Raw genomic sequence first — 45143 nt, forward strand, 5'->3', positions numbered from 1 at the left:
GAGTTCTCAAACTGGGGTTTGAGTTCTTTTTTGAGTATATTTAGTACTCAAAAGCTAATATTGAGTTCTCAAACTGGGGTTTGAGTTCTTTTTTGCGTAATTTACTGATTTATTAGTAATTCACAGTGTAATAAAAGCTAATAGAGATTTGCAGGAATTTCCTCAGGCTGATCGATACGGAAGTTTTTTAAAGTAAAGAAACTTAAATCAGTGAATTCGAGAACTGATAATCAAATAAATAACCGCATTAAAAGGTACATTTTATGGCTAGACTAAAAAGAACTTCCCAAGTGCTAGAAAAAGCAGCACGTCGTGCAGCCAGTATCAGTTCAATCGATCCAAACTTAGATGTGAGTAATGGACTCACTTTATTTGCTTACTCAAGCCTAATTGAGACAATGCGAAATAAAGAAAATACTTACAATACTGCGCTTTCTAACCTAGATAAAATATACCGTGAAATGTTAGAAACAGAGCAGCAGTTGGCAGACATGACAGAACACATACTCATGGGCATTGGGGCTAAATATGGCAAAAGCAGTGTAGAGTATGGTATGGCGGGAGGAGTTCCTAAAAACCGACGCCGCAAAGGATTGCGAGGTGAATCGCCAATTGTTAGTAATGAGCCACAGTCAATAATTGTTGGTGTGAATAGCAATGGCAAAGTAAAAGCGTAATCAAAAGTGCGTAGAGAGCTACACTTCTTGTCGCTAAACATCGCAGTTTGTCTATTGGGAATTTAACTTTTCAATCCAATCCCCCAGAAAACAATTTACCAACTTGCGCCAAATCTACATTTCCACCGCTGATGATGACACCAATTCTCGCTTCTGGTGCTGTCACCACACCTTCGAGTAAAGCAGCAGCAGCTAATACCCCAGTGGGTTCAACGACAATTTTCAGACGTTCCCACAAGAAAAACATGGTGCGAAGAATCGCTTCTTCAGATACCGTCACCATATCATCGACGTAATGCAGCACTAAGGGGAAAGTAATTTTACCAAGGCTAGGAGTCCGCGCGCCATCGGCGATGGTATTAGGATTTTTGACAGTTTGCAGCGTTTTGGTGTGAAAGGAGCGGGTAGCATCGTCGGCAAGGGCTGGTTCTACGCCGATTACTTTACAATTGGGTAAAAGTGACTTGGCTGCGATCGCACATCCTGAAAGCAATCCACCACCGCCACAACAAACTAATAGTAAGTCCAATTCACCAACTTCTTGGATCAGTTCTAAAGCAGTTGTCCCCTGTCCAGCAACGACATGGGGATGATCGTAAGGAGGAATAAGTGTCAAAGAGCGATCGCTTGCTAAATTTTGAGCTAATTCTTCTCGGTTTGTTTCTTGGCGATTGTACAAAATTATCTCTGCACCATAGCCGCGAGTAGCAGTTTGTTTAACAATAGGTGCATCATCAGGCATGACAATGGTGGTGGGAATATTTAGTAGTTGCCCAGCTAAAGCGATCGCTTGGGCATGATTTCCTGATGAATAGGTGATAACGCCTGTTTGTTTTTCTGCTACCGACAGTTGGGCTAGGGCATTGTACGCCCCTCTAAATTTAAATGCCCCGGTGCGTTGAAAGTTTTCGCACTTAAAGAATACTTGGCTATTGGTGCGATCGTTAACGATTCTAGATGTTAGTACAGGCGTGCGGTGGGCAATCCCTAAAATTCGCTTTTGTGCTGCTTGCACGTCAGTTATAGCAACGGAATTAGGTTGTGTCATTGATGACGATATATAAGAATTCAGGAATAAGAATAGTTAAAAAATCAGCAGAATATTTGACAACAAATATACTAAGTATACTAGATTTTTTCTAAATTCTGACTCTTGGGTGCTGAATTCTAACGACGAGATTAAATATTCTTGCTCTTGTTTATATAGATACAGATTTTTATATTTGCGTTTACTATCCTGGATTGAAGCATACTCATTTCAGGTGGATAGCATCATTTTTTCACTATAAAAATAGCTACGGCAAACATTATATTTTGCTGTAGCTAAATTTATCAAAGTTAAATAAGAATTTAGAAGTCAGAATGGGCTACGCCCCGTTGTGCTAACAGAAGTCAGAATACATTAACGAGGGATTTCAATACATTTAAATTAAATTCTGAATGTTGTTTCCTGACTTCTGAATTCTTTTTGTTAAATTAATTAACTCAAATTCGCCATTTTTTAACATGAATCAAGCATACGGAAGTCGGCAAAAAAGAACTGCTTTAATTACAGGAGCGGCTAGTGGTATAGGCTATCAATTAACCCAGATTTTTGCCCGTCATAGTTATAATCTTGTATTAGTAGATAAGAATGAACAAAAACTTACTGAAATCATAGATGAATTTCCCCAAAAATTTGGCATTTCCGTCAAAATTTTTGTTAAGGATTTATCTATCCCAACATCCCCAGAAGAAATTTTTACAGAATTACAGCAAGCATCCATCAAGATTGATGTGCTAGTTAACAATGCTGGTTTTGGTACTTATGGAGCATTTAACGAAACAGACCTCAGCACTGAATTGAAAATGCTTCAGGTAAATATGGTCAGCCTGACTCATTTAACGAAGTTGTTCCTCAAAGATATGGTCGAGCAAAACTATGGAAAAATATTAAATGTGGCTTCAGCAGCAGCTTTTCAACCGGGGCCTTTAATGGCAGTTTATTTTGCTACTAAAGCCTATGTATTATCATTTTCAGAAGCGATCGCGAATGAATTAGAAGGCACAGGTGTCAGCGTGACTGTTCTTTGTCCAGGGCCAACAGCATCGGAATTCCAACAAAATGCTGCAATGGAAGAATCTAAGATTGCTAACGTTAACAGAATGATGGATACGGCAACCGTCGCTAGGATTGGTTATCGAGGCTTAATGAAAAACAAAACTGTTGTTGTTCCTGGGATGAGAAATAAAATATTAACTGAAAGCGTCAGATTTACGCCCAGAAATTTAGTCACAAAGGTTGTCAGAAGTATGCACGAACTTCAAAAAAAGAGGTAGTTCGAGATTTTATACTCTTTTCAAGAAGACCCGAACAATGGATTTTTTAGACGAAATAATTTATTGTTCGGGTTTAAGCATTTGCCAAAAATCAGCTAAGACTTCGCTTTAGAAACTTCCAACTAATAAATTACCCACCCCGCAAAAGCACAGTTAGAGACTTTTTCTTTGGAAGTCTCTAACTGTTTTACTGACTTTTTACGGTATCTAAGAAACCTGTTTCCTACTACGGAAGAGATTTCGTGTTAGCCTCTATTACTATTCCAAGGGCCCCAGATAGCTAAAGTAATACCAGGGCTTTGAATGTTGACAAACAAAGTACGACCATCAGGTGAGAAACAGGCTCCAGCAAACTCACCTGTTTGAAGGGCATTACGTGCAAATTTGTAGATTTCACCACTGGGAGTAATACCTATCAAGAAATTGTCGCCGTCTCCATCCTCACAGAGGATAAGATCGCCAAAAGGTGCCACAACTAAGTTATCGGGCATATCGAGTTCATCTTTAGATTGAGACTCGACAAACAATTCAATTGTCTCTTCACCCGGAATGTAGCGCCAGACCTGACCACCGCCGACAGGGCCACCATCTGTAGCAGTGAAGTAAAATTCTCCTTGGCCATTGTTGCCTTTTTTATCCTTCTTATCCTTGTTGTCTTCATAATAGATGCCTTCCCCACGGCTAAACTGGGCTGCACCTAAGTTGCGACCTTGCACTCTGACATTATCTGTAGTTGTTGGGTTGGGGTCAGGAATATTCACCCAATCTACAGAAAACTTCTGTCCTACTACGAAACCGGTCTTGGTGTTGACTCCTGGTCTACCTATAATTCTTAGAGCTTGAAGAATACCTCCTTCTTTTAACCGACCAGGAACTTTCGGGATAAAACGGTAGAAGAGGCTATCTCCTCTATCTTCAGTTTGATAGACATATCCAGTTTTGGGATCTACAGCTATAGCCTCATGATTAAACCGTCCCATCGCAACTAGAGGCACTGGAGTTACAGGAGAGGTGGCGCTAGCTGGAACCTCAAAGTTATAACCGTGTAACTTTATGACTCCATTAGTTGCACTTGGTATAGTTGTATCTTCTTCACAGCTAATCCATGAACCCCAAGGAGTTAAACCACCAGCACAGTTACGAATGGTTCCGCCGAGAGAGCTGAACTGTTTTATCAACTGGCGATCGCGTCCAACAATTAGAGTCGTAGTGCCACCTCTGCAAATGGGATCGTAGGGATTTGGTACTTGTACTCGTGTACCAGAAGTGATGCTAAGTTCGTGATTGCGAACCAGGATTGTTGTGTTTTTGGGCCCAGGGAAGGCTGCCATACCATCATGATTACTAGGCTCTAGATTGCCATCGCTCATCAGGGTTCCTGTGCGAGAGATAACTTGATACTCAAATCCGCTTGGTAAATCTAACAAACGATTGGGATCTGGTAAAAGCGGGCCATATCCTTTACCAAGTTTTTTACCAAAGGCTTTTCTGGCAAGAAGACCTTCCAAAGGAGACACCATCAAAGTGCCGACGGCAGTAGTACCTGCTACTGTAAAGAATTTACGTCTTGAGAGTGTCATGAGGATGATTTGGTTACTTAAGATAATGCTGAAGAAAAAATATTTGATTTTGATTAAGTTTGGGTAATGCTTTATTTAATTTAGGTGAATTAATCAAAGATGAATTTATATAAAATCTTTCCAAAAGCAGCCAAATTTATGTGTATAAGTTTTATCTAAACAGAATTCAGGAGTCAGAATTTAGAATGAATTTTGTACAAAAAAGCGAATGAACAACAAAGTTTAAAACCCCCATCAAATCATAGATTTGATGGGGGTTTTAATCAGTGGCGGGTCTGTAGATCCCGCAGGGTATCCTTCACTGATTGCGAGTCCGCGTACCCTTAAGCGATCGCACCAGAGCATCTTGATTCTGACCGGAGGCGAAGCATCTCTGGCTTTGCTCCTGAATTCTAAAGTTAACGCCCACCAATACGGTCGAATACAGGTGTAGACCAGCGATCGACCAGTTTGCCCAGGACTGACATTTCTTGAACTAAACGGTCAAATTTCTCAGGAGTGAGAGATTGGGGACCATCGGATAAAGCTTTTGCGGGATTGGGGTGAACTTCAATCATTAAGGCATCTGTACCAGCTGCGATCGCAGCCATTGCCATCGATGGTACATATTCAGACCTACCCGTACCATGACTGGGATCGATCATAATTGGTAAGTGGGTAAGCGATCGCAATACCGGAAGCACCGATAAATCTAAAGTATTGCGCGCATATTTACCATCAAAGGTTCTGATTCCCCGTTCACAAAGAATCACATTGGGATTTCCAGATGCCAAAATATATTCTGCTGCCATCAGCCACTCGTCAATTGTGGCAGACATTCCCCGCTTCAGCAGCACAGGTTTATCTTGAGCGCCTACCTTTTTCAGCAGCGAGAAGTTGTGCATATTTCGCGCCCCGATTTGGATGATGTCAGCTGTTCTCGCCACTGCTGATAAATCGGCAGCATCCATTAGTTCTGTGACGATACCCAAACCAGTAGCTTCCCGCGCTGCCGCTAATAAATCTAAAGCGCTTTCACCATAACCTTGAAACGCATAAGGTGAAGTACGGGGTTTGTAAGCTCCGCCACGCAGAAACTGTGCCCCAGCTGCCTTCACCCGTTTTGCCGTCTCGACAATCATCGCTTCATTTTCAACAGAACAAGGCCCGGCTACCACTACGATAGGGTGATGTTCTCCGAAATAGACACGACCGTTAGGTGTAGGTACAACAACCTCGCTAGCTTCTCCATGTCGGAATTCTCGACTTACCCGCTTGAAAGGTTGTTGCACTCGTAATACTTGCTCAATCCAAGGGCTAAATTCCTGAACCTGTAATTTATCAATGCTAGTGGTATCACCAATTAGCCCCAGCACAACTTTATGAGTGCCAACGCTTTTTTCTACTGTGACTCCCCAAGTGTCACTCAGTTCTTGGCTAATGCGAGAAATTTCCTCAACAGGTGTACCGCTCTTAAGTATGATAATCATCTGTTTTTCCTTCCGTATAGTTTTTAGGTGTAATACAGTCCGTTCGTAGGGGCACAGCAATGCTCATTGGTGTCAACTTAAGCTGGAAAGACCTTAACTGTTGGCTTCCATGCCCGCCCGGAAATAAATTTCTTTGGCTTTTAGGCTTAAGTCTACTGAAGTAGACTGGAGATTTTTGGCGATATTTAGTCATCTTCAGATGACTTTAGCTATGAGACGGGAATTTCAATTCCCGGCGGACAAGCGGTTTTACGTTAAGTTGACACCAATGAGCAATGCTGTGCCCCTACCTTGGTGATTAGCGCAAAAATTCCGCAAGTTGTTCTAATTTTGTCCAAGCTGCACCGCTTTGCAGAATTTCCTTAGCAAGGGTAATACCTTTAACACAACCTGCTAAAATATCAGTTTCCCCATGAATGGCTTCACCAACTTGCAGGGCTAAGGCTGTATTTAAAGCGACTACATCCTGTTGCGCTTGAGTGCCTTTACCTTGCAAAACTGCCTTCAAGATTTGAGCATTTTCTTGGACATCTCCACCGCACAACGCCGCAGTGGGTGCAAAACTCAAACCAAGTTCTTGAGGATTCAGGGTTAGAGAGCGGACTTTTTTATCTTGGAGTACAGCCAAGTCGGTGACATCTGCTAAACCAGCTTCATCTAAACGTTCCCGTCCGTGGAGGGCGATCGCTTGCTGACATCCCAGTTGGGATAAGGCTTGAACAATCTCTTCTAGTAAAAGCGGATCGTTCACACCAATAATTTGCCCTGTCGGCCGCATCGGATTTACTAGCGGGCCCAGCAAGTTAAAAACAGTCCGCACTTTCAAAGTTTTTCGCAAAGTTGCGATCGCCTTTAGTGCAGGATGCCAGCCGGGAGCAAACAAAAAGGTGATTCCAACTTCGCCAACTGCGGCTTGCACTCTTTCAGGAGTGGCGTTGAGATTTATACCCAAAGCTTCCAGTACATCAGCCGAACCAGCTTTGCTAGATGCCGAACGATTGCCATGTTTGGCAACTTTCACCCCGGCGGCGGCGGCAACAAAGGCGACAGCAGTCGAGATATTAAAAGTTGAAGCGCCATCTCCACCAGTTCCACAAGTGTCAATTAGGGGAACTGGGAATTGGGAACTGGGAACTGGGGATTGGGATTGTAAGACGGTGGCCATGCCGACTAATTCTTCGGCAGAGACGCCTTTGGCTTGAATTGCGGCTAAAATCGCTCCTGATAGAACATGGGGAATGGCATCGGTGAGCCAACCTTGCATCAAATCCGCAGCTTGGGGAACCCTCAACGATTGCCGATTTAGCAACTGTTGTAATAAAGCTGGCCAGTTGTAGAACTCAGAAGGGATGGAGATTTTATCAAGTGGAGTTTGCGTTACAGCGATCGTATTCATTGATCATTCACGAAGGACAAATGACGACAAGAAGAGAAAATTAAGGAATTAGGACTTTGGCAACAGTTTGCACATCTTTGTCACCTCTGCCGGAACAATTTATGACGATGCGGGGACTGCCTTTTAATTGAGGACAAAGGGTTTCTAGATATGCGATCGCATGAGCAGTTTCTAAGGCTGGAATAATTCCTTCTAGTTGCGACAGCCTTTGAAATGCTTCTAGAGCCTGTTTGTCGGTAACACTGTAATATTCGGCGCGACCAAGATCCTTTAAATAACTATGCTCAGGGCCAACGCCAGGATAATCTAATCCCGCACTAATTGAATGGGCTTCAATGACTTGACCATCATCATCTTGCAGTAAATAGCTCATTGCACCGTGCAAAACACCTATTTTTCCTTTTGTCAAGGTGGCAGCGTGTTTTTCTGTATTTACACCTTCACCCGCCGCTTCTACTCCGATTAGGCGCACCGAAGATTCATGCATAAACTCATTGAATAAGCCGATTGCATTGGAACCTCCACCCACGCAAGCCAGTAGAATATCTGGTAATCCTCCCCATTTCTCCTGGGCTTGAGCGCGAGTTTCTACACCAATTACGGCGTGGAAGTCACGGACAATCATTGGGTAGGGATGAGGCCCGGCAACGGAACCCAGGATGTAATGGGTTGTTTCTACATTCGTCACCCAATCTCGAATTGCTTCCGAAGTTGCATCCTTGAGAGTTCCTGTACCTGCCTCCACTGGACTGACTTCTGCCCCCATTAATTTCATCCGAAACACGTTCAGGGCTTGGCGTTCCATATCTTGAACGCCCATGTAAATCACACATTTCAAACCAAACCGCGCACACACGGTTGCAGTTGCTACGCCGTGTTGTCCTGCACCTGTCTCTGCAATCACCCGTTGCTTACCCATGCGTTTAGCGAGTAACACCTGAGCTAAAGCATTATTAATTTTGTGAGCGCCTGTATGATTTAAATCTTCGCGCTTTAAATAAATTTGCGGCCCTGTCCCATCTGGTCTAGCGTAGTTTGTTGTCAGGCGTTCGGCAAAATATAATGGGCTGGGTCGTCCTACATAATCTCGCAGTAAGTTTTGCAGTTCTGCTTGGAAACTCGGCTCGTTGAGATATTGATGAAATGCTGCTTCTAATTCACTTAATGCAGGCATTAAGGTTTCTGGGACGTATTTACCACCGAACTTGCCAAACCTGCCCAATGAATCTGGTTGTTGAGTTGCAGTCTTGATGTCTTGTAGACTTACCATTGGTTAAAATCCTTTTATGTTTAAGTATTTTTTACTCGCGTTCTAATTTTTTAGAACTTATGCCACTAAAATCTTCTTTGTGTTTTCCTTTCACGGGTTTCGTAGATATAGCCCAGTTTCCTGTGATTCAAAACGTCTATAGGGCGCACCAAATCGTTGGAGTTAAAATTTGGTAATAGAGATACTAAATCTCCTAACGCCGTAGCTTTGGGGGTAGACATCCCGCCGTCCCAAGGCCACATTAGGTCTTTAAGATTGTGCCCGTAAGGTTGACCATTGGCAGGATAAAAATCGCTACCTTGATGACCGTTTTCTTGCCATTCAGCCCAGAGGCGGTCTACGTTGGCATGATGCAACCAAAACACTGGGTCATAAGGCGAACTTGGTATATTGCTCATAGTACCCAAGCCCTTAAACTTTACGGGTCTTGTGCTTGCATCTATCTGCGCTCCACCAACTAAACCATGAATGTAGTTGTGTAGAAATCCTCCTGGGGTAACTTTACCCTGCTCATTTACAGAGATAAATCCTTCCAACGCTGGGCGAAATAGAGAATAGTTATTAAGACTCAGCGCACGCTCAACATCTTTTTTGGGCACAGGGTAATCGGTGGCAGGAGGTAGCCGTAGAAAGCGGACAAGTGATGTACCTAATGATGTGTTGGTATCTAGGTCAATGTTTAATGCTGGATTCATAACCCAGCCATTGGCAGCAGAAAAAGCCCCAGGCACAGGCCCGCCTGTAAAGTTTCCTTGATTTGGAATTTTGATAGTTACTCCTTGACCGTTAGAACCAAGAAAGTCATCGTTAAAAACCACATCAAGTGATTTGGGGTCAGTCCAATCCCAGTATGGGAGAGTAACATTTGGGTCTACTGCTTGCAGTGCTTGTTCAAATCTGCGGATATATTCTCGATGCCAAGGGAAAAATGCGGCATTTTCATGAGCAAGTTCTTGGACGGAACCATCGGAATGTCCTTTATGGTTATGAATCAAGCGTGTTGCCCCTATGTGTATAGCAACGAATTGGTCGTAAATACTGACCTTGCTACCTGCGGGTATGACAGTTTTTAAGGTTTTGATCGCCTTGACAAAGGCTGTTTTCTCTGCTGATGTTAGGTCAGTTACGTTCTTTCTTGCAGTTAGGTGAGCGTATTGCCCTGGAAGATTGTGATTCCAATGGTATTTGTATTGTCCCTTTTCAAGGCGATCGTGGGCGAAAACTGTAATAGCACAGGTGCTAACTATAAGTACGCTATAAATTAATATTTTGACAGATTTCAGTAGGAGTTTCATTATCTTAATGGAAGCAGGGGGCAGAGGGGCGCTACGGTGTATACACAAGTCTGAAATAGTTTACTCACCTGGTTTTTACCCCACCCTAACCCTCCCCTTGTAAAGGGGAGGGAACTAGATTTCTTGTTTCCCCTCTTTACAAGGGGGAGGGAACTAGATTTCTTGTTTCCCCTCTTTACAAGGGGGAGGGAACTAGATTTCTTGTTTCCCCCCTTTACAAGGGGGGATTAAGGGGGGTAATTTGACTTGTATACACCCTAAGTCTGCGGATGGATTTATCTCACCTCTTGAAGAGATGGACTTTCAGGCTGACTTTCTGTAATGGCTGTTTTAAGTTCTCGACAAAATTCTTCTATGGCTTGCAATCCTTCTGTTGAAGTACCTTCAGCTAAACGTTTGACAAAGGCGCTGCCAACAATCACTGCATCTGCACCCCATTCCATGACTTGATGTGCTTGTTCTGGTGCGGAGATGCCAAAACCAACGCCGATGTGTTTATTGGTGACGCTTCGCAACTCGGTAATTAAATGCTCTACGCGGTTTTGGATTTGAGCGCGGATACCTGTAACACCTGTAACACTAACTAGATAGATAAAACCCTGAGATTGACGAGCGATCGCAACAATTCTATCTTGAGAACTGGTAGGAGCTACGAGTAAAATTACCTCAATTCCGAAAGAGGCAGCAGTTTGGATTAATTCTTCTGCTTCTTCTAAGGGTAAATCTGGTACTACCAACCCTTGCACCCCAGCAACGGCAATTTGCGCCAAAAACGACTTAATACCCCGGTGCAAAATGGGATTGTAGTAAGCAAATAGAATTATCGGCGCTTTTAGGCTAGGAATCACTACGTGTAACATCTCTAGCACTTGCTCTAATTTCGTGCCTTTTTGCAAAGCGCGGGTTGCTGCTGCTTGAATCACAGGCCCATCTGCGAGAGGATCGGAGTAGGGAATGCCTAACTCGATAAAGTCAGCACCGTTGCGATCTAAGATGCGTAAGGCTTCGGCTGTAGTTTCTAAGTTAGGATCGCCTGCTGTGATAAAAGGGATTAAAGCACACTGTTGGCGATCGCGTAAAGTTTGAAAGGAATCGGAGATAGAGGTCATGCTGAAAAATAGTTAATGATTGTTTAATAGTTTTAGAATAATTTACACTTAGCAATTAGCGATGCCGATGCTAAATTTTTTGTTAACGAGTCTTTTATACTCGTGAATGAAGCTTTTATCTCCGTTAACGAGTCTTTTAGCTCCGTTAACGAGGCTTTTATCTCCGTTAAAGAGTCTTTTATACTCGTGAATGAGGCTTTTATCTCCGTTAACGAGTCTTTTAGCTCCGTTAACGAGGCTTTTATCTCCGTTAAAGAGTCTTTTAGCTCCGTTAACGAGTCTTTTATACTCGTGAATGAGTCTTTTAGCTCCGTTAACGAGTCTTTGAACTCCGTCGTTGAGTATCAAAGCTTCATTTTTTAGGTTTACCTCAGCACTCAGCACTCAAAATCTCACGCACAGCCTGCTCTACATCGCTTTGTTTAACTAAAGACTCTCCAATCAAAACTGCACGCGCGCCAGCCTCAGCGACAAGAGATAAATCAGCAGGTGTATACAGTCCAGACTCGCTGACGACGGTGATATCTAAGCTTTGTAATTGTTGTTGACGCTCTGCTAAAAGTTGCTTTGTGGTTCCTAAATCAAGGGTAAAGTCTTCTAAATTGCGATTGTTGATTCCTACTAAACTTAGGTTATCAAGCTTTAGCACTCGATCCAGTTCAGCTAAGGTATGGACTTCTACTAGCGCAATCATTCCCAAATCGTGAATTACTCGCAAAAAGTCTTGGAGTTCTCGATCTGATAAAATAGCTGCAATCAACAATACTGCATCTGCACCTGCTGTCCGTGCTAAATAAATTTGATAAGAGTTAATGATGAACTCCTTGCACAGTAAAGGTAATGCAACTTGTTGACGCACCCTTCGCAGATTATCAAAACCGCCTTGAAAGAACTTTTCGTCAGTCAGGACTGATAAACAAGCTGCACCACCTCGTTCATAAGCTTGAGCAACAGCAACTGGGTCAAAATCTGCGCGGATAACACCACGGCTAGGTGATGCTTTTTTTACCTCGGCAATTAAGCTCGGTTGGTTGGGATTTTCTTGTAAAGCAGTCAAGAAATTTCGCACAGTCGGGGCTGTATTTAACTGTTGTCGCAAGGAGGCTAAAGGCAATTTTTGCTGCATTTGTGCAACTTCTTGCCTTTTATGCGACACAATTTCTTCAAGAATATGGCGGGAAGGGGCAACTTGGTTAGTCATAAAATGCTAAAGGTAGTGGAGATGGGGAAATAAGTAATTATTCTCGCATTCTTGTTATTATCATTTGTTTCTCGTTTGTTTCTCGTTCCCAGATTCCATCTGGGAATGAATTCTGTGCAGGCTCTGCCTGCCTGATACGATTAAAAACACTCTTAATTTCGGTATCAGGGAGGCGGAGCCTCAAGATGGCATTCCCACGCAGAACATGGGAACGAGGCTAATGACCAATGACTAATGACTCTTTGACTTGCGTATATGCACGCACGACATTTTTAATTATTTTCAGACCGACTTCTCCACCTAAAGTCATGATTGATTCTGGATGAAACTGAACGGCGGCGATGGGAAGTGTCTGATGTTCAATGCCCATAATTACGTCGTCATCAGAAATCGCTGTTACTTTGAGTTCTTTTGGCAAACGTTGCGGTAGGGCAAACAATGAGTGATATCTACCGACTGCAAAGGATTCCGGTAAGTTTTTGAAGGTGACAGAATTGGAATCGGTGACGAAAATCCGTGAGGATTTACCATGTTGAGGATAGTTGAGAACTCCCAATTCGCCATCAAAAGCTTCAACGATGCCTTGCAATCCTAGACAAACTCCGAAAATCGGAATTTGGCGATGCAGAAGAGCGCCGACAGTTTCGGAAACCCCAAAATCACTTGGTCTACCAGGGCCAGGAGATAATACAACTAAGTCAGGGCGTTCTGTATCGAATAACGATTCCGAAAAACCATGACGCAGTGTGGTGACGCTTGCACCAGTTTGGCGAATGTAATTGGCTAAAGTATGAACAAATGAGTCTTCGTAGTCTATTAATAAGATACGTTTGCCAGAATTTACACCTGGAATCTGTTTACTTAATTTTAGAGAACTGGACTCATCAATTTTTTGACTCGTTTGCTTTACGCGGCGAATTGTCTCAAATAAAGCAGCAGCTTTGGTAATTGTTTCTTGTTCTTCTGACTGTGGTATAGAGTCATAAAGGACAGTAGCCCCAACTCGCACTTCCGCAATGCAGTCTTTTAATCGAATTGTCCGCAGAATTAAGCCAGTATTTAAATTCCCGTTGAAATTTAAATAGCCGACTGCTCCACCATACCAACGTCGGGCGCTTTTTTCGTGCCGTTCAATAAAATCTATTGCGGCTTTTTTGGGTGCGCCTGTGACTGTAACTGCCCATGTATGCGAAAGAAAGGCATCTAAAGCATCAAATTGCGATCGCAGTGTACCCTCAACATGATCTACTGTATGTATCAGGTGGCTGTATAATTCAATCTGGCGACGACCAATGACTCGTACTGAACCAGGCTCGCAGATTCGGGATTTGTCATTGCGATCGACATCAGTACACATGGTCAACTCAGCTTCATCTTTGTGGGAGTTGAGTAACTGACGAATTTGCACCGCATCGTCAAGAGCATCTTGTCCCCGGCTAATAGTGCCACTAATTGGACAAGTTTCTACCCGCCTACCTTCAACCCGCACAAACATTTCTGGAGATGCACCAATCAGATATTCGCCCCCTAAATTAAAAATAAACCCATAAGGACTAGGATTTATTTCCTTTAAGGTATTAAATAGTTTGCTGGGTTCGTCTTCATAGCCTTCAAAAAAGTTTTGACTAGGAACAACTTCAAATAAATCGCCTCTGCGGAAATAATCGAGTGCAACCTCAACTTTTTTCGCATATTCACCTACTTTATGGTCAGCAGTTTGATTTGGTAAAAGATGTTTGCCGCGATAATCTACAGATTCACCTGTTCTAGGAAGATTTTTGGTACTGCCGTTCGCTGTTTTAAAATCATATTGTAGGCGAAATGCACGTTGCTGATAATAGTCAACAACAATCAATTCATCTGGCAAATAAAGCACCAAATCGCGCTGATCTGTAGGACGTTCTAAATGTTGGGTAATTGGTTCAAACTGAAAAACTAAGTCATAACCAAACGCACCATACAAGCCTAAATGCTCGTCTTCTTGACTAGAGAAAGTGTATAGAATTTCGCGGACAACGGTAAACGATGAAGGCTGTTTACTACGTTCTTCTTCAGTAAATAATTTTTTTGTAGCTTTAATAAAGCCTACAATACAGTTATCTTCTTGGGTGACGTTCTCAAGTTGTTCTGATTGGGATAGGCGCTCTAAAAGAAATGGCAACAGTACTTGACCGCGTTCATTCAACGCTATCAAAGTGAAAGCATTATCCTGTGTAGTCAACTCTAATGGTGGATTGACAAATCCGATTGCCCATCTTTTGTATCTGCCTGGATATTCGTAGCTACTCCTTAGTAACCCTCCACGCTGAGAATTTAAATGGAACAGAATATCATCGAGAGCAGTGTCCATCTTCACTTCAGTGATGGAGCGAGAAACACTGACACCGCCAAGAGTTTTATAAGAACGTGAATCAAAAACCATGAGTAATTTCTCTAGAATATTTGTTAGTCAATCATTAAGCCAAAACCATTAATCATTATTAGTAGTTATTTTCAAACATAGAACAGACTTAGATATTTTTCTATTAATCTAAGTCAACATATTGTTTTTAAAAGATGTAATCAAAAACTTTTTACTTCTTATTTAAGAATACTAGATATCAAGCAGATAATACATTGAATAATCTTTCGATTGGGTGTCAATTTATTCGCTTTTTATACTGCTTTTCTAGTACATTTACCAACAACCTTATTTAAAAAAAATCGCCTCCCCCAAAAGTAGTAAATCCTCTCATAAAACCTCTGCGTCCCTTTGCGTTTAAAATTCCCCTCTCACTTCCTGCAACAGCGATATAGCTTGCCTATACAACAACAAATTCACCTCATGAACCTCAATTCTTTTTCCAATCCCTTTTAACAGCGTCAAAGTTAACTCTCCCCCCAAATGTTCGCGGAATTCAGTCAAACCCCGAAACAAACAATTAGGATCTTCCAATTGTGATAACTTATCAGCTAGTTCTGGCACATACAACGTAAAACCCAACGCCGATAAAGTATTTAATATCCGTTGCCACTCGGAACAATCCAGCAATCCTGCTAAATAGGAATAAGTGCTATCCAAAGCAATACCGATCGCAACTGCTTCGCCATGACGCAAGCGATAATCTGTCAAATGTTCCAGTTTATGAGCCGCCCAATGGCCAAAATCCAGGGGACGAGACGAACCCATTTCAAAAGGATCGCCGCCATTGGCAATATGTTCTAAATGCAACTGAGCGCAACGATAGATAACCTGTTGCATAGTATCCATATCTCGCCGCCTCAGAGCTGCGGCGTGAGAGTGGATAAAATCAAAAAAGCTAGCATCCTTAATCAGCGCTACTTTGACTGCTTCTGCGATTCCAGAACGCCAATCGCGATCGTCTAGAGTTGTCAAAAAGGCAGAGTCATTGATAACTGCATAAGGTGGCGCAAATGTACCGAGAAAGTTCTTTTTACCAAAAGCGTTGATGCCGTTTTTGACGCCAACCCCAGAATCGTTTTGCGCTAACACCGTTGTTGGAACTCGAATTAGCCGAATTCCCCGGTGAGCAGTTGCGGCTGCATATCCTACTAAATCCAACACCGCCCCGCCCCCGATCGCTAACACATAAGAATGGCGACATAATCCAGCGGTTTCAATCTGTTGCTGGATTTCCTCTAATAAAGTGCCATCGTTTTTCGCAGCTTCTCCTCCCGAAATTATCATCGGTTCGGCTGCGATCGCTAGTACTTCTGCATAAAACTTGGTATACGCGACTAATTGCTTTACCAATTCAGGTTGAGACTTTAATATTCCTGCATCTATCACAGCAACTATTTTCTTCGGCTTTGTCTCCTCATCCGCACCAATCACTTGGGCTAAGATAGGATTTTTTAACTCAAATAAATTTTGGGTGAAGTAAACTTCGTAGTTAAAAGTAACCGAAACACGTTGATGAATTAATCTACTTTTTTGCTTGATGTCAACTATCATATTTTTGCAGGTATATCTAAAAGTGCAGCACGATTCAAAGTTTCTAGGAACACCTCTACCGAGTGAGAACCATTTACCTTAACTTTGTCATTGATTACGAAGAACGGGACGCTGTTGATGCCATTTAACCGAGCAAATGTTGATTCAGCTATAACTGCATCACTCACCGCGCGATCGTTTAATTGCAACTTTAATTCGCTAGGATTCATCTGATACGCTGTACCAATGGCAACAATAACGTCAATATTTCCAATGTTCAAACCGTATTCAAAGTAAGCTTGATAAATAGCTTCGACGACATCGTTTTTTACGTTTGCAGGTGCAAGTGCAATCAGCTGATGAGAAAGCTTAGTATTGACAGCCAAACGGATTTTATCAAAATCTAACTTAACTCCAGCCGCCTCACCTGCGCGTTGCGTACTATCAAATATCAGTTGTATTTCTTCCGCTTTCATCCCTTTTCTATTTTCCATAAAGCTGCGAAATTCGTATCCCTCCGCAGGAACAGTATTGTCTAAAAGAAAAGGATGCCAGCGGATATGTACTTCTTGTTCTTGCCGTTGTGCCAGTGCATCAAACAGATGTTTTTTCCCAATTCTGCACCAAGGACAAACTGTATCGTGAAATATGTCTATCAGCATATTTATATTTATTTAAATGCTAATATTTGTGTGCAGCTTTGATTGAAAATCTCGTTGGATAGCCATTGTATTTAAAGGCTGCATAAAACTGTTAATTTTTTCTTCAAAAAAACTTTGAGCTTTTTCAAATTCCTGAATTAATGCATCTCTATCTTTCATCGCTACTAGTTTTGCCAAATGACTGTAAGTATCAGCTAAAAAGCTAATTGCATCGCATCTATCTTCTGTAGCTAGCATAATATCCACACATAAGTGAGGGTTTTGGGAAAATAAACGTTTAACAATCTCAATTTCTTGACGGTAGTTAGGAGTTGACATTGTTAGACTCTGCTGTATATCGATTTTTGCTTGTGCTAAGAAAACACCAAGACTAAATCTACAGAAATGTTGCGTTGCTTGAACGATCGTCATCATGCGATCGTGTTCTTCAGGCGTGCAAACAATTAACTCTCCACCTTGACTTTTAATCAAGTCTAAAAACCATTGAAATGAATCATCGTTTCGACCTGGACACACCACCACTTTTTGTCCAAAAAACGATTTTACATTTGGCCCAAACATTGGGTGTAAACCCATGACTGGGCCAGAATGATGTTCGAGCATTGCTTGAGTTGGCTGTGTTTTAATACTCGTAATGTCACACAAAGCGGCATTGGGAGCAAGGTATTTCGCTGCCCGCTTGATAACATCAACTGTATTCTCAATAGGAACGCTGACTAAAACTAGTTCTGCCTGACTTAAAAGTTGATCTGCATATTCCCAATCATCAGATTCAAGGACGCTAACACTATTACCTACTAGCGAAAGTTGCTCTTTAAATAATTTTCCCATCCTGCCGCATCCACCGATAATAGTAATTTGTCGGGGAGTGACATGTTTTGTTGCATATTGAGGAATCAGAATAGCATGACAACTATTTAGCACACCTGCCCAAACAGACTCAGGAATACCAGCTAGAGCGAGTAGGGGAGCGACATCAGCCAGTTGTTCATCTAGAGAAGGCTGTTCTGATGCTGCTAATAATGATATGCGATCGCTCAATAAGGCAATCAACCTTTGGTCAGTTTTTTTCAACCGATCTGAATCAGAGGATTTCAAAGGCATTTTTACTGTCCCCAATTTTCAAATATCAACAAGTGATTCTTTAGAACTCAATTCGGGCAAGATATCCAAAGTTGTTGCTCCTTTGGCGATCGCATCATAAAATAACTCTTCATACCGATCTAGCGCTTGCTCAAAGGAATAATTTTCTACCGCGAACTTTCTTCCTTCACGCCCTAATTTTGCTGCTAGTTCCGGCTGATTATATAAATCTAATATAGCATTTGCCAAAGCATCTGCTGATTCTGGCTCAACGATAATACCGCCACCACTTTCTTTGATAGCTTTCGCAGCAGTACCAGTGGCGGGAACTGAACCGACAATTGGGCGACCACTGGCTAACAACAATGGTATTTTAGAAGGCATATTGAAGGAAATCACATTGCACTTTTGCACAATCAACCCGACATCTGCCGCTGCCAACATTTGCGGTAGTTTTTCTCGCGGTTGCAATGGTAAAAGCAAAACGTTATCTGCACCACAAGCAAGACAATGTTTTTGCAACCTTTCGAGAGCTTGGGATTCGCCTGCTACGACAAAGACAATATCATTAATATGACGCAACCGAGATGCTGCTTCTATTACTGTCTCTAAACCTTGCGTCAGAGCAATATTACCTGAATAAAGCACTACAAATTTATTATCAAGTTGATGGGAAGCTCTCCAGGAGTTATTCTCCTTCGGTAAAGGGCGGATAAAATTTAGATTTACCCAATTTGGAATACAGGCAATTTTATTAACAGGTACACCTTTATGTATTAAATTATCTACAAAGCCATCGGCAATCACGCTAATGGTATGTGCATTTCGGTAGGCAAATTTTTCTAAAGCTTCCAGAGCTTGAATCATCAACTTATTCTTAATTAGCCCAACACGCACAGCAGCTTCCGGGAGGATATCTTGCACATTCAGCACTACTGGACAGTTGTATAGCCAACTTATTAAAGTTGCAGGTAAGCAAACGAGTAACGGTGGCACTGTTAAGAGAATTAAATCAGGTCGCTCACCCTTGAGAGCTTGTGGCAAACTTGTAAAGACAAAGCTCAACTCTAGCAGTAGCCGATCTATAAGGTTAGGTTTAGACTTAATCCGCAGGTAACTGCGCTGAATTTTGACACCATTTTTCTCTTCAGTAACGTATAACTTACCCCGATAGCGATCGTAAATCTGACGCTGAGGATAGTTAGGCATACCTGTGATTACCCGCACTTGATGCCCTCGCTTCACCAGCCCTTCTGCTAGTTCAGTCATCAAAGGTGCAATACCAATTGGTTCTGGATGATAGTTGTATGAATAAATCAGAATGTGCATTAACCGTTAATGTCCTAAAAGCACCTTGATAATGTTGGCTTTATTTAGTGTTTCCAGTTTTATCTCCCTTATTCCAGATTTAATGACCTGAAATTTTCGTAAGGTGTGTTACCCAAGGGCATAACGCACCCCACGAAACAGAAGTTTTAGATTTTGTTTAATCCACTTCAGCCTCTGAACTCGGAACTTCAGCCTTTGAACTTGGAACTTCAGCTTCTGAACTCGGAACTTCAGCCTTTGAACTCGGAACTTCAGCCTTTGAACTCGGAACTTCAGCCTTTGAACTTGGAACTTCAGTTTCTGAACTCGGAACTTCAGCCTTTGAACTCGGAACTTCAGCTTCTGAACTCGGAACTTCGACCTTTGAACTCGGAACTTCGACCTCTGAACTTGGAACTTCGACCTTTGAACTCGAATTCGGTCACTTTACTGCTACTCAATCATGAGAACTCAGCACTGTTTTTGCAACGTCTTCTCTAAACTGAAGACTGGCTTTTGTTGCCCACGTTTCCGTAATGTGACGGTAGCAGCCCCAAGTCCAAGCAATGCTAAACCCAATGCGGAACTAGGTTCTGGTACTTGCCTTCTGCCCCCTACGTTTAGCACTTGGACGCGACCTTGGAAGAAATCGCCCACATAAAGCTTGCCATCTTTGAGGGTTGTACCACCCGTCCAGTTAAATCTGCCTGGTGTCAGGTCGAGGGGATTACCAAATGGAGGGCCAGTTAATGCTGGAGGCGGGACTGGCTTACCTGATGCATCTAGGGCTGGTTGACCGTAGGAAGTCAAGAACTTACCGTTTTTATCAAATACCTGAACGCGGCTATTGATAGAATCAGCTACATAAACATTCTCTTGGTCGTCCACTTCGATGCCAATTGGCTGAAGAAGCTGTCCAGGGCCGCTACCTGCTGAACCAAATGCGTACAGAGGTTTACCATTTGGATCGAGTACTTGAACGCGGTTGTTATACTGGTCAGCTAGAAAGATATTTCCACTGACTGAGGAAATTCTTACACCTGCTACACCTTGAGTTTCTCCTAGTGCAGTGCCCAGAGTGCCGCCAATGACGCCAATTTGCTTTCCGTCAGGTGTGAATTTAAGGATTCTTTCGCCGTTAAAATCACCTACGTAAACGTTGCCAGTTTTGTCAAATGTTACACCAGATGGCCCAAAGAAAATCCGATCGTTTACGCGAGGGGTAAATTCTCCGTTTGCAAAGGATCTAATAAAGTTACCCTGAGGATCGAATTGATTGATGCGGTTGTTGTAAACATCACCTGCATACAAATCCCCTGTTACGGGATTAAAGTCTACAGTTGTTGGCTCGTCAAACTGCCCAGGCCCTGTGCCGCCGGAGCCGATTGCTCCAATATACTGACCGCTGGGACTAAATTTTTCAATTTTGTCACCGATGTTGTAGTTAGGAGTACCATCCGGGTTAACACCCCGTCCGTTAGCTATGTAGGTATTCCCCGAATCATCTACCGTTATCCCTTGGGGAACAAAAAGCTGCCCTGGGCCGAAGCCAGGACTGCCGATACTTCTGTCGTAAGTTAATGTTACAGCCTTGGCTTCGGCTGCTGTTGCCAACACCATGAATCCAGTACCAAGAATGCCAATTGACAAATTTTTGACCAATCCCATGAGTTTTAAGTCCTGGTTGTATAAGGTATACTCTTTCCTAGACTAATTTCGTTCCCCGTCCTAGTTTGGGAACTCTGAAATTTGGGCTGCTGCCTCTTGTTGGAAATGCAACTTTCTCTCTTGGGCAGCAGCCTATTCTGTAAGCTTTCGTTGGTGTCAGTTGAAGAAGGCAGGAGGCAGAAGGCAGAGGGCAGTCCCGATGAAACAAGTTTCATAGTCAAGCATGAAAATGCAATGTGAGACTGATCTATATAGATACTCATCGAAGGAGCATTTTCAAGTCAGAAGGTTCTTTTCAGAAGCTATTTACGAAGGCGATCGCTTCCGTTATGGATGGAAAAAACAAGTCAAATCCTCTTCCCTTATGCCTTCTGCCTTGTTTCTTAAAAGAGGGATTAGATAGTCTCTGCTTCGGTTAGCAATTCACCCAACTTTTCTTGGCGTTTGCGCTTGGCGTAAGCAGCGGTTGCGCCTACACTAGCAAGTGCTAGTAAGCCGACTACTGAACTAGGTTCGGGAACTTTTTCGATAACGACACCATCCACCCGAACAACCTCGCCTCGTCCTGGGCCGACACCGCGATTGGTAATATAAATCTTGCCGTCAGGGCCAATATCAATTCCATCAGCGGAATCTAGCCCTTGACCTGCTGCAACAAGTGTTGTGCGAGTGCCATTGGGAGCAACTTGGATGAGAGATCCAGGTAGATTTGTGATGTCACCCCCTAACTGGGACTTGTCGCTGAACTGTAAAACCAGCAAATCACCTTTTTGATCGAAGGTTAGGTCGGTGATGTGCGTAAAGCCATCGAGAAAAACTTCTGGTTTTTGATCTTCGCCAATGCGGAAAATCCGTGATTTCCCTTGTGGATAAGGAAAACCCGTATATTCGCCAACGTATAAAGCTCCATCGGGGCCAATTGCGCCACCTGTAGGTACTGATTGAATTGCTATTTTTCCTCCTGGAAGCTCCTGTAATAGCCCAGGAGGTAACTGTAATCCTGGTGGCAAATCTGACTTACTAATAATATTTTTAGGAATTGCGATCGCCTGTGACTTGCTTCCATCAAGCTTGATTTTGTAAGCAGTGTTCCCGCCGCCATCAACCACATAAGCATTATCGCCATTAACAGCCAGGTCATAGGGATTGGTAACTACATCCCCTTTATCTGGATTTTTGGTGATTTCATTCTTGGCAAAGTCAAAAATACTGCTGAGAGATCCGGTGTTCAAGTCAGCTTTGTACAGTTGTCCTAGTAGCGGCGTATTCAAAACTTTATCGGGTGTTGATGGCGGGAAAGTTGCAAGTTGCTGTGGTGGGAGTGGGAATTTAGAACCAAGGTTAAGTGTTGCTAGATCGCGGTTTCCTGGATAACCGGCAAACCCTGTCAGAACATAAGCATTCCCTTTAGAATCGAATTGTATGTCTTCAATACCAGCGCCTTGGTTGCCAGTGGGTTGCTCTGCTAAAGACTGAAAGTTATTAAGGATACGCTGTTTTGTGCCGTTTGGTGCAACTTTGACCAGTGAACTAGTATTACCAGCACAGATAGGCTGAAACAACGTACTCGGAGATGGTTGGCAATTGCCGTTGCCGCCGATACCTGGCTCTGCTACGTAGAGACTGCCATCAGGGCCAAAGCTAGCACCCCGTGCATTACTGATTCCATCAACAACTGTCGTTAGCGTTGCAGCTTGTGCAGATGGTGTTCCACAAATAGCAGCAAAACAAAATGTAAGAGATGTAAGAGCAAATGACTTGAGTTTCATACCTTTGGAGATTGAGAGTTAAATAATTTGTTTGTGGAAACTTTTATGGTTTTAAAGACAACAAATCCTAGTCTTTAAAAAACGCTGTAATGCCTTTATTGAGTGGCAGTGATATTGGCTTGAAACTCTTTATTTGAGCGCCACGACTCTATTTATGGGAGGTTTGGTAGCTCTCTCTTCTTATGCAACCAAGCAACACCCAAGGCAGCGATCGCTAATACACCTAAAGCAGAATCAGGTTCAGGAATAGACTTGCTATTTTCAATTCTGAGAACTTGTCCAAATCCTGGGCGATCGCCTCGGTTTGTGACGTATACTGCACCATCAGCACCAATAGTCAAGGCGCTAGGCGACTCTAATCCATCCCCACTCAAAAGAGTTGTGCGTGTCCCATCGGGAGCTATTTTGATGACAGAACCATCAAAATCACCCTTCCAAGCTGACTGATTGGCGTACTGCAAAGCATACAAGTTGCCCTTAGTATCAAATTCCAAGTCTGTCAGTTGGGTAAAGCCATCAGCGAAGACTGATGATTTCCCATCAGCACCGACTCGATAGATTTTTGCCCCACCTTCTGGGAAAGGAAAACCTGTAAATTGGCTGACATAATAAGCACCATCAGGCCCTTTTGCCACACCTGAAGGTACTGCTTGGGTTGCAAACTGCAATGGGCGTCGCACCACTTCACCTTCAGATGGAACTTGTGCTGGTTCATTGGATGGTGTCCCAGAAGGTGGAAAGACTGGATTAGTCAATACATCTTCAGGGAATGCGGTGATAGATTGCAAATGTCTACCATCAGTATTAACACTGAGTAAGTCGTTCGCACCAGCATCAACTGCAACTAACTTATTGCCATCTATGACGAAACCCAAGGGATTGCTACCGACATCACCACCATCGGGATTATTGGCGAGTTCATAGTTAGCTAAATCAGCAACACTCGACCAGGAATTGGTCTTAAAGTCGGGAGCAATGATTTTACCGAGGTCAGTGTTACCTAAATTGCGATCGCGAAAGGTTGGATTAGCCGCATACCCAATCAGAATATAAGGTTTACCTTGAGCATCAAATTTGATATCACGAGGCCCGGCGGCTCCAGTACCATCTGGTAATGCTATAGAAGGAAGTCCTGTAAGTATGCGCTCGGTTTTACCCTTCTCAATTTTGGTAACTGCCCCACTTGTGCCATAGCATAATGAATCACCTTGACCGCTTGCTGGTGGGACACAAGCGCCACTTCCCCCGATTCCCGCCTCTGTAACATAGAGATTACCATCAGGGCTAAAGCTCAGACCTCCGGCGTTATATAGACCGTCGGCGATTACTGAAAAGGATGCAGCTGAAGCAGCTTTGATTCCAGAAAAAGAGGCAACACAAAAAGTGAGGAGAGTAATAGTAAGTGGCTTGAGTTTCATGTGTTGCAATACAGGTAATCTTGTGGAATTGAGGGAAACGCAAAGGGACGCTAAGGCAAATGCAAAGGAACGCTGAGATTTTAGTTAGTAACTAGTGACTCTTGAGTTTTTGGTAGATAGCTCATTCCCCGGTCAAATGATTGGAGGTTGCCAGCTTTAGCTTCGAGCAAACGTTTGATGTTCATGCTCTCAGCGCCAAAGTCTTCAATCTGTAGTTTGCCGTGGGTAACAGTTACATCTGTTTTCCAGAATGTGATTCGATGCAGAATAAAACCAGAAGCTTCTGGATCTGCGAAAGCGTAAGCGGTTGGAATTAGTAAAGCTACAGAGCGCTGATAATATTCATAGTCTGGATAAAAGTGTTCCTGTTCAATCAAGTAGTATTTACTCAGACTATGAACCCGCACGGAAACTTTTACCTTCTGGTCATATTCATCTTTGAATTCACCTGATTCAGAAGTAATATCACCATTGGGTCGCAGTAAATGTGCCCACTCATCTATATTTTTTAAGTCTTTTAGGTATTCAATGCCGATTTCAATTGGGGCATCAACATAGATGGTGTCTGTATCGATAAAGTGGCTTCCTTTAGCTGCTGAGGTCAGACCAGCTTTGCGTTCCAAATTACCTTTGAGAGAACGACATTCAGAAGTATGTACTGTGTGAATTCCCTGCATAATCATCTGAGTCTGCCGTTTGGGATCGACAAAGCTCAACCAGTGAAAGTACACACCTTTTTCATCTGTTCCCGGCTCGATATAGTCGGTAGGAAACAGCAAAACAGGGTAAACCTGAAAATATTTCTGATACTCTAATCCACAGTGCCACTCAATGCCGTAGAAAAGTGGATTTTCTAGTTTTTTAACGTGATAGTAAAGATTTTTGTGATAACCGGATGCTGTTCCCAACCAGGTATCTTCGTCAATTTGCTCTTTCATCCGGCTATAAAGAGTCCATTCATCCAAGTTTTTTAAACTACAAAGGTAGTCAAAAGCACTTTCTGGTGAAGTCGCAATATAAGCTGATGTTGCAAAAGTATTTTTTTCCACTTCTCACTCCTGAAGATAATAAAAATTAAGCTGCGATCGCTTTAGTCTTAGTTCGCTTACTATTGTTGATCCGGTCTTCTGCTAATCGTCTGGCAGCATCGTTAGTAGTAACTCCTTGCTCTTTAGCAATCTCAAAAATTGCTAATAGCGTGTCATAAATGTTATGCACTTGCTTGAAAGCTTTTTCTTCGTCATAACCAATCATTTCGTTGTAAACATTAATTAATCCTCCAGCATTAATTACATAATCAGGGCTGTAAAGTATCCCTTTCTTGGCAAGCATTTGACTATGTAATTGCTCATTATCTAATTGATTATTAGCTGCACCAGCAATAATCGAAGCTTGCAAGAAAGGAATTGTATGACTATTAAGAATTCCTCCCAAAGCACAAGGGGAAAAAATATCTACATCAAGAGCATAAATTTCGTTTGGTTCTACAATAGTTGCGCCAAAAAGCCGTTTCACCTCTTCCGCTTTTACTGGATCTACATCGCTAACAAAAAGCTGCACATTATGCTCATGTAAGTGACGACATAGATTTTTTCCGACATTTCCTAAGCCTTGAACTGCAACTTTCATCCCATCAAGTCTTTTGGTCTGCCAACGAGATTTTACAGCAGCTTGAATTCCGAGAAAAACTCCTAGTGATGTTATGGGAGCAGGCCCGCCGGACTTTTCTGATACCCCAACAACATATTTCGTTTCTTGACTAATTGTCCGTACATCGTCAGGAGTAATATTGACATCTTGTCCGGTAATAAAACGCCCATTCAAACTATCAACAAAACGTCCGTAAGCTCTCAACAGATCGTCTGTCTTATTTTCAGGATTAGCGATAATTACTGCTTTACCTCCACCAGCCGGAATATTGGCACAGGCGGCTTTATATGTCATCCCACGACTCAGACGAAGTGCATCTTTTAAAGCAGCTTCTTCGTTAATATAAGGCATGAGTCTTGTCGCTCCCATCGCTGGGCCCAAGCTGGTGTCATGGATAGCAATAATTGCCTTAATTTCTGGATTTTTACCATGACAAAATAGAACTTGTTCGTGACCCATTTCTCTAACAGTTTCAAATAGCAGCATTTTGTCCTCTTGATATTGGTTGGAATTGTTTAGAGAAAGTAATGAACATTACAAAATGTAAATATATAGACACAAAACTACTCTAGAACCTTAAGATTAGATGGAGTAAAGAAAAGACTTAAGGCTTAAAAAAAAGTTTTAGATTCCAGCTTTTTGAGTGTAGTTTCTGACTAAAACCAAGCTTTTGTCGCTTCTAAACTCATCCTTTCTCTTTTACTGAATAAACTAATCCAAGCTGCGTTGTAAATTCCGCTTTGTTGCAGTGTTTTAGTGTCTATAACAATTGAATGAGATGGCATTTTAAAATCAAACCATTGGAAATGAAACCTGGTTGGCTGGATTTTTCGCGGCACTTGATTTAACTCCTTGTGCTGCCAAACTCTTATTGCGTCCACCAGAAGGTGCTGGGCGATCGGCGTCAATCACTACATCAATGAGAAAAGGAACATTTGATGCGATCGCTTGTTCTAATGCCGCTTCAATATCCGACTCTCTGACGACGACGATCGCTTCTGCTCCCATCCCACGAGCAATCATCGCAAAGTTTGTCGGTGGAAGTGTTGCATCCGCACCCTTTAACCCCAAGATTTTCATCCCTTGATGGCACATGTTGTAACGCGCATCGTTAAGTACAATCCAGATTGCGGGAATTTTGTATTTTACGGCTGTGCTGATTTCGTTATTCATCAGCATTGCTCCATCGCCAACAATCCCTACAGCTTTGCTATTGCTCGCTAGCGCTGCACCCAATACTCCGGTGACGGCGTGGCCCATTGCTCCGACTCCGGTGCTGACTCGGTAACGATTGGCTTCGGAAAATTGGAGTAGATGAGTTGACCAAGTAAACGAGTTACCACACTCCGCCATGACTATGGCATCGGTATCTTCAACAACGATCTTTTGAATTGCTGCCATCAATACTTCTGGCCGCACTGGATAATCTACCTCTGTAGCAGGTTCAATTGCTTTGTGTTCTGGACGAGGTAGCGACATTGTGGAATCAGAAGCATCCGGTAATTGCTGCAACAACTCTTTCACAAAAGCTTTGATGTCAGAGCGAACTCCGAAAGTTTCAATGTGGGGATAGGCTACACCTGGCACTTCTGGGTCAATATCAACATGGACAAAACCTCCTTGTGGAACTAGCGCCGAACTCCAGAAAGAAGTCGGTTCGCCAAGACGGGTTCCTAACACGAGTGTGCGTAGTGGAGGTTGTTCTTCCATATAAGTTAAGACCGAAGCATGACCGCCTAAACCTGTGACACCCACAAATTGGGGATGATCTTCAGGGAAGATACCTTTACCACGAGGCGAACACATAACGGCGGCTCCGGTTTTTTCAGCGAGTTCAAGGATTTCCTCTGCTGCGTCACGCGCACCGAAACCAACCCAGATAGCAAAGGGGCCAGATGATAATAACTCTACAGATTTAGCGATCGCTTCTTTGGAAGCTGTCATCGGAAACGGAGTAATATCTAGCTGGGGTAAAGCTATATTCTCAACTAAACTTGTCTGTACACCGGTGGGAATGCTCAAATGGGCCACAAATCCGCCTGGTTGCGCCATCGCTAATGCAAGTTTACGAAAAATCTGCGGTAATTGAGCCGCAGATTCAATCGTAATCGCATAGTTGAATAACGCTCCTGGGGTAAAAATCCCTCCAGTTGGCAATGTATAAGTGCTGGTTTCTTGAATAGCCCAACGTCCACGCTGCGGTGCGGAGGTGCAAGCTGATAGTAAAATTACCTTTGCACCTTCACCACGAGCCGCAAATAACCCAGTGAGGGCGTTAGTGATCCCCGGCCCTGCTGTGGTAAAAACTACGGTGGGGCGATTATTGGCAAAGTAAGCTTCGGTCGCTGCAAAGGCTGCTCCTGCTTCATGGCGGAAGTTCAACACCTCTATGCTGCTATTAGATAGCGCACCCCAAAGGCTTGCCATCGCACCACCAGCGACACCAAAAGCGTAGTTTACTCCCAAATTTTCCAACATTTGAGCGATCGCATCGGCAACTGAGAGTGTTGGAGCTATTTCATCGTTTAAAAAAGGCTGAATTCCCTCATTATTCTCCGATTCATCAAGCTGACGGGAGTCAGTCACAGATTCTACATATCTGTTTGCTGGAAGTTCCTTGTATGGCTCAGTGGTGATGAGAGGATTTGAACCAGTATAATTTTGACTCATTGGTTTCACGTAATTTTAGAAAGTTACACAAAGGCTTTTTAGTTTACAATCACAGCGCTAGAAATATTTATTACAAACAACTCTGTTGTTTCTTGCAGCGATGATCTAGCTTGGTCGAGATTAAAAATAGCCGATCGCTGCTGATTGATGCTTGTGAGCGCAGTACCAAAAATTTTAAAAGCATACAACAGTTGAGGCTGTGCTTCTTGTGACCAGAATAAAGGAGATGAAGACTGTTGTACAATCAAAAATCCTTTGGTAAGGATGTCAAATTTTTCGCTTCTATATGATGACTACAGTATTTTAAGTACATCAGCGAGAAAAAAGTAAGTTGTGTAAAGGTGTAGAAACTGGTAATTAACCCGAAGTTAAGCGTGTCTCATAATCTTTACAAAAATTCATATAGATCGCTTTAATAGCACCGATCTGATTAATAAAAGCTTGGTGAGTTTCTTGTCCGCTACAATAAAAACCTAATTTGCAATGAAAAATCTTTTGGTGTATGTGTCAATTCTTTCGCTTTTTCCGTGATTGTGACATCGCAACTTAGTCACTTTGAAAGATTGATATTCTGCGTAGGCGTAGCCCGCCGTAGGCATCGCAGAATTGGCACATTACCAAATTTGCAATAGGAAATTTTTTGATGTGGGTGTCAATTCTTTTGCTTTAGAACTTACACAACTTTTTATCTGAATTAAGCATGAGGCGATTTAACGGTCTTTATATTGCCAGCAAAAACTCTTTGAGTCAATTATTTGTAACGATAAAGACATTATTTTTTAACTTTTTATAGTTCCTTTGAGAGATGACAAAGTGTTCAGTGTGTAAATAAATTAAAAGTATATTTTAGTACATATTAACTACGGGTATATATTTAGTATAAAAATCTAGTGTTCTTTAATGATAAAACAAACACAAGAATATACCTAAAAATATACGTATCCTTTTGATACAGATGTACTTCTTAAGACAGATGACTAAGCATATTCTTCTATAGTTAAATCCCTGAGAGAGTAAGTTAAGATAAATTAAGAAAATAAGTTGATGAGTTGAAGTTTATTGATTCAAGCCAGGTTCAGCACTGCAAATTCATTTATGTTGAAAATCAAACGACTCTACACGAGTAGTTCGCTAAAGTCCTCGGTAGGGAAAATGTTAAAGGATAAAATTTTTTCTACTTTAGTCTTTCCCCAGTGGAAACCCAGGAATTTCAGGTTGGTGAACTCTTGCAAAGACGTAGTACTGCTAAGTCTTTACAAGAGTTCTTGATAACGCATAATTAATTTGTGGAGATGTCTATGAATTAGTTCTGGTGCAGAGCGAGTTGAAATTTAAAATATTTTTTCTACTGATTAGATAAGAGTTCAAAACTCTTAATCTATAAGGTCGATTGGCTAATCTAGATTTGATTTGCCTAAATTTTGTTTTACTATAAAAAGCTGTTTAAGCCAAGAAGATTTTTTAAAATATTTAGTTTTTTTAGGAAGATTTTGTTTAACAATTGAGATTTTCTTGGTATGATAAGTTTTGTTAAGTTAATTAGTAATATTTTTTAAGTTCTAACTAATTTTATTTTTTAACAGCCGAACAGTACACCAAAGATTTTAGTAAGTTATGGCTATTAGCTCTTTAATGGACATGGTGCTGATTGATTACGAGGGGGAAGTATGAATATGAATTCTGGCGAATATACATTAGCTAGATCGAATAATCAATGGGCACTACAACCAGAAATAGAGATGAAGTTTGCTCACTTTCTAATAAATCATGCTGTAGATGCTGCCTTCTGTTTAGGAGCAAACGCGCAGTTTCTTTACGTCAACGATGCCACTTGCCTGATGACCGAGTATTCCCGTGAGGAATTACTTTCTATGAGTCTGCATGATATAGATGTAGATTTTGCTCTGCACAATTGGTCAGATATTAGCTCACAGGGTTCCCTTGCCTTTAAATCTCGCTATCGGACAAAAGGAGGTCGGATATTTCTGGTAGAAATATCCATGAACTATGTAAAACACCAAGATATGGAATTTGGCTGTGCCTTTGCTCGTGAGAATATTGATGAAATAGTAGAATTGAGCGTCAAAAAGTGGACTGATGGATTAAGAGATGCTAAAGATAATTTGCAACAAGAATTTTCTCAACTCAAAGACAAAGAAGTAGAACTAGAAACATCTCTTTCTTTACTTCGTTCTACTCTTGAGTCTACTGCCATTGGTATTGTTGCAGTTAACTTTGAGGGAGATATTCTAAGCTTGAATGAGAAATTTGTGGAGATGTGGCAGATCCCCGAATCTCTAATATTATCTAAGAAATGTCCTCGATGCAAAGCATTTTTTGAGAACCAACTTAAAGATCCACAAGCCTTTAGTCGGCTGATTTGGGAAGTGTCTAGCCAATCTGATTTCGAGAGCTACGACATTCTAGAGTTAAAAGATGGAAGAGTTTTTGCACACTATTCTAAACCTCAATTACTTGAGGGCAAAATTATTGGGAGAGTGTGGAGTATTTGGGACATTACTGAATCAAAACAGACTGAAGAAGCATTACGACTGAACGCAACTAGATTTCGGACTTTAGCAGAAACGACAGATGCCGGCACTTTTCTGATTCAAGGTAAGCGGCTTTGCTATGTAAATCCGGCAGTAGAACAACTCACTGGCTATACAAAAGAAGAGCTACTAACAGGTTTTGATCTTCGCCGACTGATTAAGAGCAAAAAACGCAGGCAAGTACGTAACCCGGATGAAGCCGCTAACTTTGAATACCAAGAGATGAATATTTTAACAAAAAACGGCACGGAGCGCTGGCTAGCTTGTGCAGTTGCCAAGCTTGATGGGGGGCTTGATTTTGGGGGAAAGCCAGTCGAACTGATTGCAGGTATCGATATTACCGATTACAAATATGCAGAATTAAGTCTTAACCAAGCTTTAGAACAAGCCAAACAACTTAGCGAACTTAGAGCGCGTTTTCTTGCTATGGTTTGCCATCAATTCCGAACTCCGCTGAATATTGTTTCATTTTCTAATAGTTTGCTTAAAGAAGAAGTAGACAAACGTACACAGAAAAAAATCCAACCATTACTCGATCACATTCAAAAAGCCACCGAACAATTGAGTCTAATGTTGGATGATATTTTGTTCTTTTCTAAGGCAGAATCGGCAAAATTAAACTTTGAACCAAAGCCGCTTGAGTTAGTTCAGTTTTGTCAAGATTTAGTTGCACAAATGCAGATGATTGTTAGCAAAAAATCAATCAATTTTGTCAGTCAAGATAAAACTCTAACAGCCTATATAGATAAAAAATTGCTAGAGCCGATTTTGAAGAACTTGCTTGATAACGCCATTAAGTATTCTCCCTCGAATCCGACAATTAATTTAGAACTATCTTGCCAAAATGAAAAAATAATTTTCCAAGTAAAAGATAGAGGGATCGGTATTTCAGTAGTAGATCGACAACGAATATTTGAGCCATTTTACCGTGGTAGTAATATCGATCATATACCTGGTACTGGACTAGGACTATCGATTCTTAAAACTCTTGTGGATTTACATCATGGTCAAGTTTCTGTAGAAAGTGAAGTTGATGTCGGCACTACGTTTACTGTAATGCTGCCATTAATCAAATCAGAATTGACCTGTTCCGAGTTATGAGTGTTGATATAAAGATAATTGTTAATTAAAAATTTAACAATCATAACTCTCGGAACGAGTTAATTAATTTCATTCCTATTTAGATACTCACCAAAGAGTCTAGTAATTAGCTTCTGCAACAATTAATTGTAATAGAAAATTATGTACGAATCGTCAAAGAAAATTCTCGTTATTGAAGATGATAGCGTTACCCGCAATCTTTATTTGAAGGGTCTTGAGGCTAAAGGTTTTGATATGATAGGCGCTCAAAACGGTCGTGTTGGTATCCAACAAGCACAAAAAGATGTACCCGACTTAGTTATTTGCGATATCACGATGCCCGATATGGATGGTTATAGCGTTTTAAACACCCTACGCCAAGATCCTCTGACAGCAATTATTCCTTTCATTTTTCTGACTGGCAGTAGTACTAAAGCAGATGTTCGCAAAGCTATGGAATTGGGAGCAGATGATTATCTTACCAAACCTTCGACACTAGATGAATTGCTCAGAGCGATCGCTACTCGCTTGCAAAAGCAAGCGACTCTGCAATACTGGTGTTCTATGAAATCTGAGAAAACTCCAAAATCAGTATTTACAGATGATACTACAGCGATCGCAGTCGGTGTTGCCATCGCCTCTGAAAAAGAAGCCAACATTCGTCCTAAGTCAATCTTTCCCTGCATTCCGCAATTAAAAGAAGTTTTCGACTTTATCGAAGCCCATTATCATCAAGGAATTACTTTGTGTGATGTGGCTGTTGCTGTTGGTTACTCATCAGCTTACTTAACTAACCGAGTAAAGGAGACAAGTGGAGAGACTGTAAACTGCTGGATTGTCAAACGCCGGATGGCGGAAGCTTGTTTTTTACTCCAAAATAATAATGAGACAGTCGAGAAGATAGCGAAAACATTGGGCTATCAGGATGTGTCTCATTTCTCCCGCCAGTTTCGCCAACATCACGGTTTACCTCCCCAAGCTTGGCGCAAAGAGCATCAGCTTGTATCGCAAAAACAGGTGAGACTGTGGTGAAAGTAGATTTTATACGAATAGTTGTGTAAACTCATATATTAAATCCACCCTACCTTTACGTAACATGGCTGGATCTAATCTTTCAGTAGTGTTACAAGTCATCAAAATAACTAACCGTTGCTGCATCTGAATACCAGAGTCATCAATTACACTTTGATACAAAGTGCCATCTAGCAAACTCAGAATGTGTTCGGTTTTGTTATTGTATTGCGCTACCTCCGAAGCACGATTTTGCGCTAAATTATCAGCTTCGTTAATAACAATACAAATACGCTCTATGTAAGTTGGTGGGACAAAATTGGCGATCGCATCATGATCTAAAATAAAAATGACATACCCTAAAGGTACAAGAATTTCTTTTGCTACTGCCTGTGTCCAGACTGTTTTACCAGTCCCTGGTTGCCCATGTACAACAACCGCTAACTGGTTTTGATTTAAAATCGCTTGCTGTACAGAATCAGTAAAGTTTTGGATATCTGCGGGAAATGTCCGAATGTTAAATTGACTATGAACTTTGCCTACACGACTTTGATATCCACTCAGCATCACTGCTAGGTCGTAAGTTGCTTTGTTAATTAGTGGCGCGAGATTTTTCGCCATTAAAGTGTATTGTCGTCGGCCGCGATCGTAGGGATCGATTTGCAACCAAATGTCATATTTAGACCAGTAAGCGTAAACAGTATTAATAACGTCTAAGCGTTCCCAGCTAACAAATTTATCTATAGGAAAGTAAAAATCTCTTTCTGAGTAATACTGAGTAATAATATCGGGATTACCCAATACACCTAAAACTCGCAGTACAGTAATTTCTTGCAGTCGATTCAGAACATAATCAATAGGAATGCTACTACGACTGACAAATTGAACAATAGGTGTTTCCGTACTCAAAACATCTTTATAGCGATGATCTGGTGATTGAGGATCTGGCGTAATGTAATTCCAAAACTTTTCAACTTCGTAGCGGGTATTATCAGATACAACACTTAATAAATTAGCCCACCAAGCATAATTATTTCGTCCTAAAAGATCGGCAATATTACTCGCCAAATTCAAACTTTTTTGACTTAATTCGCGGGAGTCACTGTACAACAGTTGCCACAAAAACCCCCAGTCTAATTCTCGATTAAACGGTCGCCAACCGCAAGCAAGTAAGCTTTGCCGAGTATTATTTGTAGGAGTGCCTTCATTGCTTCTAAAATAGTCAAAATCCATATTTATCGGTTATGCAGCGTTAATTAAGTTATTTTGTGTTAAGTAGGAAGTTTTGAAAATTTTTTATCGTAATATCAACTAATTGCGTGCAAATGGTAATTTAATTTCCACTGTACTGGTGAGGAAGTCTTTTTAATTTAACTCATTACTATTGTAATATACTGTATTACAAAATAATTACTTGTGTCAATTTTTTTGACAAACCAATGGTAAATGACTGTTTACTTTTAGCGATTGATGTATAGCAGGAGGCAGGAGGCAGAAGGCAGGAGGCAGAAGGCAGGAGGCAGGAGATAAAAACCTTGCTATTTCTGAGATTTACGCTTGTCGTTATGTCCTAATCTACCTGGCAACTGCTATACCTGCACTAGTTATCCGTCTGTAGATGAGGACTTACAGCAGATTTCAAGTTGATGAAATACACAAGCTAGCCTGAAGGTACAAAGCTTGTTTTACTGTTAGTGCAGCGTAGCCCATTCTGACCGGAGGCGGAGCGTCTCCGGCTTTGCTCCTGAATTCTTACGCTTGGGTTAAGCATTTTTCTCTCTCCCTGCTTCCCCTGCCTCCCCTGCCCCCTGCCTCCTGCCTCCTGCCTCCTGCCTCCTGCCTCTTGCCTTCTGCCTCCTGCCCCCTTGCTCCCCTGCCCCCTGCCATTCCCACTTGGAGAGTTCTTCTATCGGCAATAAACTGGCTTCAATCTCCTGGCGCACAATATCTGTGATCTCACAGTTGCTATTAAGGCAATCGATAAGCAACTGATTGGCATTGTAATATTGTTGTAATACTTGTTGTTGCTGTGGGCTGAAGTGCCAGTGATGCTCAATGTTTCGATGCTTGGCGATCGCAGTTTTTAACTGTTCCATCCAAGCAGGATAACTTGTTTGCCACCATGTTTGAATGCTTTCTCTACTTTGTTCTGGATCGGGCAGTAGGTCTTTAAGTTCTTGTAAAGCTTGATGTAAGCCAGCATCTTGAACAATTGCTAAAGCACTACTCAGAGCATCGTTGCACCCATAGACATCGGCAATAGTGCATTCCATTACTAGGTTATCTAATGCCGCATCCAAAAAAATATCTCGATCGAAGATGTAGACAAGGGCAAAGTACTGGGTAAGCTGAGGAGTCCTAGTCAGGGCAAGATAAAACGCTCGAATTGCAGCAGGCACAGGAGCAGCGAGAGACTTTTGACTTGTCCAAGTTAAAAATTTTTGCAAATATGGATCTTGAGCCGCTAGCGCATCAACTTCTTGCTTCATCAACTGCATCAAAAAATCTGCATTCCGCAGCATAGCAACCGTTAACAAAAAGATTTCACGCCACCTGGGTTCAGTAATATGAGTCACCAGACGTTCTAACGGTTGTTTTAATGCTTGTAAATTATAACTAGCAACGATTTTTCGAGCAGTCAGGTATTCTTGAAACGTCAAATAAGAGAAAGAGAAAATCCCCCGCACTCGTTCTGCTAGTAATCCATGTTGCAATTCTATCGCCTGAAGTACCCCTTTACTATCTAATTCCAATTCCTCTGGTTCTGTGGAAGCATTCGGCAAATCACCGATATAATCGCTAATGTATTGCTCAACAATCCGTTGTTCAAAAAAGTAATTACCCTGCTCAAATGTCGCGCTAGCAACTTGACTCAGCAACTTAAGTTTTTGTGGTAATAAAAAACCTTCGTACACTTCATCCCGCTCAATTGCTTTAGTTTCGTCCCATTTGCCCAAGAGCAGGTCTAAACACTGCTTATAAAACGCAGCTTTTTGAGTTGGAAATTTGTTCTGATGATGAAAAACCCAGCAGGCAAGATGCAAAAACAACGGAGTGACAGCAAGTCTTTGAAATTGTAAATTTTCGGGTAAATCTAGTTTCTCAATAAACTCAAATGCCTGTTCTTGTTTATCCTGAATGTTGGTTTTCGTAACTGCTGTAAACCACTTTTGAGCAAAGGTAACAATTTGATCTTGACTAAAAGGGGCAATTTCAACATCTGTAAAGCGTCTGAGGTTCAAAGCTTTAGCTGCCGTGCGGCAGGTGACGACAAACATATTCTTTTGATACTTTTCAGATAGTCTGCGAATCTCATTGACGATACCCCTACTCTGTTCATGGAGTACTTCATCTAATCCATCTAGCAACAGCAATACTCTACCTGACAACAACAAAGTTTCCAGCACAGATGGATTTGAAATTCCACAGGTAAAGAATTCTTTGCAAATATAGTTGAGTAAATGGAACTCTCCTGCAACTCTCGTTTCGTCGGCAAAATCTCTTAAGGTGACAAAAATAGGAACCCGATTTTCTGCAAATCTCCCTCGGTTGCATTGAATTGCCAGATGTTGTAAAAAAGTGGTTTTACCTGCTCCCGGTTTACCCAACACCCGCAGCTTTGAGTAAGTTTGAACTGCTGCGATCCCCGCGATTTGTGTTTGGGATACTTCACCTAAACCAAAGCGATCGAATTCTTTTGATGTAAAGTTTTGCAAATCAGCAAACTCTAACCACTGAAGGCTGGCAATTTCCTCCAAAATGTTGACATCAATGTAAATATCGTCGATTCTAACCGGGCGAGTAACATCTAATAGCTGCAAAGTGCCGCACTGGTGTTGAATTTTGTCGAAGCGTTGCGATCGCACTTCTTGTACTAGAGCATCAATATCTAAAAATTCAGCAGCACCAAGTTCTTTTGATTCAGATAATTCTTCTGGAGGATTAGCCGCAATCTCGCGCCAATTCAACGACAACACAGAACAAATTTTTATAAAGATATGACGCTCTACGGGACGCCCAGTAAAAAATCGCCAAATTGGTTGGCGAGTCTTTAAGTTAACTTCAAAAGCCAAATTGTCTTGTGTCCACCCTTTATGAGCGAACGCTTTTTTAGCTTGTTCAATCCCGGCGAGGGATGCTTCGAGCGATCGCTTTACCATAGAAGCTTACACACATCAAATAAGAATTATTCAATTTGACATTATTGCAACATCCAGTTTCGGAACTACTTAGAAAGTAAGTTAGCTATTTTTGCTATTTTTAAATACTAATGATTTCATTTCAAGCATCTTCAGCCAATATCCTGTGATTGTATTATCCTCAGTAGAATCTGAAATCAAAAGTATCTTTTATGACTTCATATTTAATTTTATAGAAAGTTTTTTTATATCTAGTAGCTGTAGTGCTGCGGCAAGTTCAAACTTTATGTACGATTCAGTACTTGTAATAAGTATTCTAGCACTTCTTTATACTTGTCTATAAAATCTAAAAAGTTAGCTTGTTATATTTAATATTTAAATAACTTATAGCATTTCCTAAGCAGCAGGTTACACCCAAATCTTTTTTATTAAGGTTAGTACCTTTGAAAACGTACCTCACTAAGTACGGAACTGCTATACTTTAAGAAGTAAAGAGTAAAAAGATAATCCCGCATAAATTTAGGGGATTTGATAAGGACGTATTATTTCACAAGCACGATAAGTTTTTTCACCATCAGCATTAAAGATTGGCAAGATTGCAAGTGTTGTTATATTTCCACTTTGAAATTCTTTGCCTCAAATTATGCCTCTAAGCTAATCGTCCTTTAAATTGCACTATTTTCATAGTAATAAAAGCTGCAAACCCTCTCCCCCTTGCTCCCGTTCGGCTACGCTCACGGCAAGCCTGCGGTCTCAATGTGCTTTCTTATATGCTTAACAGCCTCCTGCCCTCACACAGAGTTAACATAATCTCAGGTCGCCTAGTGAATGCTGAAAATGATCATAGGTGTCAACTTAAGCTGGAAATAGCTTATCTGTTGGCTTCCATGCCCGCCCGAAAATTTATTTTCGGGCTAATAGCTTAAGTCTACTTCAGTAGACTGGAGATTTTTGGCAATATTTTAGTCATCTAAAGATGACTTTAGCTATGAGACGGGAATTTCAATTCCCGGCGGACGAGCGGTTTCACGTTAAGTTGACACCAATGGAAAATGATTGACCCCTACGACTTTGAAGATGATGACTTTGACTTTGAGGATGAAGATTTCTTGAAAATAAAACCCATCAGCCAAATGAGCGAAGGGGAAAAGCTACAGCGATTTAAGCGGTTCTTTGACAGCAGCAGCCGTGCCATGTTGCAAGACTGTCTATTTCGTATCATCAATTATGAAGATGGTACGGGCACGTTAGAAATTCTTTGCCCTAATGAAGTCGTAAGGCAACGCCTTTCCAAGAAAAAGCGCAAAATTACCAACAACATCAACACCTGCTGGAGTCATATCAGATGGTTTTCGCTATGTGTCCAGCAAGATAATCAGTTGGATTGCCAAAAGTTTACCCGTAACGGCGATTTGGTGACATTTTAGCTAGGGATTGGGAACTGGGGGAGATGAAGGAGCAGGGGAAGAAAGAATAACTAATGACAAATGACAAATGACAAATGACTAAAAAACAGAAATTTCCTTATCTAGTTGGTTCTAAATGGACTGCACAGAAAAAAGTCGATGGCTGGCGGCACTTCCAAGTTGTGAACCGTAAAAATCAGGCTAAGTGGGTTTATGCCGAAATGGTTTCTGCTTGCGATCCGAAAGTCCGTTTTTGGATAAATGCCAAATTATTGCAAGATAGCTCCCAGTGGCAAGCTGGTTGGCAAACATTACAGGAAATCCACGGACTTGAAACTGAGGTGTCCTGATTTGCTTCGTTCTGAGTCTCCGACTGGGAATGCCCATTAGTCTGCTGCTGCCTTCTTCACAGGTGGCAGCCGAAATATTTTAATAATCTTAGAGAATATCTGGTAATTTAATAAATTTTTACAAAATCACACTAACTTACTCTCAAGCAGCAATTAAATGGTTGTGACTAGCGGCTGAAAAGTGACCATTTATCTGCGATACCTTTGGTGAGCTACGCTAACGCAAATTCCAGTAGTATTTCCAGCATCAGGCTGCATATACCTCTCTTTCCCCTTAACCCTGCGCCCCAATGCCTTGAAAACACGTTGTAATACCATCAGCTAATTCTATGAAAAGCATTCAAAAAAGACGATTTCAGCTTTTTGTATTTTGTAACTATTTTTATAAAAATAAGTAATAAAAACTTTTTATTAAGTCTTTTGAGAGTTTTTAAAGTCTTTAAGGTTCATAAAAACCTAAATAGGTCTAATTAAGATTTAATTCATCGCATAAGACCGTTTTACAAATTAGGAGCCACTTTCTTTTCTATGTAATTTGCCCAATAATGACATCAACACACCTCACGCATCGCCATCTCAGGAAAGGTGAAGGCAAATGTTTGAGCCACAAGTTTGACAAGTAGCTATAAGAGGCAAATAAAAGTGAAACTAGCAGTCTACGGAAAAGGTGGTATCGGTAAATCCACAACTAGCTGTAACATATCGGTCGCCCTAGCTAAACGTGGCAAAAAAGTGCTGCAAATTGGTTGCGACCCCAAACATGACAGTACCTTTACCCTGACTGGGTTTTTGATTCCGACAATTATCGACACCCTGCAAGAAAAAGACTATCACTACGAAGATGTCTGGCCGGAAGATGTGATTTATAAAGGCTACGGCGGCGTTGATTGCGTAGAAGCTGGCGGCCCACCTGCGGGTGCTGGATGCGGTGGATACGTAGTCGGTGAAACCGTGAAATTACTTAAAGAACTCAACGCCTTTGATGAATACGATGTAATTCTCTTTGACGTTTTGGGTGACGTAGTTTGCGGTGGTTTTGCAGCACCACTCAACTATGCAGATTACTGCCTGATCGTTACAGACAACGGCTTTGATGCTTTATTCGCTGCCAATCGAATCGCTGCTTCAGTCCGCGAAAAAGCAAGAACTCACCCACTGCGTTTAGCTGGGTTAATTGGCAATCGCACCTCCAAGCGCGACTTGATTGAAAAATATATAGAAGCAGTGCCCATGCCAGTTTTGGAAGTTTTACCTTTGATTGAAGATATCCGCGTTTCCCGTGTGAAAGGTAAGACTTTGTTTGAAATGGCAGAGCAAGATCCTTCCCTAGACTACGTTTGCGACTACTATCTCAACATCGCCGACCAAATTCTAGCGCGTCCCGAAGGTGTTGTACCTAATGATTCACCAGATCGGGAGTTGTTCTCTTTGTTGTCCGATTTTTATCTAAATCCGGGTAAACCCCAGGTTCCTAATTCAGAAGAGGAACTAGACTTGATGATTGTATAAATCATCAAGTTCTCAGGATGGGGGACAATAACATGGCATTCTTTCACAGCTTTACAGATTCAATAAAGCAAAAGTGGTTGCAATTTTTCCAGAATAATCGAGATTGGATTACCCTTCACATGGAAGTGGAATCGGTCTACACCCCTGATGGCGGGAAGCGGCCACCTTCTTACCTCATCCTGGGAGTTCTTAACGCCCTAGAGCCAAAACTAGCGCAGTTAATGCTGCCCTTCGCCAAACTTAATCCTGATGCCGATACCCTGATTGAAGTGCTGGATTTGCATTTTGACCCAGATTTAGCTCTCGGTAATCGCTTTGTCGGCAACCCAGAAGTAGAGAGATATGTAGAAGAAGCAGCATCTGTCATTGACGAAAAGCCTGAAGATGAAACATTGACACATGCTCATACAAATGGCTTTGCGGCGGTGGCGGTAGTTGAAGAGTTCGCAATAGTGGATTCTGAGGATGAAAGCCTGGGAATCAGCGAGTTAGAGGAAACCGAAGATGCCTTTGACGATATTTCCTTAACCAACGGACACAACTCAAAAGATGAGTCTCTTCAAACCTCTAGTTTAGAAGCAGATGAGTTTGGGGAAATTGCCTTCGATACAACAGCTGCAACAGAAGTAAAGCTGGATGAAGAAGAAGATGAGGCGCTTGCAGATAGTTCACTAGATGAGAATGCGTTTAAAGACGTGTTATCAGATGTCTGGGGTGACGAAACAGCTTTGCAAAAGGCTGAAGAAAATAACGATTTTTTAGGGGAAGAACTGCCAGCAGGCGTTTTTGATGAATCAGAAATTGCCCGTCTCTTCCCCAACGCTTAATTATTGCCGTTCTTCGCAATTTTAAGTTTTAGATTTGGGACTTCGGCTACGCTCAGTCGAACGGTTTTGGATGAGGAATTAGGGAAATTGTCGTTAGACAGCGGATATTTTTGTTGTCCCAGCCTTCAATCCAAAATTATCAATCTAAAATCTGAAATTGGTTGAACTGCCATTAAATATAAAGGGGAGAAAAAACCAAAATGACTGTCGCTCAACAACCAGAAGCTTTAAGCTTTGAATGCGAAACCGGGAATTACCATACCTTTTGCCCAATTAGCTGTGTGGCGTGGTTATACCAAAAAATTGAAGATAGCTTCTTTTTGGTGATTGGGACAAAAACTTGTGGCTACTTCCTGCAAAATGCGATGGGGGTAATGATTTTTGCTGAACCCCGCTATGCAATGGCAGAGTTGGAAGAGGGCGATATTTCGGCACAGCTCAATGATTATGAAGAGTTAAAGCGGTTGTGCTTGCAAATTAAACGCGATCGCAATCCTAGTGTAATTGTCTGGATTGGCACTTGCACCACCGAAATTATCAAAACAGATTTGGAAGGTTTAGCACCAAAACTGGAATCTGAAATCGGGATTCCCATCGTTGTAGCGCGGGCAAATGGTCTAGATTACGCCTTCACCCAAGGGGAAGACACCGTATTAGCAGCAATGGCTAACCGTTGTCCTGATAAGGCTCCGGTGGCGGAAACAGAGAAAAGCGAACGAAATGCGATCGCTAAATTGCTCAACTTCGGTAAAAAGAAAGAAGATGTCGCCCAAGATGAATCTGAGTACGTAGATCATCCACCCTTGGTTCTCTTTGGCTCCCTTCCCGACCCCGTAGTTACTCAGTTAACCTTGGAACTGAAGAAACAAGGCATCAAAGTTTCCGGCTGGCTACCCGCGAAGCGCTTCACAGAATTGCCAGTACTGGAAGAAGGGTATTATGTCGCTGGTGTCAACCCCTTCCTCAGCCGCACAGCCACCACCTTAATGCGCCGCCGCAAGTGTAAACTCATTGGCGCACCCTTCCCCATTGGTCCCGATGGTACACGCGCTTGGATTGAGAAAATCTGCTCGGTGTTCGGTATTACTCCCAAGGGTTTGGATGAACGGGAAGCCCAAATTTGGGCAGGCTTGGAAGATTACGTGAAACTGATTCGCGGTAAATCTGTATTCTTCATGGGTGATAACTTGCTGGAGATTTCCCAAGCAAGATTCTTAATCCGTTGTGGGATGACTGTTCACGAAATCGGCATTCCTTATATGGATAAGCGCTATCAAGCTGCTGAGTTGGCATTGCTGGAGAAAACTTGTCAGGAAATGAATTCACCCCTGCCAAGGATTGTGGAGAAGCCGGATAATTACAATCAACTTCAACGGATTTATGAGTTGAAACCAGATTTGGTAATTACTGGTATGGCTCACGCAAATCCGTTGGAAGCACGCGGTATTAATACAAAGTGGTCGGTAGAGTTCACTTTTGCTCAAATTCACGGCTTTACGAATGCGCGTGACATGTTAGAGTTGGTTACTCGTCCGTTGCGTCGGAATAATAATTTGAAAGATTTGGGTTGGGATAAGTTGGTGAGAGAAGAAGCGAAGATTTAGATTTGAGTTTGGATTTAGCAACAGCATAATACTATGTTACGGGCGAACTTTTGGGTTCGCCTTTTTTTTACGAACCACAGAGGCGCAGAGAACACAGAGGAAGAGGAGGAATGGGGATAATCAAAAATGCTAAAATTTTTATATTACTCTTAGTTTTTTACTTCTTAAGTTAATGGAAATTATAAAATTGTCTTCTCAAGGACAAGTAATTATTCCCCAATCTTTGCGGGAAGCTCATCAATGGGAAGTAGGTCAAGAATTTATTATTATTGATATGGGTGATGGAATTCTTTTAAAGCCTAAGAAACTTTTTCCAGAAACTAAATTAGATGATGTAGCAGGTTGTTTAAAATATCAAGGAAAACCTAAAACTCTTGAGGATATGGACAATGCAATTCGCCAAGGTATAGAGGAATCGTGGCATGATTGCGGTTGATACAAATATAATTGTTAGATTTTTGACTCAAGATAATGAATTACAGTTCCAAAAGAGCAGAGAAATTTTCCAGACTCAAGATATTTTTATTGCAGATACCGTAATACTTGAGACTGAATGGGTGTTAAGATTTGCATACAAGTTTAAACCACATGAGATATGTACAGCTTTGAGAAACTTGTTTGGTTTACCTAATATTTACCTGACTAATCTTATTTTATTACAAAAGAATTGTGGATAGATTTTCCGTCTACTAGCCCAAGTGGCGGTGGAGAATGGCTGGAATTAGGAGGAGTAAAAGGAGCAGTATCTAACAATATTCTGACTGATAACCCACAAGGTTCAGCATATATAAACTGGAAAGGTCATTTCTTTGCTTACAGTTTTTACGATACTACTAATGGAGTTCATTACCATGAAGGTAAAGTTGGGAGTGCTAATCCAACTGGTACACACACTTATCAAATTGATCGCGATTTTTCTGCGTCAAACCAAACACGTTGGCGGGCATTGGTTGATGGTAGTGTAGCTTACTATCTTACAACTAGTTCTGTGACTAGCGACACGAGCAAGTATTCCTCTGCTGTTGCAATAAGCTTCGGCATAGAATCCAGTGACAACACTTATACTTTCACAAACGGAACAACAATTGACAGCGTGTATACGTTGCCTGCAACAACTAGTACGTGGACATTGTATCAAGGAGGTACTTCTAGCCTTGACCATGACACTTACAACGGCATGGCATCAAGTTGGCAGCCTTTTGATGGGGTGAATAACAGCGCTAGCTTTACCCACAACTAATAATTGCAGTTTATTGATTACAAGGGGTTTCATGAAGAAATTTGTAATTGGCGGTTTGTTAGGACTTTTGATTCCTGTGGGATACACACTAGCTCAACCCGTACCATCCACACAACCAGTTAAACCTGTAACTACTCCTAAACCAACTACTATTAGGCTCAGAGACAACAGTACGTTGACTGCCGATAAATTGATTCCACAAGCTAAAATTCTTGCCTGGGTCAACAAAAAAGCTGTCATTAAATCCATCAAACTTCTGCATTTTGGCGAACATCTAGCCACCCGTAAAAAAGTGGTTGGTATAGAGTCGGAAAATCCAGAGATATCCAGCAATCGATTAGTGTACGAATTGATTACGGAATTAACAGATTTTACAATTCCCCGCGCTGGTCACTTTGATCGCGCTACCATTACAACGATTATCGACGCTGAGACGGGAGAGGCTTTGAGTTCTGATATTGATGCTCCTCCAGGCGCGTTTCAATCTAACCGAGGAAACGCTTTACCACCTCGTGAGCAATGGAAAAACGAGTAAGGGGTATTAGTATGATTGGATGCTGTTTGTTAGTTTTTACTTACTAACCAGTGCTAGTGTTTTAATCTAGCTTTTTGAAATTTTTAATCCGGCAGCAAGCTCGCTGCCGTTTATGTTTTTGAGATTTAATTAAAGGATGGTAACTAGTCCATTGCCTTCTATTTGTGATTCATATTAAGAACTTAATGAAAGCTGTGTGTTCGCCAAAATTACAAGTATACGACTAAATGAGCAGTCGATTTTGCACAGCAAATACCTGTGCTTTACTCAGTATTCCCAATTTGAGTTGTAGTTTATGCAATAGCGATCGCTCTTTTTAATACCATTTCTTTATGAAGCTGCGCTAAATAAAGCTTCAAGAATAAAGTCGTAAGAAGTGAGAGAAGCAATCACCTCAGGTGTAATTGCTTTG

Annotated in this window: 38 protein-coding genes; 16 read left to right on the forward strand and 22 right to left on the reverse strand. The window is 41.7% G+C overall.

Annotation, left to right across the window (positions count from 1 at the left end):
* Positions 1-263: 263 nt before the first annotated feature.
* A complete protein-coding gene (locus V7K45_RS00840) occupies positions 264-677 on the forward strand; it encodes a hypothetical protein (protein WP_334999469.1) in 414 nt (137 codons plus the stop codon).
* A 70-nt stretch (positions 678-747) separates the two neighbouring features.
* On the opposite strand, the gene V7K45_RS00845 is transcribed toward V7K45_RS00840, so the two are convergent.
* Positions 748-1725 carry a threo-3-hydroxy-L-aspartate ammonia-lyase gene (locus V7K45_RS00845; protein ID WP_334999471.1) on the reverse strand — a complete coding sequence of 326 codons (978 nt, stop codon included), beginning with the start codon at positions 1723-1725 and terminating at the stop codon, positions 748-750.
* Between the two features lie 458 nt (positions 1726-2183).
* Here V7K45_RS00845 and V7K45_RS00850 point away from each other — a divergent pair, with 458 nt between their 5' ends.
* On the forward strand, positions 2184-2996 hold the full coding sequence (locus V7K45_RS00850; protein WP_334999473.1) for an SDR family NAD(P)-dependent oxidoreductase: 813 nt from the start codon (positions 2184-2186) through the stop codon (positions 2994-2996).
* Positions 2997-3241: 245 nt separating this feature from the next.
* Here V7K45_RS00850 and V7K45_RS00855 read toward each other — a convergent pair whose 3' ends face one another.
* Entirely contained in the window at positions 3242-4576 is a 1335-nt protein-coding gene (locus tag V7K45_RS00855) for an alkaline phosphatase PhoX (protein ID WP_334999475.1), read from the reverse strand.
* 250 nt (positions 4577-4826) lie between these two features.
* Here V7K45_RS00855 and V7K45_RS00860 point away from each other — a divergent pair, with 250 nt between their 5' ends.
* Positions 4827-5009 carry a hypothetical protein gene (locus tag V7K45_RS00860; protein ID WP_334999477.1) on the forward strand — a complete coding sequence of 61 codons (183 nt, stop codon included), beginning with the start codon at positions 4827-4829 and terminating at the stop codon, positions 5007-5009.
* Here the strand turns inward: V7K45_RS00860 and aroF are convergent.
* From aroF to trpA, 5 genes are all read right to left on the reverse strand, one after another.
* Positions 4975-6045 (reverse strand): 3-deoxy-7-phosphoheptulonate synthase, encoded by a 1071-nt coding sequence (aroF, locus tag V7K45_RS00865; protein WP_334999479.1) that lies wholly within the window; start codon positions 6043-6045, stop codon positions 4975-4977. The two genes, V7K45_RS00860 and aroF, sit on opposite strands and share 35 nt — an antisense overlap.
* Positions 6046-6343: 298 nt before the next feature.
* On the reverse strand, positions 6344-7441 hold the full coding sequence (trpD, locus tag V7K45_RS00870) for an anthranilate phosphoribosyltransferase (protein WP_334999481.1): 1098 nt from the start codon (positions 7439-7441) through the stop codon (positions 6344-6346).
* A 40-nt stretch (positions 7442-7481) separates the two neighbouring features.
* Positions 7482-8711, reverse strand: a complete 1230-nt coding sequence (gene trpB, locus V7K45_RS00875; RefSeq protein WP_334999483.1) for a tryptophan synthase subunit beta — start codon at positions 8709-8711, stop codon at positions 7482-7484.
* Between the two features lie 65 nt (positions 8712-8776).
* A complete protein-coding gene (locus V7K45_RS00880; RefSeq protein WP_334999485.1) occupies positions 8777-10006 on the reverse strand; it encodes a tyrosinase family protein in 1230 nt (409 codons plus the stop codon).
* A 275-nt stretch (positions 10007-10281) separates the two neighbouring features.
* Positions 10282-11115: a tryptophan synthase subunit alpha gene (gene trpA / locus V7K45_RS00885; RefSeq protein ID WP_334999487.1), complete on the reverse strand. Its 834-nt coding sequence runs from the start codon at positions 11113-11115 to the stop codon at positions 10282-10284.
* Between the two features lie 102 nt (positions 11116-11217).
* Between trpA and V7K45_RS00890 the strand changes: the two genes are divergently transcribed.
* Positions 11218-11478: a hypothetical protein gene (locus V7K45_RS00890; RefSeq protein WP_334999488.1), complete on the forward strand. Its 261-nt coding sequence runs from the start codon at positions 11218-11220 to the stop codon at positions 11476-11478.
* A gap of 7 nt (positions 11479-11485) precedes the next feature.
* Here the strand turns inward: V7K45_RS00890 and trpC are convergent, their stop codons facing one another.
* The 6 genes from trpC to V7K45_RS00920 all read right to left on the reverse strand — a co-directional run bounded on the left by trpC (position 11486) and on the right by V7K45_RS00920 (position 19324).
* Positions 11486-12316, reverse strand: a complete 831-nt coding sequence (gene trpC / locus V7K45_RS00895) for an indole-3-glycerol phosphate synthase TrpC (protein ID WP_334999490.1) — start codon at positions 12314-12316, stop codon at positions 11486-11488.
* A gap of 217 nt (positions 12317-12533) precedes the next feature.
* Positions 12534-14738, reverse strand: a complete 2205-nt coding sequence (locus V7K45_RS00900) for an anthranilate synthase (RefSeq protein WP_334999492.1) — start codon at positions 14736-14738, stop codon at positions 12534-12536.
* 336 nt (positions 14739-15074) lie between these two features.
* Positions 15075-16271 carry a 3-dehydroquinate synthase gene (locus tag V7K45_RS00905; RefSeq protein WP_334999493.1) on the reverse strand — a complete coding sequence of 399 codons (1197 nt, stop codon included), beginning with the start codon at positions 16269-16271 and terminating at the stop codon, positions 15075-15077.
* Entirely contained in the window at positions 16268-16912 is a 645-nt protein-coding gene (locus tag V7K45_RS00910) for a DsbA family oxidoreductase (RefSeq protein WP_334999495.1), read from the reverse strand. Before V7K45_RS00910 ends, V7K45_RS00905 begins: the two co-directional genes overlap by 4 nt.
* A gap of 12 nt (positions 16913-16924) precedes the next feature.
* On the reverse strand, positions 16925-18016 hold the full coding sequence (gene tyrA / locus V7K45_RS00915) for a bifunctional chorismate mutase/prephenate dehydrogenase (protein ID WP_334999497.1): 1092 nt from the start codon (positions 18014-18016) through the stop codon (positions 16925-16927).
* A gap of 18 nt (positions 18017-18034) precedes the next feature.
* On the reverse strand, positions 18035-19324 hold the full coding sequence (locus V7K45_RS00920; RefSeq protein WP_334999499.1) for a glycosyltransferase family 4 protein: 1290 nt from the start codon (positions 19322-19324) through the stop codon (positions 18035-18037).
* A 153-nt stretch (positions 19325-19477) separates the two neighbouring features.
* On the opposite strand from V7K45_RS00920, the gene V7K45_RS00925 reads away from it, so the two are divergent.
* Positions 19478-19804: a coiled-coil domain-containing protein gene (locus V7K45_RS00925; protein WP_334999501.1), complete on the forward strand. Its 327-nt coding sequence runs from the start codon at positions 19478-19480 to the stop codon at positions 19802-19804.
* On the opposite strand, the gene scyF is transcribed toward V7K45_RS00925, so the two are convergent.
* The 7 genes from scyF to V7K45_RS00960 all read right to left on the reverse strand — a co-directional run bounded on the left by scyF (position 19775) and on the right by V7K45_RS00960 (position 28726).
* Positions 19775-20971 (reverse strand): scytonemin biosynthesis PEP-CTERM protein ScyF, encoded by a 1197-nt coding sequence (gene scyF / locus V7K45_RS00930; protein ID WP_334999503.1) that lies wholly within the window; start codon positions 20969-20971, stop codon positions 19775-19777. The two genes, V7K45_RS00925 and scyF, sit on opposite strands and share 30 nt — an antisense overlap.
* A 395-nt stretch (positions 20972-21366) precedes the next feature.
* Positions 21367-22740 (reverse strand): ScyD/ScyE family protein, encoded by a 1374-nt coding sequence (locus V7K45_RS00935; protein WP_334999505.1) that lies wholly within the window; start codon positions 22738-22740, stop codon positions 21367-21369.
* A gap of 152 nt (positions 22741-22892) precedes the next feature.
* Positions 22893-24158 carry a ScyD/ScyE family protein gene (locus V7K45_RS00940; RefSeq protein ID WP_334999507.1) on the reverse strand — a complete coding sequence of 422 codons (1266 nt, stop codon included), beginning with the start codon at positions 24156-24158 and terminating at the stop codon, positions 22893-22895.
* A gap of 80 nt (positions 24159-24238) precedes the next feature.
* The gene (gene scyC, locus V7K45_RS00945) at positions 24239-25207 is read right to left on the reverse strand and encodes a scytonemin biosynthesis cyclase/decarboxylase ScyC (RefSeq protein ID WP_334999511.1); all 969 of its coding nucleotides are present in this window, start codon (positions 25205-25207) and stop codon (positions 24239-24241) included.
* A gap of 25 nt (positions 25208-25232) precedes the next feature.
* Positions 25233-26294 (reverse strand): tryptophan dehydrogenase ScyB, encoded by a 1062-nt coding sequence (scyB, locus tag V7K45_RS00950; protein ID WP_334999513.1) that lies wholly within the window; start codon positions 26292-26294, stop codon positions 25233-25235.
* A 306-nt stretch (positions 26295-26600) separates the two neighbouring features.
* Positions 26601-28478: a scytonemin biosynthesis protein ScyA gene (gene scyA, locus V7K45_RS00955; protein WP_334999515.1), complete on the reverse strand. Its 1878-nt coding sequence runs from the start codon at positions 28476-28478 to the stop codon at positions 26601-26603.
* Between the two features lie 38 nt (positions 28479-28516).
* On the reverse strand, positions 28517-28726 hold the full coding sequence (locus V7K45_RS00960) for a hypothetical protein (protein ID WP_334999517.1): 210 nt from the start codon (positions 28724-28726) through the stop codon (positions 28517-28519).
* Between the two features lie 1425 nt (positions 28727-30151).
* On the opposite strand from V7K45_RS00960, the gene V7K45_RS00965 reads away from it, so the two are divergent.
* Both V7K45_RS00965 and V7K45_RS00970 read left to right on the forward strand, forming a co-directional pair.
* On the forward strand, positions 30152-32131 hold the full coding sequence (locus tag V7K45_RS00965; protein WP_334999541.1) for a scytonemin biosynthesis sensor histidine kinase: 1980 nt from the start codon (positions 30152-30154) through the stop codon (positions 32129-32131).
* Between the two features lie 141 nt (positions 32132-32272).
* Positions 32273-33142 (forward strand): response regulator transcription factor, encoded by an 870-nt coding sequence (locus tag V7K45_RS00970; protein ID WP_334999519.1) that lies wholly within the window; start codon positions 32273-32275, stop codon positions 33140-33142.
* Between the two features lie 9 nt (positions 33143-33151).
* Here the strand turns inward: V7K45_RS00970 and V7K45_RS00975 are convergent, their stop codons facing one another.
* Both V7K45_RS00975 and V7K45_RS00980 read right to left on the reverse strand, forming a co-directional pair.
* Positions 33152-34354: an AAA family ATPase gene (locus V7K45_RS00975; protein WP_334999521.1), complete on the reverse strand. Its 1203-nt coding sequence runs from the start codon at positions 34352-34354 to the stop codon at positions 33152-33154.
* A 530-nt stretch (positions 34355-34884) separates the two neighbouring features.
* Positions 34885-37281 carry an NACHT domain-containing protein gene (locus V7K45_RS00980; RefSeq protein WP_334999523.1) on the reverse strand — a complete coding sequence of 799 codons (2397 nt, stop codon included), beginning with the start codon at positions 37279-37281 and terminating at the stop codon, positions 34885-34887.
* A gap of 1031 nt (positions 37282-38312) precedes the next feature.
* Here V7K45_RS00980 and V7K45_RS00985 point away from each other — a divergent pair.
* The 9 genes from V7K45_RS00985 (at position 38313) to V7K45_RS01025 (ending at position 44731) form a co-directional block, all read left to right on the forward strand.
* Entirely contained in the window at positions 38313-38687 is a 375-nt protein-coding gene (locus V7K45_RS00985) for a hypothetical protein (RefSeq protein ID WP_334999525.1), read from the forward strand.
* A 74-nt stretch (positions 38688-38761) separates the two neighbouring features.
* Positions 38762-39016, forward strand: coding sequence for a TIGR02450 family Trp-rich protein (locus tag V7K45_RS00990; RefSeq protein WP_190728877.1), 255 nt, complete (start codon positions 38762-38764; stop codon positions 39014-39016).
* A 642-nt stretch (positions 39017-39658) separates the two neighbouring features.
* Complete coding sequence (gene bchL / locus V7K45_RS00995) at positions 39659-40525, forward strand: ferredoxin:protochlorophyllide reductase (ATP-dependent) iron-sulfur ATP-binding protein (protein WP_292774821.1); 867 nt, start codon at positions 39659-39661, stop codon at positions 40523-40525.
* A 32-nt stretch (positions 40526-40557) separates the two neighbouring features.
* Entirely contained in the window at positions 40558-41352 is a 795-nt protein-coding gene (locus V7K45_RS01000; protein ID WP_334999529.1) for a DUF5331 domain-containing protein, read from the forward strand.
* Between the two features lie 200 nt (positions 41353-41552).
* Positions 41553-42956 carry a ferredoxin:protochlorophyllide reductase (ATP-dependent) subunit N gene (locus V7K45_RS01005; RefSeq protein WP_334999531.1) on the forward strand — a complete coding sequence of 468 codons (1404 nt, stop codon included), beginning with the start codon at positions 41553-41555 and terminating at the stop codon, positions 42954-42956.
* Between the two features lie 172 nt (positions 42957-43128).
* The gene (locus V7K45_RS01010; RefSeq protein ID WP_334999533.1) at positions 43129-43392 is read left to right on the forward strand and encodes an AbrB/MazE/SpoVT family DNA-binding domain-containing protein; all 264 of its coding nucleotides are present in this window, start codon (positions 43129-43131) and stop codon (positions 43390-43392) included.
* Complete coding sequence (locus V7K45_RS01015; RefSeq protein WP_334999535.1) at positions 43379-43633, forward strand: PIN domain-containing protein; 255 nt, start codon at positions 43379-43381, stop codon at positions 43631-43633. The genes V7K45_RS01010 and V7K45_RS01015 overlap by 14 nt, the downstream gene beginning before the upstream one ends.
* Positions 43624-44196 (forward strand): hypothetical protein, encoded by a 573-nt coding sequence (locus tag V7K45_RS01020; protein WP_334999537.1) that lies wholly within the window; start codon positions 43624-43626, stop codon positions 44194-44196. The genes V7K45_RS01015 and V7K45_RS01020 overlap by 10 nt, the downstream gene beginning before the upstream one ends.
* Positions 44197-44227: 31 nt before the next feature.
* Positions 44228-44731 carry a hypothetical protein gene (locus V7K45_RS01025; protein ID WP_334999539.1) on the forward strand — a complete coding sequence of 168 codons (504 nt, stop codon included), beginning with the start codon at positions 44228-44230 and terminating at the stop codon, positions 44729-44731.
* Positions 44732-45143: the final 412 nt, after the last annotated feature.

Source organism: Nostoc sp. (assembly GCF_036917375.1).
Classification (GTDB): Bacteria; Cyanobacteriota; Cyanobacteriia; order Cyanobacteriales; family Nostocaceae; genus Nostoc.

Excerpts from the sequence above, each read along its gene's own strand:
- trpB (WP_334999483.1), bottom strand. The coding sequence starts at position 8,711 with ATGGTAAGTCTACAAGACATCAAGACTGCAACTCAACAACCAGATTCA.
- V7K45_RS01025 (WP_334999539.1), top strand. The coding sequence starts at position 44,228 with ATGAAGAAATTTGTAATTGGCGGTTTGTTAGGACTTTTGATTCCTGTG.
- V7K45_RS00900 (WP_334999492.1), bottom strand. The coding sequence starts at position 14,738 with ATGGTTTTTGATTCACGTTCTTATAAAACTCTTGGCGGTGTCAGTGTT.
- V7K45_RS01000 (WP_334999529.1), top strand. The coding sequence starts at position 40,558 with ATGGCATTCTTTCACAGCTTTACAGATTCAATAAAGCAAAAGTGGTTG.
- scyB (WP_334999513.1), bottom strand. The coding sequence starts at position 26,294 with ATGCTGCTATTTGAAACTGTTAGAGAAATGGGTCACGAACAAGTTCTA.
- V7K45_RS00880 (WP_334999485.1), bottom strand. The coding sequence starts at position 10,006 with ATGAAACTCCTACTGAAATCTGTCAAAATATTAATTTATAGCGTACTT.
- V7K45_RS00940 (WP_334999507.1), bottom strand. The coding sequence starts at position 24,158 with ATGAAACTCAAGCCACTTACTATTACTCTCCTCACTTTTTGTGTTGCC.
- V7K45_RS01010 (WP_334999533.1), top strand. The coding sequence starts at position 43,129 with ATGGAAATTATAAAATTGTCTTCTCAAGGACAAGTAATTATTCCCCAA.
- V7K45_RS00840 (WP_334999469.1), top strand. The coding sequence starts at position 264 with ATGGCTAGACTAAAAAGAACTTCCCAAGTGCTAGAAAAAGCAGCACGT.
- V7K45_RS00845 (WP_334999471.1), bottom strand. The coding sequence starts at position 1,725 with ATGACACAACCTAATTCCGTTGCTATAACTGACGTGCAAGCAGCACAA.
- V7K45_RS00980 (WP_334999523.1), bottom strand. The coding sequence starts at position 37,281 with ATGGTAAAGCGATCGCTCGAAGCATCCCTCGCCGGGATTGAACAAGCT.
- V7K45_RS00860 (WP_334999477.1), top strand. The coding sequence starts at position 4,827 with ATGGGGGTTTTAATCAGTGGCGGGTCTGTAGATCCCGCAGGGTATCCT.
- aroF (WP_334999479.1), bottom strand. The coding sequence starts at position 6,045 with ATGATTATCATACTTAAGAGCGGTACACCTGTTGAGGAAATTTCTCGC.
- V7K45_RS00970 (WP_334999519.1), top strand. The coding sequence starts at position 32,273 with ATGTACGAATCGTCAAAGAAAATTCTCGTTATTGAAGATGATAGCGTT.
- V7K45_RS00935 (WP_334999505.1), bottom strand. The coding sequence starts at position 22,740 with ATGAAACTCAAGTCATTTGCTCTTACATCTCTTACATTTTGTTTTGCT.
- V7K45_RS00985 (WP_334999525.1), top strand. The coding sequence starts at position 38,313 with ATGATTGACCCCTACGACTTTGAAGATGATGACTTTGACTTTGAGGAT.
- scyA (WP_334999515.1), bottom strand. The coding sequence starts at position 28,478 with ATGAGTCAAAATTATACTGGTTCAAATCCTCTCATCACCACTGAGCCA.
- trpA (WP_334999487.1), bottom strand. The coding sequence starts at position 11,115 with ATGACCTCTATCTCCGATTCCTTTCAAACTTTACGCGATCGCCAACAG.
- trpC (WP_334999490.1), bottom strand. The coding sequence starts at position 12,316 with ATGACTAACCAAGTTGCCCCTTCCCGCCATATTCTTGAAGAAATTGTG.
- V7K45_RS01015 (WP_334999535.1), top strand. The coding sequence starts at position 43,379 with ATGATTGCGGTTGATACAAATATAATTGTTAGATTTTTGACTCAAGAT.
- V7K45_RS00920 (WP_334999499.1), bottom strand. The coding sequence starts at position 19,324 with ATGCACATTCTGATTTATTCATACAACTATCATCCAGAACCAATTGGT.
- tyrA (WP_334999497.1), bottom strand. The coding sequence starts at position 18,016 with ATGCCTTTGAAATCCTCTGATTCAGATCGGTTGAAAAAAACTGACCAA.
- V7K45_RS00905 (WP_334999493.1), bottom strand. The coding sequence starts at position 16,271 with ATGATAGTTGACATCAAGCAAAAAAGTAGATTAATTCATCAACGTGTT.
- V7K45_RS00855 (WP_334999475.1), bottom strand. The coding sequence starts at position 4,576 with ATGACACTCTCAAGACGTAAATTCTTTACAGTAGCAGGTACTACTGCC.
- V7K45_RS00975 (WP_334999521.1), bottom strand. The coding sequence starts at position 34,354 with ATGGATTTTGACTATTTTAGAAGCAATGAAGGCACTCCTACAAATAAT.
- V7K45_RS00990 (WP_190728877.1), top strand. The coding sequence starts at position 38,762 with ATGACTAAAAAACAGAAATTTCCTTATCTAGTTGGTTCTAAATGGACT.
- V7K45_RS00850 (WP_334999473.1), top strand. The coding sequence starts at position 2,184 with ATGAATCAAGCATACGGAAGTCGGCAAAAAAGAACTGCTTTAATTACA.
- scyF (WP_334999503.1), bottom strand. The coding sequence starts at position 20,971 with ATGGGATTGGTCAAAAATTTGTCAATTGGCATTCTTGGTACTGGATTC.
- V7K45_RS01005 (WP_334999531.1), top strand. The coding sequence starts at position 41,553 with ATGACTGTCGCTCAACAACCAGAAGCTTTAAGCTTTGAATGCGAAACC.
- V7K45_RS00965 (WP_334999541.1), top strand. The coding sequence starts at position 30,152 with ATGAATTCTGGCGAATATACATTAGCTAGATCGAATAATCAATGGGCA.
- V7K45_RS00910 (WP_334999495.1), bottom strand. The coding sequence starts at position 16,912 with ATGCTGATAGACATATTTCACGATACAGTTTGTCCTTGGTGCAGAATT.
- trpD (WP_334999481.1), bottom strand. The coding sequence starts at position 7,441 with ATGAATACGATCGCTGTAACGCAAACTCCACTTGATAAAATCTCCATC.